General features: G+C 69.7%; 65 protein-coding genes and 1 pseudogene (1 of these 66 only partly in view). 25 read left to right on the top strand and 41 right to left on the bottom strand.

Annotation, left to right across the window (positions count from 1 at the left end; translation table 11 throughout):
- The 4 genes in view from ACTWP9_RS29740 to ACTWP9_RS29725 are tightly spaced (at most 14 nt apart) and all read right to left on the bottom strand, a layout consistent with a single transcriptional unit that may run on beyond the window.
- Positions 1 to 643, bottom strand: the 5' portion of a protein-coding gene (locus ACTWP9_RS29740) for a hypothetical protein (RefSeq protein ID WP_443249401.1). The gene continues 449 nt to the left of window position 1, outside the view; only the first 643 of its 1,092 coding nucleotides appear in the window; the start codon lies at positions 641 to 643; the stop codon falls past the left edge of the window.
- Entirely contained in the window at positions 558 to 1,499 is a 942-nt protein-coding gene (locus tag ACTWP9_RS29735) for a phosphotransferase (protein WP_443249400.1), read from the bottom strand. The genes ACTWP9_RS29740 and ACTWP9_RS29735 overlap by 86 nt, the downstream gene beginning before the upstream one ends.
- Positions 1,499 to 2,650: a hypothetical protein gene (locus ACTWP9_RS29730; RefSeq protein ID WP_443249399.1), complete on the bottom strand. Its 1,152-nt coding sequence runs from the start codon at positions 2,648 to 2,650 to the stop codon at positions 1,499 to 1,501. Before ACTWP9_RS29730 ends, ACTWP9_RS29735 begins: the two co-directional genes overlap by 1 nt.
- Positions 2,651 to 2,664: 14 nt before the next feature.
- A complete protein-coding gene (locus ACTWP9_RS29725; protein WP_443249398.1) occupies positions 2,665 to 3,330 on the bottom strand; it encodes a histidine phosphatase family protein in 666 nt (221 codons plus the stop codon).
- A 41-nt stretch (positions 3,331 to 3,371) separates the two neighbouring features.
- Here ACTWP9_RS29725 and ACTWP9_RS29720 point away from each other — a divergent pair, with 41 nt between their 5' ends.
- On the top strand, positions 3,372 to 3,572 hold the full coding sequence (locus ACTWP9_RS29720; RefSeq protein WP_443249397.1) for a hypothetical protein: 201 nt from the start codon (positions 3,372 to 3,374) through the stop codon (positions 3,570 to 3,572).
- Between the two features lie 38 nt (positions 3,573 to 3,610).
- Here the strand turns inward: ACTWP9_RS29720 and ACTWP9_RS29715 are convergent, their stop codons facing one another.
- The 14 genes from ACTWP9_RS29715 to ACTWP9_RS29650 form a co-directional block, all read right to left on the bottom strand.
- Positions 3,611 to 4,093, bottom strand: coding sequence for a hypothetical protein (locus ACTWP9_RS29715; RefSeq protein WP_443249396.1), 483 nt, complete (start codon positions 4,091 to 4,093; stop codon positions 3,611 to 3,613).
- On the bottom strand, positions 4,093 to 4,896 hold the full coding sequence (locus ACTWP9_RS29710) for an Lsr2 family DNA-binding protein (protein ID WP_443249395.1): 804 nt from the start codon (positions 4,894 to 4,896) through the stop codon (positions 4,093 to 4,095). Before ACTWP9_RS29710 ends, ACTWP9_RS29715 begins: the two co-directional genes overlap by 1 nt.
- Positions 4,897 to 4,907: 11 nt before the next feature.
- Positions 4,908 to 5,069: a hypothetical protein gene (locus tag ACTWP9_RS29705; protein WP_443249394.1), complete on the bottom strand. Its 162-nt coding sequence runs from the start codon at positions 5,067 to 5,069 to the stop codon at positions 4,908 to 4,910.
- A 41-nt stretch (positions 5,070 to 5,110) separates the two neighbouring features.
- Positions 5,111 to 5,548: a hypothetical protein gene (locus ACTWP9_RS29700; RefSeq protein ID WP_443249393.1), complete on the bottom strand. Its 438-nt coding sequence runs from the start codon at positions 5,546 to 5,548 to the stop codon at positions 5,111 to 5,113.
- Positions 5,545 to 6,231 (bottom strand): GGDEF domain-containing protein, encoded by a 687-nt coding sequence (locus ACTWP9_RS29695; RefSeq protein WP_443249392.1) that lies wholly within the window; start codon positions 6,229 to 6,231, stop codon positions 5,545 to 5,547. Before ACTWP9_RS29695 ends, ACTWP9_RS29700 begins: the two co-directional genes overlap by 4 nt.
- Positions 6,232 to 6,527: 296 nt before the next feature.
- Complete coding sequence (locus ACTWP9_RS29690; RefSeq protein ID WP_443249391.1) at positions 6,528 to 7,508, bottom strand: AAA family ATPase; 981 nt, start codon at positions 7,506 to 7,508, stop codon at positions 6,528 to 6,530.
- A gap of 121 nt (positions 7,509 to 7,629) precedes the next feature.
- Positions 7,630 to 8,379 (bottom strand): DUF6919 domain-containing protein, encoded by a 750-nt coding sequence (locus ACTWP9_RS29685; protein WP_443249390.1) that lies wholly within the window; start codon positions 8,377 to 8,379, stop codon positions 7,630 to 7,632.
- A gap of 98 nt (positions 8,380 to 8,477) precedes the next feature.
- Positions 8,478 to 8,645, bottom strand: a complete 168-nt coding sequence (locus tag ACTWP9_RS29680) for a pRL2-8 (RefSeq protein ID WP_443249389.1) — start codon at positions 8,643 to 8,645, stop codon at positions 8,478 to 8,480.
- 1 nt (position 8,646) lies between these two features.
- The gene (locus tag ACTWP9_RS29675; protein ID WP_443249388.1) at positions 8,647 to 8,985 is read right to left on the bottom strand and encodes a hypothetical protein; all 339 of its coding nucleotides are present in this window, start codon (positions 8,983 to 8,985) and stop codon (positions 8,647 to 8,649) included.
- Complete coding sequence (locus ACTWP9_RS29670; RefSeq protein ID WP_443249387.1) at positions 8,982 to 9,566, bottom strand: hypothetical protein; 585 nt, start codon at positions 9,564 to 9,566, stop codon at positions 8,982 to 8,984. Before ACTWP9_RS29670 ends, ACTWP9_RS29675 begins: the two co-directional genes overlap by 4 nt.
- A 123-nt stretch (positions 9,567 to 9,689) precedes the next feature.
- Positions 9,690 to 9,974 carry a hypothetical protein gene (locus ACTWP9_RS29665; RefSeq protein WP_443249386.1) on the bottom strand — a complete coding sequence of 95 codons (285 nt, stop codon included), beginning with the start codon at positions 9,972 to 9,974 and terminating at the stop codon, positions 9,690 to 9,692.
- 4 nt (positions 9,975 to 9,978) lie between these two features.
- A complete protein-coding gene (locus ACTWP9_RS29660) occupies positions 9,979 to 10,599 on the bottom strand; it encodes a hypothetical protein (RefSeq protein ID WP_443249385.1) in 621 nt (206 codons plus the stop codon).
- A gap of 29 nt (positions 10,600 to 10,628) precedes the next feature.
- On the bottom strand, positions 10,629 to 11,090 hold the full coding sequence (locus tag ACTWP9_RS29655) for an RRQRL motif-containing zinc-binding protein (RefSeq protein WP_443249384.1): 462 nt from the start codon (positions 11,088 to 11,090) through the stop codon (positions 10,629 to 10,631).
- A 266-nt stretch (positions 11,091 to 11,356) separates the two neighbouring features.
- Complete coding sequence (locus ACTWP9_RS29650) at positions 11,357 to 12,124, bottom strand: hypothetical protein (protein ID WP_443249383.1); 768 nt, start codon at positions 12,122 to 12,124, stop codon at positions 11,357 to 11,359.
- A 90-nt stretch (positions 12,125 to 12,214) separates the two neighbouring features.
- Between ACTWP9_RS29650 and ACTWP9_RS29645 the strand changes: the two genes are divergently transcribed.
- Complete coding sequence (locus ACTWP9_RS29645) at positions 12,215 to 12,433, top strand: hypothetical protein (RefSeq protein WP_443249382.1); 219 nt, start codon at positions 12,215 to 12,217, stop codon at positions 12,431 to 12,433.
- Between the two features lie 81 nt (positions 12,434 to 12,514).
- Here ACTWP9_RS29645 and ACTWP9_RS29640 read toward each other — a convergent pair whose 3' ends face one another.
- The 14 genes from ACTWP9_RS29640 to ACTWP9_RS29575 all read right to left on the bottom strand — a co-directional run bounded on the left by ACTWP9_RS29640 (position 12,515) and on the right by ACTWP9_RS29575 (position 24,435).
- Positions 12,515 to 12,982 (bottom strand): hypothetical protein, encoded by a 468-nt coding sequence (locus ACTWP9_RS29640; RefSeq protein ID WP_443249408.1) that lies wholly within the window; start codon positions 12,980 to 12,982, stop codon positions 12,515 to 12,517.
- A 114-nt stretch (positions 12,983 to 13,096) separates the two neighbouring features.
- Positions 13,097 to 13,300 carry a hypothetical protein gene (locus tag ACTWP9_RS29635; protein WP_443249381.1) on the bottom strand — a complete coding sequence of 68 codons (204 nt, stop codon included), beginning with the start codon at positions 13,298 to 13,300 and terminating at the stop codon, positions 13,097 to 13,099.
- A 45-nt stretch (positions 13,301 to 13,345) separates the two neighbouring features.
- Positions 13,346 to 13,534 carry a hypothetical protein gene (locus ACTWP9_RS29630; protein ID WP_443249380.1) on the bottom strand — a complete coding sequence of 63 codons (189 nt, stop codon included), beginning with the start codon at positions 13,532 to 13,534 and terminating at the stop codon, positions 13,346 to 13,348.
- Between the two features lie 54 nt (positions 13,535 to 13,588).
- A complete protein-coding gene (locus ACTWP9_RS29625) occupies positions 13,589 to 15,877 on the bottom strand; it encodes a winged helix-turn-helix domain-containing protein (protein ID WP_443249379.1) in 2,289 nt (762 codons plus the stop codon).
- 83 nt (positions 15,878 to 15,960) lie between these two features.
- On the bottom strand, positions 15,961 to 16,392 hold the full coding sequence (locus tag ACTWP9_RS29620) for a conjugal transfer protein TraB (protein ID WP_443249378.1): 432 nt from the start codon (positions 16,390 to 16,392) through the stop codon (positions 15,961 to 15,963).
- Between the two features lie 11 nt (positions 16,393 to 16,403).
- Positions 16,404 to 18,899 carry a hypothetical protein gene (locus ACTWP9_RS29615; protein ID WP_443249377.1) on the bottom strand — a complete coding sequence of 832 codons (2,496 nt, stop codon included), beginning with the start codon at positions 18,897 to 18,899 and terminating at the stop codon, positions 16,404 to 16,406.
- 123 nt (positions 18,900 to 19,022) lie between these two features.
- Positions 19,023 to 19,226 carry a hypothetical protein gene (locus ACTWP9_RS29610; protein WP_443249376.1) on the bottom strand — a complete coding sequence of 68 codons (204 nt, stop codon included), beginning with the start codon at positions 19,224 to 19,226 and terminating at the stop codon, positions 19,023 to 19,025.
- Complete coding sequence (locus ACTWP9_RS29605; protein WP_443249375.1) at positions 19,223 to 19,774, bottom strand: hypothetical protein; 552 nt, start codon at positions 19,772 to 19,774, stop codon at positions 19,223 to 19,225. Before ACTWP9_RS29605 ends, ACTWP9_RS29610 begins: the two co-directional genes overlap by 4 nt.
- A gap of 157 nt (positions 19,775 to 19,931) precedes the next feature.
- The gene (locus ACTWP9_RS29600; RefSeq protein WP_443249374.1) at positions 19,932 to 21,350 is read right to left on the bottom strand and encodes a DUF2637 domain-containing protein; all 1,419 of its coding nucleotides are present in this window, start codon (positions 21,348 to 21,350) and stop codon (positions 19,932 to 19,934) included.
- 569 nt (positions 21,351 to 21,919) lie between these two features.
- Complete coding sequence (locus ACTWP9_RS29595) at positions 21,920 to 22,486, bottom strand: hypothetical protein (protein ID WP_443249373.1); 567 nt, start codon at positions 22,484 to 22,486, stop codon at positions 21,920 to 21,922.
- A gap of 131 nt (positions 22,487 to 22,617) precedes the next feature.
- Entirely contained in the window at positions 22,618 to 22,902 is a 285-nt protein-coding gene (locus ACTWP9_RS29590; protein ID WP_443249372.1) for a hypothetical protein, read from the bottom strand.
- Positions 22,899 to 23,207 (bottom strand): hypothetical protein, encoded by a 309-nt coding sequence (locus ACTWP9_RS29585; protein ID WP_443249371.1) that lies wholly within the window; start codon positions 23,205 to 23,207, stop codon positions 22,899 to 22,901. The genes ACTWP9_RS29590 and ACTWP9_RS29585 overlap by 4 nt, the downstream gene beginning before the upstream one ends.
- 422 nt (positions 23,208 to 23,629) lie before the next feature.
- On the bottom strand, positions 23,630 to 23,905 hold the full coding sequence (locus ACTWP9_RS29580; RefSeq protein ID WP_443249370.1) for a hypothetical protein: 276 nt from the start codon (positions 23,903 to 23,905) through the stop codon (positions 23,630 to 23,632).
- A 179-nt stretch (positions 23,906 to 24,084) separates the two neighbouring features.
- The gene (locus tag ACTWP9_RS29575; RefSeq protein WP_443249369.1) at positions 24,085 to 24,435 is read right to left on the bottom strand and encodes a hypothetical protein; all 351 of its coding nucleotides are present in this window, start codon (positions 24,433 to 24,435) and stop codon (positions 24,085 to 24,087) included.
- A gap of 657 nt (positions 24,436 to 25,092) precedes the next feature.
- Here ACTWP9_RS29575 and ACTWP9_RS29570 point away from each other — a divergent pair.
- From ACTWP9_RS29570 to ACTWP9_RS29545, 6 genes are all read left to right on the top strand, one after another.
- On the top strand, positions 25,093 to 25,893 hold the full coding sequence (locus ACTWP9_RS29570) for a UTRA domain-containing protein (protein ID WP_443249368.1): 801 nt from the start codon (positions 25,093 to 25,095) through the stop codon (positions 25,891 to 25,893).
- On the top strand, positions 25,878 to 26,669 hold the full coding sequence (locus ACTWP9_RS29565) for a GltA (protein WP_443249367.1): 792 nt from the start codon (positions 25,878 to 25,880) through the stop codon (positions 26,667 to 26,669). The genes ACTWP9_RS29570 and ACTWP9_RS29565 overlap by 16 nt, the downstream gene beginning before the upstream one ends.
- A gap of 262 nt (positions 26,670 to 26,931) precedes the next feature.
- Positions 26,932 to 27,513 (top strand): hypothetical protein, encoded by a 582-nt coding sequence (locus tag ACTWP9_RS29560; protein WP_443249366.1) that lies wholly within the window; start codon positions 26,932 to 26,934, stop codon positions 27,511 to 27,513.
- Positions 27,514 to 28,953: 1,440 nt separating this feature from the next.
- Positions 28,954 to 30,945 carry a hypothetical protein gene (locus tag ACTWP9_RS29555; protein ID WP_443249365.1) on the top strand — a complete coding sequence of 664 codons (1,992 nt, stop codon included), beginning with the start codon at positions 28,954 to 28,956 and terminating at the stop codon, positions 30,943 to 30,945.
- Entirely contained in the window at positions 30,942 to 31,712 is a 771-nt protein-coding gene (locus ACTWP9_RS29550) for a DciA family protein (RefSeq protein WP_443249364.1), read from the top strand. The genes ACTWP9_RS29555 and ACTWP9_RS29550 overlap by 4 nt, the downstream gene beginning before the upstream one ends.
- Positions 31,713 to 31,892: 180 nt before the next feature.
- Positions 31,893 to 32,657 (top strand): DUF5131 family protein, encoded by a 765-nt coding sequence (locus ACTWP9_RS29545; protein ID WP_443249363.1) that lies wholly within the window; start codon positions 31,893 to 31,895, stop codon positions 32,655 to 32,657.
- A gap of 42 nt (positions 32,658 to 32,699) precedes the next feature.
- Here ACTWP9_RS29545 and ACTWP9_RS29540 read toward each other — a convergent pair whose 3' ends face one another.
- Complete coding sequence (locus tag ACTWP9_RS29540) at positions 32,700 to 33,161, bottom strand: hypothetical protein (protein WP_443249362.1); 462 nt, start codon at positions 33,159 to 33,161, stop codon at positions 32,700 to 32,702.
- A gap of 149 nt (positions 33,162 to 33,310) precedes the next feature.
- Here ACTWP9_RS29540 and ACTWP9_RS29535 point away from each other — a divergent pair.
- The 3 genes and pseudogenes from ACTWP9_RS29535 to ACTWP9_RS29525 form a co-directional block, all read left to right on the top strand.
- A pseudogene (locus ACTWP9_RS29535) lies at positions 33,311 to 33,391 on the top strand (hypothetical protein); the annotation flags it as partial.
- A gap of 42 nt (positions 33,392 to 33,433) precedes the next feature.
- Positions 33,434 to 33,997: a hypothetical protein gene (locus ACTWP9_RS29530; protein WP_443249410.1), complete on the top strand. Its 564-nt coding sequence runs from the start codon at positions 33,434 to 33,436 to the stop codon at positions 33,995 to 33,997.
- Positions 33,915 to 34,841, top strand: coding sequence for an RNA-guided endonuclease InsQ/TnpB family protein (locus ACTWP9_RS29525; protein WP_443249361.1), 927 nt, complete (start codon positions 33,915 to 33,917; stop codon positions 34,839 to 34,841). Before ACTWP9_RS29530 ends, ACTWP9_RS29525 begins: the two co-directional genes overlap by 83 nt.
- Before the next feature lie 343 nt (positions 34,842 to 35,184).
- Here ACTWP9_RS29525 and tcmP read toward each other — a convergent pair whose 3' ends face one another.
- Positions 35,185 to 36,336 (bottom strand): three-Cys-motif partner protein TcmP, encoded by a 1,152-nt coding sequence (gene tcmP / locus ACTWP9_RS29520; RefSeq protein ID WP_443249360.1) that lies wholly within the window; start codon positions 36,334 to 36,336, stop codon positions 35,185 to 35,187.
- Positions 36,337 to 36,569: 233 nt separating this feature from the next.
- Between tcmP and ACTWP9_RS29515 the strand changes: the two genes are divergently transcribed.
- The 3 genes from ACTWP9_RS29515 to ACTWP9_RS29505 all read left to right on the top strand — a co-directional run bounded on the left by ACTWP9_RS29515 (position 36,570) and on the right by ACTWP9_RS29505 (position 38,419).
- Complete coding sequence (locus ACTWP9_RS29515) at positions 36,570 to 37,253, top strand: hypothetical protein (RefSeq protein ID WP_443249359.1); 684 nt, start codon at positions 36,570 to 36,572, stop codon at positions 37,251 to 37,253.
- Positions 37,250 to 37,612: a hypothetical protein gene (locus ACTWP9_RS29510; protein ID WP_443249358.1), complete on the top strand. Its 363-nt coding sequence runs from the start codon at positions 37,250 to 37,252 to the stop codon at positions 37,610 to 37,612. Before ACTWP9_RS29515 ends, ACTWP9_RS29510 begins: the two co-directional genes overlap by 4 nt.
- A 384-nt stretch (positions 37,613 to 37,996) precedes the next feature.
- Positions 37,997 to 38,419 carry a hypothetical protein gene (locus ACTWP9_RS29505; protein WP_443249357.1) on the top strand — a complete coding sequence of 141 codons (423 nt, stop codon included), beginning with the start codon at positions 37,997 to 37,999 and terminating at the stop codon, positions 38,417 to 38,419.
- A 58-nt stretch (positions 38,420 to 38,477) separates the two neighbouring features.
- Here ACTWP9_RS29505 and ACTWP9_RS29500 read toward each other — a convergent pair.
- A protein-coding gene (locus tag ACTWP9_RS29500; RefSeq protein WP_443249356.1) for an IS3 family transposase occupies positions 38,478 to 39,688 on the bottom strand; the annotation gives its coding sequence in 2 pieces (ribosomal slippage) (positions 38,478 to 39,436 and positions 39,436 to 39,688; 1,212 coding nt in all).
- A 1,092-nt stretch (positions 39,689 to 40,780) separates the two neighbouring features.
- Here ACTWP9_RS29500 and ACTWP9_RS29495 point away from each other — a divergent pair.
- From ACTWP9_RS29495 to ACTWP9_RS29485, 3 genes are all read left to right on the top strand, one after another.
- Positions 40,781 to 41,029 (top strand): ribbon-helix-helix protein, CopG family, encoded by a 249-nt coding sequence (locus tag ACTWP9_RS29495; RefSeq protein WP_443249355.1) that lies wholly within the window; start codon positions 40,781 to 40,783, stop codon positions 41,027 to 41,029.
- A 1-nt stretch (position 41,030) separates the two neighbouring features.
- Entirely contained in the window at positions 41,031 to 41,402 is a 372-nt protein-coding gene (locus ACTWP9_RS29490; RefSeq protein WP_443249354.1) for a toxin Doc, read from the top strand.
- Positions 41,403 to 41,607: 205 nt separating this feature from the next.
- Entirely contained in the window at positions 41,608 to 41,733 is a 126-nt protein-coding gene (locus ACTWP9_RS29485) for a hypothetical protein (protein ID WP_443249353.1), read from the top strand.
- Between the two features lie 174 nt (positions 41,734 to 41,907).
- Here the strand turns inward: ACTWP9_RS29485 and ACTWP9_RS29480 are convergent, their stop codons facing one another.
- The gene (locus tag ACTWP9_RS29480) at positions 41,908 to 42,486 is read right to left on the bottom strand and encodes a TetR/AcrR family transcriptional regulator (RefSeq protein WP_443249352.1); all 579 of its coding nucleotides are present in this window, start codon (positions 42,484 to 42,486) and stop codon (positions 41,908 to 41,910) included.
- Between the two features lie 91 nt (positions 42,487 to 42,577).
- Here ACTWP9_RS29480 and ACTWP9_RS29475 point away from each other — a divergent pair, with 91 nt between their 5' ends.
- Complete coding sequence (locus ACTWP9_RS29475) at positions 42,578 to 43,024, top strand: anthrone oxygenase family protein (protein WP_443249351.1); 447 nt, start codon at positions 42,578 to 42,580, stop codon at positions 43,022 to 43,024.
- Between the two features lie 655 nt (positions 43,025 to 43,679).
- Here ACTWP9_RS29475 and ACTWP9_RS29470 read toward each other — a convergent pair.
- Positions 43,680 to 43,988 (bottom strand): hypothetical protein, encoded by a 309-nt coding sequence (locus tag ACTWP9_RS29470; protein ID WP_443249350.1) that lies wholly within the window; start codon positions 43,986 to 43,988, stop codon positions 43,680 to 43,682.
- Positions 43,989 to 44,130: 142 nt separating this feature from the next.
- On the opposite strand from ACTWP9_RS29470, the gene ACTWP9_RS29465 reads away from it, so the two are divergent.
- The 3 genes from ACTWP9_RS29465 to ACTWP9_RS29455 all read left to right on the top strand — a co-directional run bounded on the left by ACTWP9_RS29465 (position 44,131) and on the right by ACTWP9_RS29455 (position 47,125).
- Complete coding sequence (locus ACTWP9_RS29465) at positions 44,131 to 44,460, top strand: restriction endonuclease (RefSeq protein ID WP_443249349.1); 330 nt, start codon at positions 44,131 to 44,133, stop codon at positions 44,458 to 44,460.
- Between the two features lie 1,243 nt (positions 44,461 to 45,703).
- Positions 45,704 to 46,624 (top strand): helix-turn-helix domain-containing protein, encoded by a 921-nt coding sequence (locus ACTWP9_RS29460; protein WP_443249348.1) that lies wholly within the window; start codon positions 45,704 to 45,706, stop codon positions 46,622 to 46,624.
- A 24-nt stretch (positions 46,625 to 46,648) separates the two neighbouring features.
- A complete protein-coding gene (locus tag ACTWP9_RS29455) occupies positions 46,649 to 47,125 on the top strand; it encodes a hypothetical protein (RefSeq protein ID WP_443249347.1) in 477 nt (158 codons plus the stop codon).
- 296 nt (positions 47,126 to 47,421) lie between these two features.
- Here ACTWP9_RS29455 and ACTWP9_RS29450 read toward each other — a convergent pair whose 3' ends face one another.
- Together ACTWP9_RS29450 and ACTWP9_RS29445 are read right to left on the bottom strand one after the other, a co-directional pair.
- Positions 47,422 to 48,309 carry an IS5 family transposase gene (locus ACTWP9_RS29450; RefSeq protein ID WP_443249407.1) on the bottom strand — a complete coding sequence of 296 codons (888 nt, stop codon included), beginning with the start codon at positions 48,307 to 48,309 and terminating at the stop codon, positions 47,422 to 47,424.
- A 37-nt stretch (positions 48,310 to 48,346) separates the two neighbouring features.
- Positions 48,347 to 48,736, bottom strand: a complete 390-nt coding sequence (locus tag ACTWP9_RS29445; RefSeq protein ID WP_443249346.1) for a RidA family protein — start codon at positions 48,734 to 48,736, stop codon at positions 48,347 to 48,349.
- Between the two features lie 72 nt (positions 48,737 to 48,808).
- On the opposite strand from ACTWP9_RS29445, the gene ACTWP9_RS29440 reads away from it, so the two are divergent.
- Positions 48,809 to 49,717, top strand: coding sequence for a LysR family transcriptional regulator (locus tag ACTWP9_RS29440; RefSeq protein WP_443249406.1), 909 nt, complete (start codon positions 48,809 to 48,811; stop codon positions 49,715 to 49,717).
- Between the two features lie 4 nt (positions 49,718 to 49,721).
- Here the strand turns inward: ACTWP9_RS29440 and ACTWP9_RS29435 are convergent, their stop codons facing one another.
- Both ACTWP9_RS29435 and ACTWP9_RS29430 read right to left on the bottom strand, forming a co-directional pair.
- Positions 49,722 to 49,955, bottom strand: coding sequence for a hypothetical protein (locus tag ACTWP9_RS29435; RefSeq protein WP_443249345.1), 234 nt, complete (start codon positions 49,953 to 49,955; stop codon positions 49,722 to 49,724).
- Positions 49,956 to 50,016: 61 nt separating this feature from the next.
- Positions 50,017 to 50,151, bottom strand: a complete 135-nt coding sequence (locus ACTWP9_RS29430; RefSeq protein WP_443249344.1) for a hypothetical protein — start codon at positions 50,149 to 50,151, stop codon at positions 50,017 to 50,019.
- A 42-nt stretch (positions 50,152 to 50,193) separates the two neighbouring features.
- On the opposite strand from ACTWP9_RS29430, the gene ACTWP9_RS29425 reads away from it, so the two are divergent.
- The 3 genes from ACTWP9_RS29425 (at position 50,194) to ACTWP9_RS29415 (ending at position 52,668) form a co-directional block, all read left to right on the top strand.
- On the top strand, positions 50,194 to 50,442 hold the full coding sequence (locus ACTWP9_RS29425; protein WP_443249343.1) for a hypothetical protein: 249 nt from the start codon (positions 50,194 to 50,196) through the stop codon (positions 50,440 to 50,442).
- Positions 50,439 to 50,813 carry a PIN domain-containing protein gene (locus ACTWP9_RS29420; RefSeq protein WP_443249342.1) on the top strand — a complete coding sequence of 125 codons (375 nt, stop codon included), beginning with the start codon at positions 50,439 to 50,441 and terminating at the stop codon, positions 50,811 to 50,813. Before ACTWP9_RS29425 ends, ACTWP9_RS29420 begins: the two co-directional genes overlap by 4 nt.
- A 496-nt stretch (positions 50,814 to 51,309) precedes the next feature.
- Entirely contained in the window at positions 51,310 to 52,668 is a 1,359-nt protein-coding gene (locus ACTWP9_RS29415; protein WP_443249341.1) for a hypothetical protein, read from the top strand.
- The last annotated feature ends 246 nt before the right edge of the window (positions 52,669 to 52,914 follow it).

Below are 52,914 nucleotides of genomic sequence, written 5' to 3'. Positions count from 1 at the left end.
ACTTGGCGCGCCGCACATACAGCCGGGTCAGGGTCTCGCCCTCGTACGGGCGGATGAGGGCGCGTTCGGCAAACAGGGCCTGTGCCGCCTCGTAGCCGCGGGGTCCGTAGCAGACCAGGTCGATGTCGGAGCGGGCGTTGCAGGCACCGACCAGAAAGGACCCGGTCACGCCGATGACGTCCGCGGCGCCGGCCGCGACGATCCAGTCGATGATGGCGAGCAAGTCCTCGCTGACTGCCGTTGTGTCCAGGAGGCCGGGGGCCTGGTGCAGTGCGGTGAGGGTCTGGCGGCAGGAGTAGTGGGTGACGATGTCCTCGCGGGGCACGCCGGTGATGACGCAGCCCACGGCGGGGGAGTAGATGTAGCACTCGGGCCGGTCGGCGAGGAGCCCGAACGCTTTGGACACGACGCTGTTCTGCCGGTAGGTCCGGCCGAACAGCACCCGGTCGCCGCGGGCGTCCGGGTAGTACTTCACGTACCCCAGGAAGTGCGTGCCGGGATGGACATCGCCGATGACTTTGAAGATCATCCCGGCGCGGTCCAGGAGGTAGTCGCGGTCACGGATGGTCGCCAGCGCTGTGCCCAGCGGAGAACTCTTCGAGGCCGGGGAAGAGGGCGGTATCGACCGTCCCGGTGCGCTCATACTGCTCAAGTCCTTCTGTGAAGAGGTGACGGCGGTACTGCCACTTCAGGTGCTTGTCCGTACGGGAGGGGTCGGTGGGCCGCATCAGGGCGAGGAAGAACAGGGCCTTGACGAGCAGGTATGCGCCCAGGTTCTGGCTGACTTGCTGTCCGGTTGCCTTCAGACTCGCGTCGTCCAGCGCGGCGAGGTAGCGGTGCCGCTGGCCGGGGCTGGCGGTGTAGCCCTTGTTGCCGCCCTTGAAGGCGATGATCTCCAGGGCCGGGAGGACGTCGTACCCGAGAGGGACCAGGCCGTGGTGCTGCCAGTCGATGACCCCGGCCGGAAGGACGTTGGGCAGGCCGTAGTCAAGGTGGCCGTGCACCAGCGGAACCGTGGCAAGGCGGTCCAGCGCGTGATCGAGCGCGGCTCGGGTCCGGGGGTTGTCCAGGTCGGGGTTCTCCTGGAAGACGCTCCGGGTGAACCCGGCACGGTCCAGCCACTGCCGCAGCGCGCCGGGCGGGGGCTCGACAGCGTGGGCGGCCTGGGCGCGCAACAGCTGGGCAGCGACCTGGGCGGCAGTGTCGGTGACGTCGTCGGCCAGGGCGCGGCCACCGTTCAGCGACGCCACCGCCCGGTCGTGCAGGGTCTGGTCGCCCAGCGACTCCTCCACAACGTAGCAGTGGCCGTCGTCGGTGACGCCCTCCTCCAGCACACGCGGAACCGGGTAGTCCAGATCCGCGACCCGGCGTTGGAAGGCGGCTTCGGCTTGGAGCTCGGCTCCGCCGGTGCGTCGGTAGCGCGTTCCGTCGGCGGACACGTACACGGCGCCGTCGGCGGCGGTCCGCTTCTTGACGAACCGCCAGTTGTTGTCGTTCATCAGGTCGCTCCTTCCGGCTCCTTGGTGAAGCCGTGGGTTGCGGGGTGCTCGGGGATGGCGTGGGACAGGGTCCGGACGTCCATGACCCAGCGCATATCACCCGCCGCGACGTGGCGCCGCAGTTCGGCGAGGTCGTCACTCCCGGGTGTGTCCGGCCGGGTCAGGTGGGCGCGGCGCCAGAATTTCAGCAGGGCCGGGAGCTGGGCCGCAGTGATGCCCGTCCGGATGTGCAGGGAGCACAGGGGCAGGAACCAGGCGAGGAACAGGTCCCGTTGGGCCGGGCTGACGCGGTGCACCTCGCATAGCCGCTGCAGGGCGGTGGTGTCGTCGTACGGGATGCGTCCGTGCAGCGCGTACCGCAGCCGCGTTCCGTTGTGCTGGCGGAACGGGGCTCCGTAGGCGGCGACGTTCGCCGCGGCGTTCTCGGTGAGCGTCATCACCGGCCGCCGGGCGCCGTGTTGGGCAGCGGCTGCCAGTACGGCGATGTGCACGCCGGCCCGCGGGTCCAGGACCAGGCCGTCGAGCCCGAGCGGCGCGAGGCTGATGCCGTGGTCGCGGGTGCGGGACAGGATCAGCCGCTCCGGGACGTTCCGGGCGATGGACAGCAGATGACCAGGTGGCTTGGCCCGGTAGGCGTGGACGTCGTCACGTGCGAGCACCGGTGTGCCGGGGGGCCGGTCCCAGACCAGTAGCCGCCTGGTGTGCGGATGCGAGCCGGGGTGCCCGCACGCGCGGCAGGCGCGGGGCACGGTGCCGGTCATGTGGCCGCAGCGGGTGCAGAGACGGACCGCGACGGGCGTGAGGGTCAGGACGCCGTCCTGCAGGAGGCGTTCGGTCATCTCCAGGGCGAGGGCGGACACGACGGGCGCGGTGTCCATGAGGACGCCACCGGCCGGAGCCGCGCCCGGTACGTACTTCGCGGCGATCGCGCGCTCCTCCCGCTCCTGTCGGCCGATGGTGTCCCGGTCGGGGGCGTCGCGGTGGCGCAGGTCTCCGGCCAGAGTGGCGGTGTTCCACAGGTGCGGGGCCGGCCCGGCCTCGAGGAGGGTGTTGAGCGCGTCGGCCGCGCGGATGCCGGCCGCTTTGCCCGGCCGTTCGGCGAAGGTGAAGTGGCCGTTCTGCACAGGCCCGTTGAGGTACAGGACGTTCACGGCGAAGGGGCTCCTCAGCAGTCCGGTTGGATGGTGTCGCGGGCGTGGAACAGGCCGTCGGCCTGTTCGTAGACCAGAACGGCGGCGTTAGGCGTCGTGTGCTCCCGGGCCTCGTCGACCAGTTCGGTCACCGGCCGGCGCTCCAGGACCGAGCGCAGCGCGAGGATCGCGGTGTGGTGTGTGACCGCCACAACATCCGCCGCCGACGCGGTGTGTAGGCTGTCGACGAACGCCGTGGCCCGCCGCAGGACGCCGCCCGCGAGGGACTCTCCATCGGCGCCGGGGGGCGTCCACAGATGCTTGCGGGTCTGCCGGTCCTCCGACCCCTCGGGGTAGGTGGCGTACAGCTCTTGTTTGGTCATGTAGGTGGCTGCGCCGTAGTGCTGCTCGTTGAGGAGCGCGGTCACCTCGTAGGGCAGGCCGGGCAGAGCGAGCTCGGCGGTGTCGGTGGCGCGGCGGTACTGCGAGGTGCGGACCACGGGTTCGGGTCCGGCCAGATCCGCCAGCGCCTGCCGCAGCCACAGGCACTGGCGGAAGCCGCGGGGAGTCAGGCCGACGACGTCCCGGGACAGGGCATGCGCGGCCGGCCCGGTCCACGGGCGGGGGTTCTCGTAGAAGCCGGTGTACTTGGTGGCGTTCTCAATCGATTCGGCGTGACGAGCAAGGAAGAGCATCGTCATCCTCTTCGGGTTCAGGGAGCGGGAGTTGGTGAAGCGCGGCCGTGCGGGTGCGTCCCCGCACGGGGCGTGAGGTGGGCGGTGGTCAGGAGCACCTCGGAGCCGGTGTCCGGGTGGATGTGCTCGTGGAGGGCGGGGCAACGGCCGCCGGGGTGCTCAAGGCCGCACTGGCCGGAGCACTCACAGCGGCCGCCTGCCCGCTCGAAGCGGATCCTGGCGCTGTCTCGGGCCAGTTCTCCGGGTAGCGGGCGATGTTCTCGGGCCGGATGGGCAAGACGTCTCCTCACGCGCTGGCCGTGGGGCCGCGGCCTTCGAAGACGTCGATCAGGTCACTGATCGCGTCGGGGCTGGCGGCTTCGCCGACCCACCTGCCGTGGTCGGTGAAGATGGGCACGGCGTCGCGGTCGGCGTCGAACACCGCCACGTACTGGCCCCAGCGTTCGAGCACGAGGTCGTACAGCACGGCGGCCGGGGCGGCTTCCAGGACTTCCAGGGCGTCGACGGTGAAGCGGGCCGGGGCGTCGGGGTCCTCGGGCTGGACGACGATGCCGGTGACCCGCAGCAGGTCGCCGGGCTGTATCTCGTTCAGGAGGAGGTCGGCGATGCGTGGGTCGGCGGTGCTGGAGGCGTAGACGGTGTCGGGGGCGTCGCTGTCCGCGTCGGCGGGGGAGTGGATCAGGGCGAAGCGGGCGGTCCCCCAGCTGGTGCCGGGGGACGGGATCGCGTCGACGAAGCCATCGATAGCGAGGCGCGTGTGGGAGTTCATCAGCTCGCCTTCGCCAGGTCGGTGGTGCGGTGGGCGGCGTCGTACGCCTTCACCACGGTCTTGCGGATGACCCCGGCGTCGGCGACCTGGTAGCCGTTGGCGCGCGCCCACGTCCGGATCGCCGCCAGCTGCTCCTTGCTGCGCCTGGGTGTGGCCGGGGCGGGGACCGCGGCGGGCGCGGTCGTACGGCCGCCGGACTTCACCGCGCGCAGCTGCTCCTGTGCCTGCTCAAGCTCCGCCTTGAGCTGGGCGACGCGCTCTGCGGCCTCGCGCTGGGCGTCGTCAGCGGCGCGCCGCGCGGTCAGCTCGGAGAGGTTGCTGCGGATGCGGGCGGCCTTGTTGCGGATCGCCGCGGCCGGGTGGTCTTTCGCCCAGGAGAGTAGGGCCTCGATCCCGTCCCTGTCCGCCAGGTCGCCGGAGGCGGGGGCGGTGGCCTGCGGGGTGTCGGTGCCCGCAGCGGAGGCGTGCTGGAGGGCTTCAGCCAGTTCGTTCTCCGACAGTCCGAGAGTGTCGCGGACGTGGTCGGGGCTGTCGCCGTTGTTGAGCATGGAGGCGGCGGTGGCGGTGAAGGCGTTGGTGGGCATTGTGTCTCCGGAGATCGGGATGGCGGTGAGGTGGGGGAGCAGGGTGACGAGGTCGTCTTCGCCGCAGGGCAGTCCGAGTGCGCCCAGCAGGTCGGCGAGGTCGTCCTTGTCCCGGGCCTGGCGAGCGACGACCCGGGAGGCGGCAGCGCTCTGGTCGCCGCCGATCGGGGTGAGCTCGAGCGCCTCGGCTTCGAGGGCTTCCTTCATGTCGGTGAACACGGTCGGCTCCTCTACGCGGCGGTGGCGCGGGGCTTGCGCTGCGCGAGGACCAGGAGCTCGCGGTTGCGCTGGCGCTGTGCGTCGGTGAGCGGCCGGGACTTCCCGCCGTGGCGGTGCCACAGCGGGGATGCGGGCGGCTCGGGGTAGGCGAGAGCGTGGTCGGTGCTGCTCATGAGGGGCCTCCTGGTGGAGGGGGTCAGGCTGCTCTTGCGGGTCACGGCCGCAGGTGGGACAGCTGCTGGAGGACCTGGTCCACGAGGTCCTGCTTCGGCTTCCAGGCCGGGAGCGCGCCCGTGGCGGGCACCGGCAGGGGCAGCTCGTGGACGTCGGCGAGGACCAGGTGGTGCGCGTCGCGCTGCGCCCAGGGGCTGGTGCAGTGCTCGGGCCCCCGGTCGAGGTGGCAGCCGGTGAGCCTGGCGACGCCGATGACGGCACCGAGGTGGAGTTCGCGGCCGCGGATCGCGGTGGCGACCAGCGGGTCGCGCAGCACCGGGCGGTCCAGCTGCTTTCCGGCGTGCAAGAGAATCCAGCCTCGCCAGGGCCAGTTGGCCGGGCGGTTCTCCGTGCGCTTCCCGGCAAGGATGCAGGTGACCCAGGGCTGGCGGATCGTGATGCCGCGGATCCAGTCGCCGCCTTCGAGTTCGTTGCTCATGCGGCACGCTCCAGCAGCGCGGCACCACGGCGGCCGGCGCGGCGGCCGTTGACGGTGTCCGTGTACGCGTCGGCCCGCGTCGCGAGGTACGGGAACGTCTCCCGCCCCTTCTTGACCTTGTACATGGCGGCGTCCGCGCCGCGCAGAATCGTGCGGGTCGTCTCGCCGGGCAGGTCGACGGAACGGGCGATACCGAAGGAGACGTCCAGGCGCAGCGTGTGCTGCTCGTGCTGGAGGGGCTGTTGCAGCTGCTCGCGCAGTTCGGCGATCTCCGCGAGCGCGGTCGCCGGAGGGAGCACGACGGAGACGGCGAACTCGTCGCCGCCCAGCCGGGCCGCGAGTGCCTGACGGCTCGCGCTCCAGTGGGCGAGGCGTCGGCCGATGGTCTGGATGACGGCGTCGCCCGCGGCGTGTCCGTAGGTGTCATTGACAGCTTTGAAGCCGACCCCGTCCAGCATCAGGACGTGCAGAGCGTCACGGTGCCGGGTGCGCAGGAGCCGCTCGCCGTGGGCGATGAGCTCGGGGCGGCCGGGCAGACCGGAGAGCTGATCGCGGCGGGCGTCAGCCAGGCGCCTGTGGAGCGTCAGAGCGTGGACGGTCCAGCCGGTCAGTGGGAGAGCGGCGGTGGTCAGTAAGAGGGTGCGCTGTCCGATCCGGGCCTGAAAGCGCAGAAGGGAGGACATACTTGAGTTCTCCGTCTCGTCTCGTACGGGATGGGTGGACCCGGGACAGTCGTCGAAGCCGGTCAAGCAGAGCGGCTGTCCCGGGGCAGAGCTACATCTCGAAGGGCTTGGAGTTGAGCCAGCTGTACGGGCTCCTCCAGAGGCCGGGCGTCTCGTTGCTCCGTATGGGGACGTCGACCTCGTGGTACGGGGGCTGGGTCATGCGTCCGTCTCCTCTCGTGATCGCGGTGGTGAGGGACCACCACGACTGCCCCGGCCCGGCGCAGTGGCGAGGGTCGGGGCAGCACGGAGGTCCGTCAGCCGTAGATCGCTTCGAGGGCCTGCATCTCGAGGTCGGCGCGGCCGCCGGGGTCGTCGTCCTGGTCGTCGCCGTTGTTCGGCCCGTGGACGGTGCAGACGATGTCCTCGTCGTTGTCCAGGTCGCCGTTCAGCGCGCGGAACAGGCAGGTGACGCTGTAGGCGGGCACCCAGGCGTAACCGGTGCATTCGTCGTCGTGCGGGCACGGCACCATCACGTCGAACCCGGTGTCGCCTTCGCCGTCGACGTCGGTGCGCAGGGCGAGGGTGAGGTACTGCTGACCGAGTCGGATCTCCGCGACGCGGTCGCCGCCGACGACGTTCGAGCCGTCCTTCCACCGCCACAGCGGCAGCACTTCGGAGCCGAAGAAGCGGCGCACCAGGAGCAGGTCGCCCAGGCCGTCGCCGCCGTCCCAGCCGAGCTCGGCGCGGCGGGTGTCGCTGGCGCGGCGCAGCAGCGGCTCCAGGCGGTGGATGTTGTCGGCGAAGACCACGTGTGCGAAGCCCTCAGAGCGCAAGTTCGGGAAAGAGGCCACGGCTTCGGCGTGCTGGGCGCGCACGACGTTCTCGGGGACAGCACGGTCCGGGGTCCGGTCGGCCTGCCGGGCGACGCACACGTCAGCCGGGGTGGGGACCAGGAACGCGACGGCGGGCACGTCGTGGCGCCACGCTGCCTGTACCAGGCTGGTGCGCACTCGGGCCTCGGTGTTCGTCGCGTCGATGACGGTCGTCTTATTCCGAGCGAGGCGAGCCTCCAGCACGGTGTGCAGGGCAGCGACCGCGTCGGCGGTGGCGTCCTGGTCCCCGGCCTCGTCCGAGACGAGCGCCCGGAAATGGTCGAGTTCGAGGACCTGTGTGTGGGGCCAGGTGCTGGCCCAGGTCGACTTGCCGCTCCCGGCCGCACCGATCAGGACGATCAGCGACGGGTCCGGGATGGTCGTGTCGAGCGGCTGCATGGGACCGAGCGGGGTGCGCTTCATGAACGTTCTTCTCCTTGCGGGTGGAGGGCAGAGGCGGGAAAGCACATGTGGCCCCGGCCGGTTGGCCGGGGCCACACAGGAGCGTTGGAGGATGTGGGATCTCTGAAGTGAGGCCACGCACTCACGCTGATGTCTCGTCGTCCACGACGTAGTGGTCCGGCATTCGCGTGTCGGGCGCGCAGGAGCTGCACAGATCGTGCACTCCGCGCGACACCCACCAGCAGCCGCCCAGGCAGGCCCGCTTGTCGGTACAGCCGCAGCCGATGCAGCGCCCGTTCTCTCCTCCGTAGGCAACGGCGTCTGCCAAGGTCTCCCACAGGCAGTTGCTGGGACCCCAGCAGGGATCCACCAACGTGAGCCGCGGCGCCGCGAGGACCGCCTTCAGGGCCTGCCGGTTCAGCTCGCGCCACATGCCCGAGATGTCACGGCGGCTGAGGGGGCCGCCGAACGCCGTCATGACCTCGTCGTTGCGGGTGGTGACCGGAACGGCTTTGGGGCCGGGCGCGGTGGCGGGGGCGTGGACGGTGGCGTGCAGTCCGGCAGCGCGGGCAGCGCGCACCAGCCGGCCGAGAAGGACTTCGTCTTCGACCCAGCCTTGCACGGTGGCGCGTTGCCTCCACACGGTGCCGTCCGGATCGACCTGATGGCAGCCAGGTTGTGAGTCGGTGGTCACATACCCCGCGCGGCAGGCGGCGGTCAGAACGGGGAGCAGGTTGCGGGTCTCCTCGTCAGGGCCGTAACGGGGCTGGTAGCCGGGGCGGGAGTCCAGTTCGCACTCCAGCCACAACGCCATCACCGCCCCGAGGTCCTGGAGGGCGAGGACGGTGCGCCATGTGCGGCGTGCTCGCCGGGACATCCACGGCAGCTTCATGGGGTGTGTTCTCCTTCAGGGGCCAGGGAGCGGGCAGCCCAGAGCAGGCGGGGCCCGGCGTTGTCGGTGAGCAGGGCAGTGGCTTCGCGCGGCCGGCGTCAGCGGACGATCATGTGATCGGGGTGGCCGTTGACCATGTGGTCCACGCACCCCGGGCAGTCCTCACGCGGACCGAGCCCGGCATGCGCCTCACGGCTGGCGTACGCGTGGTACCAGCACTGCTTGCACTGCCCCCGGGGCGGGTTCATTGCCTTCGCGCTCGCCATCTCAGATATCCCCCTGCGGATGAAGGGCGCGGGCAGCCCAGATCAGGCGCTCCCCGGCGTTGTCGGTGATCAGGGCGGCAGCTTCGTGCAGCGGACAGGAAGCGTCGCCGTCGCGGTCGGGCTCGATCTGCTCCGTCCGGCGCGCGGCGACGGTGACCAGCTGCGCCAGGGCCGGGATGAAGCCGCCAGGCGGATCGGTGTCCTCAACGAGCTCGCGCAGGATCGCGGCGAGCTCCTCCTGGTCGACGTCGACGGCGCTGAGGTCGTCCTCGATCTGCTGGAGGGCCAGGGAAGCGATGCCGACCGCTGCGCGGACGCGTTCCAGGCGGGTGCGGCTCACCGGCGGGCGCCGGGGCGGGTGGTGAGCCAGGTGGTGACGGCGGCGGCGCCGATGCCGATGGCGCGGTGCAGGGCGGCGTCCAGCTCCATCCATGCGGTGCCCGGCCCGGTGAGCTCGGAGGTGGCCTTGCCGTCGTCGTCGACGCGAGCGGCCTTGCAGTGCTCGATGTAGCCGGTCTTGCCGGTCTTCTTCGCCAGCCAAAGCAGAATGGCGCCGCGGTCGATCGCGGCGTGCGTCGACGCATTGATGGCCGCGCCAGCGAGCAGCGCGGTGGGCGTGACGCGGTAGCCGAAAGCGCGGGTGATCGCGATGGTCGCCCCGAGCTGTACAGCGGTGTAGGACGCGACGTGGCAGGCCACCGCGCGGCGACCGAGGGTGCTGGTGGTCATGGTCGGGCGGCTGGAGTCCGGCGTGGCGGGGGAGCCGTCGGCGTGGACCAGGTCTTCGCCGTACAGCCGCTTCCGGGAAGCCGTCTTGCTGCCCTGGACCCAGTGATCGCAGGCAGGATGCAGTTCGCCGAAGGTCGCCAGCAGGGTGCCGAAGAGGGCCAGGCGCTCGGTGGTGAGGGGCAGACGGGGCATGCTGGGTTCTCCTGATCTCGATACGGGTGAAGGGGAGCGGGGCGGTCGGCCTCATGCCGATGCTGCGGCCGACCCGTGCGTGGGCTCCGCCCCCCGGCCTGCGTGGCCGGGGGCGGCAGTCGTTCAGAACGGCGGTTCGTCGGCGGTCGCGGGCAGCGGCAGGAGCCCGATGCGGAGCTCGCGCCGCATCGCCCAGCAGCCGCACGCCTCCATCTCCGGGTTCGCGCCGCCGACCCGCCAGCCGCCCGCGCCCCGACAGTCGGGGCAGGCGCGGCGGGGTCGGGGCGTCAGCTCGATGCGGTGCCGGTCGGCGTACAGCCGCCAGCGGCCGGCCTTGAGCGCGAGGGCGACTGCGCCGACGACGGCCGGGGCGACGGCCGCCAGGGGCACGGCGGTGCGGGCGCGCACCGGGTCACTTCCGGGGCGGATGCGGCTGGACCAGGAACTGGGTGCCGGTGCCGCCGGAGTTGGGCTGCGACGTGAGGAAGTGCGGCTCGCTGCGGGTGAGCTGGTTCATCGTCTGCTTGAGGAAGGCGTCGTCGCGCTGGAGGTCGACGCGGTCCGCATGGAAGTCGGTGAGGTGGACGTAGTGGGGGCTGGTGGTGCCGCGAGGGCGCAGTCGCCGGAGCCGGTCGCGGACCAGTCGGGTGGCCTCGATGTCGTCCGGGGCGGCCGGGACGCCGCCGTTCATCGCCCGGCAGGCGGCCGCGTGGGCGTTGGCGAGGTCGGCGGCCTCCTTCTCCGTCAGCCGCGAGTGGCGGTCGGTGCTGGCGGCGCGGTAGGTGCAGCCGAGGCACGCGGTGGCGAAGTACGCGCTGCGCTGGTTGCTGTCGGCGGTGTAGACGAGGACGACCGCGCCCTCCTCCGGGCCGACGATGTTGCGGTAGCGCTGGACGACGATCGTGCCTGGCGGCGTCCACGTCTTCGGGTCCGGCACGTCGGAGCGGCCGAAGAGGTCCGGGTCGCTCTGCGCGAGTTGGAGCACCGTCTGCCTGATGAAGTCGGCCCGGTTTGCGAACAGTTTCAGTGCCATGTGTCGTTTCCTTCCGAAAGGGGCGTTGATCAGGCGGCCAGCCGGTGGACCACTGGGGCCGTGGATGCCATGTAGGTGTCGGGGCTGGGCTCGTAGCTCTTGTCGCAGGGGTCGCAGCAGCCCTGGGTGCGCAGCGGGAGGCAGAAGTAGTACCGGCGCTTGCACCGTGGGCATGTGGACCTCGCGGCCATCGCCCGGTCGAGCGCCCGTTCCTGCGCGAGCGTCGGGGTCCGCTTCGGCCGGGCGAGTTCCACGCTGTAGAGCCAGGCCCGGGTGGGGTGGATGCATGCATGGTCGGGGCGGTAGGAGCAGCCCTTGCAGCGCAGCACCGCGACCGGGCCGTGTCCGCCGGGGCTCAGTCCGCGCTCGCGTAACTGCCGCCGGGTGACCAGGCTCTCGGGACAGGTGCGCCGGTCGTACTCGGGCAGCAGCGCGTCGCTGCGCGGCGCCCGTTTCATCTCGCGTCGGCGCTTCTTCCGGGGGCGGGCCATCACTTGCTCCAGGCGCCGGGCAGCTGCTGAGGGCGGTGCGGGTTGCGGGGGAGGTGGCGCTGCGGGCGGCGGGGTCGGCCGATCCGGCGGCGCGGGCAGGGGATGAGCACGAGCGGTTCCTCCAGATGTCGGTGGACAGCAAGCACCGCGCCCCGCCGACGTCGTGCTGGTGTCGGCGGAGCGCGGTGCGAGGTGGCCGGTCGGCCTGTCCAGCCCTCGCCCACCCGCGAGCGGGATGGGCGAGGACCAGGCGGAACGACCGGAAGTCAGTCCCGGAAGGGGCAGCCGTTGTGCGGGTGGTTGTCGGCGGGCGCGGTCGGGACCGGAACCGGGACGTGGATCTCGGGCCGGACGGTGACCTTCGCCGGGCGACCTACGACGACCCGGTGGCGCAGGGTCAGGCCGCGCATCGCGAACGCAGACAGGAAAGTCCAGGTGAGGACGGTCAGCGCGGCGGCGACGGGGCGGCTGGTATCCGGGGTGGCCGTCCAGACCATCCCCACCGTGGCCGCGCCGTGCCCGGCCCACAGCGCGCGCACGCCGTTGTTCCGTGACAGGAAGCCGAGGACCAGGCCGACGATGCCGGTGAGCAGCCACAGCGTGTAGACGGTGGAGGCCGCGACGGGCAGGCCGGCGGCGTGCTGTGCGATGTACGTGCGCACTGGCTGGTCGACGACGGCGGCCACGCCGCTGGAGGTGTCGACGCCGACCTGCACCTTGGGCACGGCGGTGAGCAGCTGGTGCAGTGCCTGGAGGATGACTTCGCTGGCGGCCCTGGCCATCAGCACGACGCAGGAGAGCCCGGCGACCGCGAGGACGGTGCGCAGCCAGGGGGCCATGTACCGGAAGCCGTCGTCGGGGGCGTTGAGGATGTCCTCCCACATTGTGTTCAGGACGCCGTCCTCTTCCCACGCCTCCTTCCACCAGGTGCGCAGCGCGGCGAACCGCGGCTCCTTGGGCGGGGCCTTCGGGACGGGCATGGGGAGGTAGGCGAGTTCCTGGCGGTCCTGGACGGTGTTGTCGTTGGACTGCACGGGGCAACTCCTTGTTGTCGATGCGGTGTTCACGGAGCGTGTGAGAGGGCCAAGCTGTGAGCGGCCCGGAGAGAAGGGGAGGCGGCTGCGATGGGGTGGTTCACCCGCGATGAGCCGGAGGAAGTCGTCTTCGATCAGGTCGTGGACACGGACGGGCAGATCTGGCCCGCGTTCACGGACGACGATGGTGTGCTGTGGATCGACGTGGAGTACGACGTCGAGGTGGTCATCAACGGCGCGATCGTGGACGGGCAGATCCGGGGTGCCGAGGTCGACGACGAGGGCCGGGTCTGGATCGACTACGAGTGACCGCGAGGCTGGACGGCCTGTCCCGCACCCGAAGCCATGGCCCGCGGGTGAGGTGTCGGATACGAGGCAGGGCGCCCGGGGTCAGCGGACGTCGTTGCGGGTGCGGGAGAACATCCCGCGCTGGTTGCTGGTGTTGTTGATCTGCGTGCTCTGGACGACGGGGCCCTCGTACACGTTCGTGGTGACGGCGTTGCGGGCTTTGTTGATCGCGCCGCCGATCGCGGTGGCGACCATGGCAACTCCCGCGAACGGGAGGGTCACCATCAGCACGCTGTAGAGCGTGACGGAGGCCAGGCCCTGGAGCACGAGCCAGGCGCCGCAGCCGATGCCGGTGATGCCGGCGCCGACGCCGATGGAGGCGACGGCGATCCCGGCCGCCCAGGCGGGCACGATCCGCTTGTCGTCCTGCGGGACGGGCGGGGTGTCGCCGTATGCGGGCACGGGGGAGTCGTCGCGGAACGACGTCGGGAACTGGCACACCGGCGTCTCGGGTCGGAAGTTCGCTTCGATGATCCGCTTGGCTTCGGCGGCGGCCTCGGAGTTGGACATCGGGCGGCTGGCGGTGGGGTGGAAGTCCACGGTGGTCTCCGTTCGTGGCAGATACGGGAGCGCCCTCCCCGCTGTGGGGCGGGGAGGGCGCAGGGAGCGGGGAGCGAGGCGGGGCTACTGCTGGTCGGCGGCGTTCTCGAGCGCGTTGAGCGTCGGGGGCTGCCAGTGCGGCAGCGGCCGGCGCGACTCGCAGCGGACCCCGACGCCGTTGCGGCGGCCGGTGAGCAGCAGTTCGTTCACCAGGGTGCGGGCCTCGGGGCTGTCCGCCAGGACGTCGGCGGCGTCGTCGACCACCAGGGCCAGGGGGAGGTGGGTCATCGTCGTGTTCTCCTTCTCGTTCGGCGGGACGGGGTCGAGGGTGGGTTACAGGGAGCCGATCCATCCGGCGACGGAGGAGACGGCGCCGGTGATCGTGGGGGCGACGCCGGTGTTGGCGAGAAAGAAGCCGAACAGCAGGACGGCGATGCCCGGCAGGATCCGCTGGTAGCCGGTGCGCACGAGGATGACGACGATGATGCCGAGTAGCAGGACCAGGGAGATCGACAGGGCCACGGGTATCGGTTTCCTTCGGTGAGCGTGGTGAGTGGATGGGTGGATGGGTGCGGGTCAGCTGTCGGCGCGCTGCCAGATGCCGCGCTTGACCGTCTTGGCCAGGCCTTTCGCCTTGAGCTGCGAGCAGGCGTTGCTGACGCTGGAGGGCTGGAAGCCGGGCAGGGCCTCGCGCAGCTCCTTGAGGCTCTTGGGCCCGTCGGCGAGCAGGTCGAGGATCTGGTCTTGGAGGCCGGGCTCCTCACCGGGATCGTTGGCGAGGCCGAACGGGATGTCGGCGTACGGCCCCGCGAACGGGACAGGGGCTTCGCCACTGTCGCCGTCGCTGTCGCCGTCCGGGGCCGGGGTGCCGGCCGCCGGGGTGCTGCCGGGTGCGTCGGCGAACGCCTGGGCGAGGGTGTCGCAGTCGGCGTACGGGTTGGTGTGCCGGACGCCGTAGAGCGCGGCCGCGGCCTGCGCGGCCTTGGCCTCGCCCTCGGTCAGACCGTTGGGCGGGTCCTCGCCGTACAGGGCGATCAGGTCGGGGTAGACGCCGTCGACCTTCTCCGCGAAGAAGGTGCGCATGAACTTCGCCCGCCCGTCGAGGAACATGTATGCCATGCCCGCGGTGGACTCGCCGTCCTCGTCGTCCTCGCCGGAGAACAGCGCCTGGATCTGTCCGTTCTCGTAGATCCGGGCGGGGATGTTCTCAATCTGGAAACCGGCCGGGGCGATGCCGTCCAGGCCCATCTCCTTGGTGGAGGAGGAGGCGGTGCGCATGAGGAACAGCGCACCGACCTTGCCCTGCTGGCGGATTGCGTCGTCGTCGCCCAGGTCCTTGAGGTGCAGGGACTGGACGGCGAGCCGGATGCCGATGCCGACTTTGCGGCCGGTCTTCTGGATGTCGGCGATGAGGTGGGCGGCGGCCTTCCGCATCGCTTCGTCCGGGTGGGACAGCAGGCGGTTGATCTCGTCCAGCGTGATGTTGATGAGCGGCCACGGCCTGCCGAGGGCGAAGTCGCCGCGCTTCATCTCGTTGCTGATCCGCTCGCGGTACTTCATGACCGCGTGCGCGACGGAGAGCATGAGCAGCGTCTCCACCGGGCCCTTGGCGAACCAGTCGACGCGGCCCTCCGCCTCGGGGAGGGACATGCCGCCCTGGACGTCGCCGACCCAGGAGACGACGCCGCTCCTCTTCTCTGCGGCGAGGATCAGGTTCTGCAGGACGGACTTGCCCGCGCCGGTGACGCCGGCGGTGATACCGCGCAGCGCGCCCTGTCCGGGGTCCCACAGCCGCATCCGGGCAGGCTTGCCGTCGTGGCAGATGCCGATGGTGATGCGGCCCTTTTCGTCCATCTTCAGGTCGTCGACGGTGGCCTTGCGGACCTTCATCAGCGGGTTCGTCTTGTAGACGGAGACGACGCCCTGCCGGATGCCGTCGGTCTCGATGACCAGCCGTGACGGGTCGTCGATGCCGAAGGCGGAGCAGATCGCCGTGTGTGGCAGCCGGATCTCCTTTCCCGGAGGGGAGGCGACCAGGAGGACGATGCGGTGCGGTTCGGCCCGGTGGTCGATCAGGTCGACGCCGGGGGCGGCGCCGCCGGGAGCGGCGACCGCCGTTTCCCACAGGCCGCGCAGCCCTTCGGCGGTGCGCTCGGTGTCCTCGGTGGTGGGGCGGGCGACCACCCGCATCCGGCCCGGTCCGGAGCCCTGGATCGGGCGCATCTTCACGGTGCCGACCGGGAAGTCGAACGCGGCGGCCAGCTGTACCTCGGTGAAGGCGGGGACCGCCTTCCCGGCCTGGGCGACGACGACGGCCTCGAAGTCGGGCCGGTCTGCGCGGAACGGGGTGATGGACACCAGGCGGGTGCCGTCGCCGGTGGCCTGCGCCCACTTCACGGCGAGGAACTCGGTGTAGGTCAGCGGCTTCCCGGGATCGGCGCCCTGCTGCTCGGTGAGCTCCAGGACCAGCCCTGCGCTGCGGGTGAGCGGCGCCATCCATCCCATCAGGGACGCCCACGCGGCCGGGGCGACGACCTCCCACCAGTTGAAGCCGGGGGTGATCAGGTTCGCCACGTAGGTGCCGGCGGCGGTCAGGAACGGGATCGCGCGCTGTGCCCGGGTCAGAACACCCAGGCTCTGGTCGGGGTTCTTCGTCTTCGCGTACAGCCAGGCGAGCGTGCCCAGTCCGATGCCGCCGGAGGCGAGGTAGGACCAGGCGCTGTCGTCCAGTTGCGGGCCGACGGCCATCCCGGCCGCCGCGAGGGTGTAGGAGGTGCGTTCGGCCAGGACGCGCCGGTAGATGACGTGACCCGGGACGCTCTTGGGGGTGTCGGCGGCCGGCGCCGCCTGGTCGATGGTGCTCAACACTGCCTCCATTCAGGGGCGGACAACAGCAGGGGCCGCACCCGTGTGGGTGCGGCCCCTGCTGCGACGGGGGTGGAGTGGTCTCAGCGGCGGCGGCCCGTGCGCCGGTAGAAGCCCGGCTTGGCCTGCTTCACGCCGGAGCCGTTGGAGGCTTCGTAGCCGGGGCGGTACTCCCGGTCGTGCGCGGAGTTGAAGCCGCGGGCGTCGGTGTCGACGGAGTCGGCGGCGTTCACCATCTCCCCGGACGCCTCCGCCACCCCGGTGAGGGCGGTGGAGGCGTCCATGATCATGGCGGTGAACTGGGGCTCGACTTCGGCCGCGTCGCACATCTCCGACAGGCGCATGGCCGCGTTGGCGTTGGCCTGCATGTGCGAGCGGAGCAGGTGCATGCCCTCCTTGAGGAAGAGGGCGGAAGCCGCGAGCTTGGCGGTCCGGCCGGCCAGGGCGAGGAAGCCGTTGCCGCTGCTGGCGCCACCGTTGTTCGTGCCCGGGATGGCGGGGAGGTTGTCGCTCACGTGATCCCCTCTCAGTTCTCGTTGTGAATACGGGCGGCAGGCACCACCAGGCCCGCGTCCTCGGTGGCCTGCTGGAGGGGCCGGTAGGCGTCGAACATCGCGTTCTCCGCTGTCTCGGAGAGTTCCGCCGCCACCAGCGACTTCGTGGACATCTCGTCGGCCTTGCGGGCCAGGACCTCCATGGACTCCGCCAGCTTGGCCATCGCGGCGCCGGTCAGGCGGCCGATGACGTTGTGCGTCGAGCGCAGGTCGGCGGCCAGCTCGTCCAGGGCGTGCCGGATCTCCCGCGCCTTCGCGGAGAGCTTGAGGCAGGTCTCGTGCGCCTTGAACGACTGCTCGGTGAGCTCCTCCAGGAGATCGAGGCTGTCGTCGAGGGTGACCTCGGTCTCGTGCTGCGCGTCCATCTCCGCGACGCTGCCGCTGCCCCACTTCGTCAGCCAGGCGTCACTCACGCTGTTCTCCTTCGTACTCGAGGTGCCGATGGGCAGACCCGCGCCGGGCGTCGCCGGGCCGACCCTGGGGGAGTCGACCCGTTCGACCATGATCGGACCGGCCGGAGCGGACACCGCCGTCGCCATGCCCATCGCCTCGAACGGCGACAAGCGCGGCTCGCCGGTGCCCGGCACCGTGCCGCCGCCCGGCGGGACCGGGGCAGTGGTAGCCCCGGCGACCGCGGCCGGGCCCGGCACAGCAGCCGGAGCACCGGGCGGACCCGGCGGCGGGGGCGGTGTGGTCGTGCCGGCCGACGGCGCCGGGCGGGGGCCCGGGACCGTGATGATGCGCATCCGGGCACGCTTGCGGGCCCGCGCCTTGACCGTGGACCACGGCGTGCGGCGGGTCGGGGCCGCCGCGGCCGGACCGGTCGGCGCCTTCGCGGCAGGACCGGCGGGCTTGGTGGTCTTGGTCTTCGGGCCGGTCTTCTTCTTCGGCTTCCTTGCCTTGACCTTCGTGACGACCGGCGGGCCCATCTTCTTGCGGCGGCGCTTGAACCGCTCCTCAAGGGCCTCGTGCACCGCCTCGCCGAAAGTGGTCCGGCCGCGGGCGGCGGACTTCATCGCCCCGAGGACCTTGCGGTCGTACTCCTTCTGGAAGCGCCGGCACTTGCGGCAGCGGCAGCCGTACTTGTCCGCCGCCGCGAACGTGCCGTGCATGATCCCCGGCGTGAGCTTGACCTTCTTGCCCTTGCGGGACTTCCCGCCCGGCGCCGTGGGCACCGGGGACGGGATCGTCCCGCCCTTGCCGGAGCGGGTCTTGCCCTTCTTCCCGCCGCCGCGCTTGCTGCCGGGCGCCGTGGTGCCCGCGCCGCTGCTTCCCTTGCCCTTCGGCTTCGTCTTGGGGCCGGTGCCGGAGGTGGTGGTGCCGGGCTTCTTGCGCAGGATCCCGGACAGGCCGGTCGTGCCGCGCGGCGACTTCTTCGTGCCGCTCTTCGGACCGGTGCCTGATCCCTTGCCGGTGCCGGGGCCCTTCGAGCTGGTCGCGCCGGGCGTGGTCTTCCCGCCCGTGCCCTTGCCGGGGCTCTTGGTGCCGGGGCCCGTCGTCTTGCCGGTCCCCGTCCCGGCGCCCGGTCCGCGCTTCTTACCCGGACCGCCGGACGAACCGCCGGCCCCGGTGCTGCCGGGACCGCGCTTTCGGTTCGTGGTGGAGCCGCCGCCGGAGGAGCCGGACCCGCCGCCGCTGCCGGGGCCGCGGTTCTTCTTGAGGCTGTGGCCGCCACCCTGCGAGCTGCGCTTGAGCGGGGTGATCCCCAAGCCGCCCTTGCCGCCGCCGGCGCCGGTGTTGGAGCGGCCGGGCCGGGTGCCCGAACCGCCGCCGCGACCGCCCCGGGAGCCGCCGCCGGCGCCAGCGCCGCTGGGCGACTTGGCCGTCGCCCCGCTGCGCCCTCGGCCTCCCGAGCCGCTGTACGTCCCGCTACCGCCCCGCCCGGACCTGCCCGGACCAGCGCCGCCGGAGCGTCCTGACAGGCCGCCAGGGCCACGCTGGAGAGACTTGCGGCCCCACTCGTGGCTGGGCTGCACCTGCTTCTTCGAACCGCCCCCGGAGGAGCTGTTCTTGCCTGTGCTCGCGGCCTTCGCGACCGCCCCGCGCTGCTGACGGTTGGCCCGGCTCGTCGCGACCGCGGAGTGGATTCCGCGCATGGCCGCCAGGGACACCGCCAGGATCGCCGCCAAGGACAGCGCGCCCAGGCGCGGCGCGGCTGGCTGCGCACTCTCCGAGCGGAAGGTCGCCGGGACCATCGCGCCCGCCGTCGCGGGCGCCGCGGCGGGCTCCGAACGGGCGGTGTACGGGGCCCCGAGACCGGGCTCGGGCAGGGCCGCAATGACGTCCATCGGGTCGGTTCGCGTCGCGGGTGCAAACGTTTCGGGGGTGTCCGGGGAGACGTCGGTGGGGGCGGCGAACGGCACGTCGGCCGGGGCCGGACCGGGGGTCTCCGCGGGGGGTTCGGCAAGGGCGGTGTAGCCCACGCGGGGGAAGTGGATCAAGTTGTTCGGGCCGTCGTCGTCGGCCATGACGTCTCCCTCTCGGAGTTGACAGACGGTCACCGCCTAGAGCACCCTCGCGCGCGCACGACACGCGCGCGCCTTGGAGAGCTCCGGACGGCGAGGAGGAGGCGGTGATGAAGAAGAACTTCGTCACCCTCCGTTGTGCTTGTAGAAGTCGTGGAGCGTGGCGGTGAGTGCGCGCCACAGGTCCGGCTTGCCGTCGCGTTCGGCCTGGCGGGCCAGGGTCCGGCACGCGTCGTACCAGACCCCGGCCCGCTCCTTCTCCGTCGTGGCTTCCGCGATCCGCGCGTTCCAGTGCTTCGCACGGTTTTGCGTCTGCCGAGGCGTCGTCAACGCCCTTCTCCCTTCGGGAAGTAGTCGTTGATCGTCCGGGTCGGGGCCTGCTCACCACCGGCCGCCATCGGCCACTGCTGCCAGGGGTTGTCCGGCGTCACGAACTCCGTTGGCCTCGCCTGCGGGACCGTGCCCGCAGCCTGCTCCTGGGGGGCATTGAGCGAGGTCGCCGTCTTGTCCAGAGACTTGGCGACGGCCGCGCCCAGGGCGGCCTGCCTGCCCTGCTTGCGCTCCAGCTTCCGGGCCTCCGCCGCCGCCCTGCGCTCCGGGAGCTCCAGGACCTCGTTCTTGTAGGTCGCATACAGGGCCTCCGCCGCGCTCGCGGCGTTCTCGGACGCCTTCTGCATGGCCTTGACCTGCCGCGACACCTTCCAGGCCCGCATCTTGCGGGCCATCCAGCGGTCGCCGTCGATCGGCGTCTGCTCCAGGCGCCGGCGCACGATGTCAGCGATCTGCCCATACTGCTGGGCGGCCGTCATGTGCTGGTCGCGCCAGGTGTCGGTGGTCGACCGCATACCTGCATCGGTGAACAGTGCGTTGATATCCATGAGCTGGGGTTTCTCCTTCTCCGTGCGGGGGCGATCTGGGAGGCTGGGGGCGGCGTTTCGGCGCCTTCACCGCGCTCCCGAGGCGCTGTCTTCGTCTCGGGGGCCGGTGGAACCGTCGAAACAGCTCATCCATGCAGTTCAGAGCCGGTTTCCTTGGTCAGAGGTACTGGCCGGTGACCGGCTCGGGCTCGTTCTTCTGCTGCTCGCGCCGTACGACGCGGGCGACCGTCTTCTTGTCGACCGCCAGCCCGAGGGCTTCGGAGAGCCGGTCGGTGATGACGCTCGGGTCGGTGACGCCGACCGCGAGCTGCTTGCGGACACCCTCGGCGATGGCACCGCGGGGGACCGTCTTGTCCGCGCTGCCGTTGTCCGACGCGGTGTTGTCCGCGCTGTTGTCCGCCGCGAGCGGGGTGATGTCCGACGCGTTGTCCGCCCTCTGGTTGTCCGCGGTCGGCTTGTCCGCCCTGCTGTTGTCCGCACCGTCCGTGTCCGGGGCGGACAAGCCCTCAGCAGGCGTGCTGGCGAAGGGACGCTGGGGAATGCCGCTGCGGACAACCTCCTTCGCGGCGGCCACGCTGGCCTGCGAGTTCTCGTCCTCGCGGGGACGTCCGCCGTTGTCCGCGCGGACAGCTTCGGAGCGGCCGTCAGCGGGGGCGGACGTCCGGGCGGACGATGCGGACAACTCCCTGTGGGCTGCCTGGTTGTCCGCGTCCTCGCTCTTCGGGGCGGACAAGTGAGCGGGCTGGTTGTCCGCAGGTGCGGACAACGCGTCGGCACGCTCGATCGTTGTCCGCGGCTTGTCCGCACCGAGAGGGTCGATGTCCGAGAAGAAGCCGACCGGAGTGGTGATGCCCGCCGCCTTGAGGCCGGCCGGGCCGGTCTTGGCAAGCGGTACCCCGTAGCGGGCCAGCCGCAGCGGAGTCATCGCATCGACCGGGGCCTTGCGCCGCCACCCTCGTCCGAACCGGGCACGCAGCCGGGCCTGGTAGACCAGGCGATCCTGCTCCAGGCGGACAACGCTCTCGTAGGAGCGCATCTCCCACAGCTTCATCCGCCGCCACAGCAGAAAGGTCGGCCCGGGGGAGAGCAGCCAGCGGGTGAACCGCACGCCCTCCATGTGCTTGTCCGCGGTGATGTCCGCGATCCGGCCGATCGCATGCCGGGCGGCTTCGACAGCGACGATGAACAGCACCGGGATCACAGCGTGCATGCCGACCCCGAGCGGGTCGGGCCAGGCCGCCGCGCCGTTGAACGCGATCGTCGCAGCGGTCAGCAACCAGGCCGCCTGCCGCAGCAGCGGGAACGGGATACGGATCCAGGTCAGCAGCAAGTCCAGAGCGAGCAGCACGAGGATGCCCGCGTCGATACCGATCGGGAAGTAGGGGGCGAAGTCACCGAAGCCACGCCTCTCGGCGAGCTCACGGACAGCGGTGTACGAGCCGGAGAAGCCGATCGCGGCAATGACTACGGCTCCGGCTACGACGATGCCGATCAGGATCCAGTGCAACCGGGTCAGGCTGGGCGCCTCCTCCGTCCCGGACGTCGACGTGTTCTCCGGAGGGCTGGGGCTAGTCATGGTGATGTTCTCCTTCCACTTAGGGGAGTTCGCGTAGGTGCGGTCGATGAGCTGCGCAAGGCCCTGGCTCGTCCAGACGACCGCCCAGCAAGAGAGCCGGGCCCGGCGTGGGGAGAGCAGTCGCGCCAGGCCCGGCTTGTGGAGCGGGGGGGTTCGAGGGGAGGCCCCGTCGCTCCCCGCCGCCCCCGCCAGCGAGGCGGGGACGACAGGCAACTCCGGAAGCTCAGCTGCTCCGCCGCGACATACGGGGGTGACACACCCAGCAGTCCGGGCCGTGGTCGCGCGGCGTGCGCGAATGGAGAAGGAACGCCGGCGTGGTGACCGCCGCTGCCAGAATCTCGAGGACGGGCAGCAGGCGGGCAGGGATCCACCCCATCACCGCCCACCGCCCTTGGGGTGTGGCGGCTTCGCGCAGCGCCTCTCACCGTCCTCGGTGTGCAGGCAGCAGGTCTGCAACTGCTGGTTGAGGGCCCGGTCAAGGCGGGACTGCCGGCGTTGGCGACAGTGCGACACGGCGAGGAGGCCAGCGCCACTGACGCACATGCCGATGAGGTGGAAGGCGATGCCCATCACCGACCACCCACCTCGGGCCCAATTCGGCGCGCGACCTCGGCGGCCACCGCAGCCAGCTCCCGCAGATCCTCCAGCGTCCGGCCACGTCGCGCCGACCAGCTCCTCACATCGGCGGTCAAAGCGCCCGTGCGGGCCCGCAGCACCGCCGATAGCACCGCGTTCGTGACACGCCACGAATCGCTGTCGCCCACCCCATGGAGCGCATCGCCGAACGTCACAGGGCCGCCATTGCCCGACCCCGCGAAGTCCTTCAGGAACCAGATCACGGCCCGGAGTACATCCCGCAGCGATGACGAGTACGACAGGCCATCTACCGGATTCCCGGCATCAGCCTCCCGCCATGTGCGGGCCCAACCCGCCTGCTCCAGCACGCCAAAGGAGTTCACCAGGTGGTCGATCACCTGCTGGCCCGACACGACCTCGCCCGACAGGCCACGCCACACATCACGCAGCAGCCAATCGTTCTCGATCAGCTCCATCGTCGCCGCGACCTCAGCCTCCAGCCGAGACGACAGCGGAACCAGACCATCGGCCTTCACCGAGACAACCGCTTGATTGGACATTGCATCTCCATCCGAACGAAGAGCGCCGACCTCTGGTCGACGGGAGTGGACTGTCCGGCTCCCCGTCACCGCCCGACCCGGCCGCGTGTCACGGGCGGCTGGTGCGGGCGGATCAGGCAACCGTCAGGCCGTCACCTGGCACGGCGCTGCATGTGCCGGAGAACGGCGGCATTGGTCTTGCCGTTGCGGACCTCGCCGAGGTTGCGGACCTCGCCGACGATGAGGCCGGCAGGGTCAGTGAGGTCCACGACGACGCGGTCATTGGTGGCGCGTCGGCCGATGACGAGCTGGCCGGTGCGGCCCGCTTCCGCCAGCTCGGGACTGACGGCCTCGACCAGGTGCTCGTAGCCCTCGATGTCGGCGGTGCTCCACGTCGCGCAGGGGCCGTGAGTGGAGCGGAACTGGGCCGGTGTCACGCCGCCACCCCCAGCCGGGTCGTAGCCAACATCGGGGCCGGGGCCGGGCACTTGGCGGGCTGCTGGTGCCGTGTGCGCGCCGCCAGGTGGTGGCGGGCGATCGTCTCGCGAGCCACTTCCCCGAGCCGGTTGAACGCCTGCGGGTCATCGGCCGAGGGCGGGTGCGGGGAAGAGCGGACCTTGTTCCACACCTGCCGGGTCACCTCGGCGGCCTGGCGGTAGTGGTCACGACCCAGGCGAGCGGTGACGAACGCGGTCAGACGGGTGGAGTAGCGCAGGTGGAGATCAGCTGCGGTGCTGTGCATGGGGTCAGGTCCTTCCGGTAGAGGGGCTGGTGCAGGGCGGTGACGGGGTAGCCGGCCTCCAAGGCGGCGTCGGCCAGGCGGTCGGCGCCGTGCAGCAGGCGGCGGGTATGAGCAGTCAGCCCATGCAGGCGCAGGGCCCGCGCTGCTCGGTGCTGTGCGGCGCGGGCCCTGCATATGAGGTCGTCGGTCAACTCGTTACAACGGCCAGTCCTGGCCAGCACCTTCCATGTCGCGGTTGAGCTGGCGGGTTTCCTCGTCCTCACCGCCGTCGGCGCGCAGCACGATCAGATTCGTCACTACTGCTCCTCTTCAGTGCGCGATGGGGCAGCGGGTGAGGTAGTCGTCGACCTCGTTGCCGCAGAGCCAGCACAGCCAGCCAGTCCGGCCAAGGAAGCGGGCTAAGGTGCGGATGCGGGTATGCATCAGGCCACCCCCGCCCGCTTCAGGAGACGCCGCTCGGTTGCCCTGGCGACGGAACCTGCCGGATCCATCTGGTCGAGGGTGCGGCGGGCGGGCCTGGCGGCCTTGCGGGTGTCGGCCCAGTTCGCCATGGCGAGCATCAGGTCGGCCTGGCTGCTCACCGCCTGAGCGTTACGGCGGGGGAGCTCCGGCATGGAGTCGGGATTGCTGGTGTCGCGGTCGTGCTGGGGCTCGGGCTCATCCCCGGCCGCGACAGGAGCGGTCGGGTGTGTCAGCATCGGGTGCACAGGTGTCCTCCGCGGATTTCCTGTAGTGATGCGGCGTCCGGGTGCCTCCGGGCGCCGCTCTTTGTTGTGACCACTCACTCCGAGCGGCCATGGCGACCGACACCCGTACGCCCGGGGGCGGTTGGGTGTCGGTCGCCATCACCAATCGGTGAGTTGCGGGAGGCCATGGGTCAGGCAGCGATGCGGTAGCGCTGCCTGGCTGCGGGGCGGATGGACGCCAGGTCCAGCACCGGCGTGCGGGGAAAGCGGCGGACCACGCCACGCACCTCCACCTCAGCGCCCGGAGCGAGCAGGAAGTCAGGCACGGTCGACAGCCGGTCAGCGCTCACCATGGCCATTCCTTCGCGGCCGGCGGTGTCGGTCAGGACGAGTACGGCCCGTCGCGAGGCGCCCAGGCCGAAGTACCGCACGCGGCTGACAGTCGCCACGGTGGTGCCAACAGTTTGGTCAGCTACGGAGAGCAGCGGTGCGCGGAAACGCTGGAAGCCGACGCCGACGCGGTGAACGATCACAAGGGACATAGGAACCTCCAAGGTGGAAGCCGCTGGCCCGGCGCGGGCAGCGGGGAGTGCCCCGGCCAGAAGAGGCCGTGGGTGGTGCACTTCGTGGGGCCTTCCTGCGTCCCCACGCCGACGCCCCTCCCAGCCGCCCACAGAGGGGCGTCGGAGGGGGACGACGTGCAGTGCAGGACTGCTTGATCTCGGTGACGCGGCGGCTGGTCTGCTCGCTGTTCGGGCCCGGGGAGACCGTCCCGGGCCGTAGTCCCAGCCGAAGGTTGGGCCGCGTCGTTCTTTTACGTCACGGGGCTGCCGACCCTCCGCGCTCGCCCGCAGCAATGAGCCCTGCGGGGTCGTGGCACGTGTCGGCTGCCACCACCAGCGGTAGCGGTAATGGCACCTCGCGACGGATCTCCACTCACCTCGGCCGGCGTCGTCACGGCCTTCAAACGGCGGTGGATCACGCTGTGGAGTTGGGACCGGGCCCAAGCGCAGCCAGTTCAACGGCAGTTGTGCATGACGTGCCGTCAGGAGTCCTGCTCTGTCGGGCGTTTGTCCCGGTACAGAACGAGACCGTGTCACGGGACACAGGGAACCGTCAAGCTTCTATCCCGAGATGAGAGAGATCTTTGTCTCGGGACATTCCTTGCGCTCGTTCAAGAGGGATGAGATCGTCAGCCCATGCCCAGACCGACGAAGTACCTCGACCTGGCGGACACGCTGACCCGCCGCATCGAGGGCACCTTGAAGCCCGGAGACTCGTTTCTGACGGTCCGTGAGATCGCTGAGCAGTACGACGTCGGCAAGAACACCGCCGACCGAGTGGTGCAGCTCCTGAAAGAGCGCGGCGTCATCTCAGGTAAGCCGAACGGCAAGACATGGGTCCGCGTACCGCCTAAGCGCACCGAGCGCAGCAACGAGCGCTACTTCGAAGAGAAGCAGCTCGTCCATGAGCCGGAGGCGGTTCGGCGTAACAACGGGCAGACCGAACGCGACCAAGGAATCTCGCTCCGAGACATCGCGGAAGACGTGGCTCACCACGAGACCATTCCGTGCCCCGAGGACGTCGCCGCTGTGCTCGGACTAGCGCCTGGAACGCTCGTCCTCCGCCGTACCCGGGTCCGTCGCTACGACAAGAAGGCGGGGGCCAGCGGCTCGGCATCGTATGTGCCCCTGGACATCGTTGAACGTGACCCAGCGGTCTTCGATGAGGACAACGACCCGTGGCCGGGGGGCATGCAGCACCAGCTGTACACCGTGGGCCTCGAACTGTCGAAGATCGTCGACAACGTCACCGCGACTATGCCGACTGAAGACGAAGCTGCGGAGCTGGACATCCCGCCGGGCGTCCCCATGTTCCGCATCCGCAAGATCTCGTACGCCACGACGGGCCGGGCTGTCGAGGTGACCGATTTCCCCCTGCCCGCTGAGCGAACAGTCCTGACCTACGTCACCACTTTGCCGACGTGGAGCGATTCCTGATGCCGAAGATCACTGTTCTCACGCCTGTACATGAAGGCGGCGACGGCTACATTGCTGAGCTGCATGAGTGCCTGGCCAGCCAGAGGCTCCCGGAGGGCTGGGAGGTGGAGTGGGTTCTTCAGGAGGACGGGCGTACTGGCCGCCCGCTCGCCTCCGTCCCGGACACTCCGTGGATTTCCAAGGGTGTAGGTCGTTGGGGAGGCGCTGCGCAGGCACGCACCATGGGGTTGGCTCGTGCCACTGGATCTCTTCTGCGGTGTGTCGATGCCGACGACCTCCTGCCGGATTCAGAAACGCTCGCGCGCGACATTGACGTCTTGACGAGCAACCCGACCTATGGATGGACCGTCGCCCCTTGCCTCGACCTCTTCCCAGACGGTCGCCGCGCGCCTGGCCCGTATGACCCGGACCCGGGTCCGTTGGCGCCAGGGGCGTTGCTGGATGGGGCCAAGCGGGGGGAGATGCCCGTAATGGGCACGACCCTTACCGCTCGCACAGACGTAGTGCGGCTCGTGGGTGGCTGGCCAGCGATCCCCGCATTCGAGGACGCTGCCATCGTGCTGTTCTGCGAAGCCGTGAGTTCGGGATGGATGCAGCGTCTCCCTGGTGAGATCTACCGCAAGCACGAGGGACAGCACACCGCCAGTCTGGCCTACCACGACGCCGAGGAGACGCAGCTCCGACAGCAGATCGTCCTTGATCGCGCTGAAGCCCTCCATGCATCCGGATGGCGCTGGACCCCCCGGACACAGGATGCGGCCAACATCGCCAGCTGACAGCTCACAGGGAGGCCACGTGAACGTGCTTTGGCTCGGGGGACCGCCGGCGGCTGGAAAGTCGACGGTCGCTCAGCGCCTCGCGCGGCGCCATGGACTGCGCTGGTACAACTCGGACGCTCACACGTGGGAGCACCGAGACAGAGCGATCGCATACGGACATCCGGCAGCGATCCGATACGAGCGCCTGCCGATCCCTGATCGTTGGAGCACGCCATTAGACGAACGGCTCGCGATGTCGCTGCACTATGAGCGAGGTCTGATGATCCTTGAGGATCTTCACGCACTGCCCTCAGCCCCTCTGACCATCGCTGAGGGCACCCCCATAACACCGCAGGTCGTCGCTGACTTGAGCTGCGCCGTATGGCTGATACCAACTCCGGAGGTGCAGCAGGGCCGGCTCGCGGAACGAGACCTGCTGCCAGGAGTGCGCGAGCTGTACACGCACTTGGGAGAAGAGATCATCGCTCAGGTGGAAAAGCACGAGGGCCGCACCTTGCCCATCGACGGTTCTCCTTCTGTGGAAGAGATCACGGCTGAGGTTGAGGGCATGTTCGCGAACGCCCTTGTTGAGGGGCCGAGGGCCACGACGGCTGCGGAGAGACGCGAGATGCTGCGCTATGCCAACAGGTCCTTCGTCTCCCAGTACCTGACGTTCTTCACTCGCCCGTGGGCGCAGGAACTCGGGGACACTCGGGATGTTGTGATCCCGTTCCTCTGCGAGTGCGCGGACTGGCGCTGTCAGGAGCACGTGGACCTCGCAGTCGCCGACTTCCGCGAGCCACCGAATGAAGCGTCTCCCGCCGTTCTGGCGCCGGGACACCAAGACGAGGTGTCGCGATGACACCCACAGTCTGCTCTTTGTCGACGTGTGCAGCACCGACCGTGACGAGGCTGGACGACGCCGGTGCGCGGGCCGAAGCCACCTGGATAGACGCCTCGCGGGGGCGACGACGGACCCCCGCACCTGCACGCACGACAGCGCGGGGAACGCCGCAGATGATTTCCGAAGCTGTCACGTTCGACGGTCGCTACATCTACGTCTGTGAAGGCGCCATGCGTCGGATGCCGGGAATGGATGGTCCAGGTCCGCGTCCTGGGCCCAAAGCAAGCCGGGCCGCCCCAGGACCTCGGCATCAGCGTGAGCATTTGGTCGCCCATCAACCCAGGGGCGCAGCGATGACGCTGAAGACGAACCGCCCATACGCGCACGGTCCGGTGACGACACGTCACCCCCAGCGTCACCGTGAGTTGCGCTGGAGCGGTAGAGTGATCCGCAGCGTTGATCGAAAATTGAAGTGGCCCCGTCGACCGGCTTGGCAACCGGGAGGGGCCACGTGCCCGGTGGACCTTGTTGCGAAGGCCCCGGGCTGCCGAGCACCCTTTTTCTGGCTAGCGAAGGGCACCGACGTGATCAGGGTACCCCTACCCTCCTCCCACAACACCGCACCCCGCCGTGGTGCCAGCGACTGCATGCGCAGCGGCTGGCCCTTCGGCGGGGTGTTCGTGCTGTCTGCGAGCACCCCGAAGCGCCCCTCGGATGAGGGGGTCGGGATGACGACGTAGGTCCGCGGGGGCGGCGCCCGTCTTCGGGTCTTCTTGCCGCCCCGGGCCGCTCAGCTCAGGTGATTGGGAGTCACCTCTGCTCAGCGCCCCATCTGCTATCGGAGGGCTTTGGGAGAGCCCCTCCAAGGAGTTGTTCGCCCGGTTGGGAGCCGGTCGAACAGTTCGAAACAGGTTTCGCTCCAGAAACCACGAAGCACCTGGTCGGGCTTCGTCATGCCTTGACGTAGTCCCTCAAGACGGGAGCCATTGTGCATCACCGTGCCGGGGCTTGCCACTGTCGGCATGCCCGCACACCCCATTTCGGCCCCTACGAACACCTGTCCAGCAGGCAACCTGTGGTCGACATCACACATGCCTGCGAGGGTTTTTGGGCGCTGACCGTCACACCACGGCCGACGCCCACACCTGTAGCAAGTGTGAAGACTGTTCTCTTTTCTCCCGCCCACTCCTTCTTCTGTCCGCACGATCCTCAAGCGTCCGCTCGCCAGGATCTGTCCACAGGTGACCTGGCTCGGGGTCGCCAGAGGAACCCCGTACCGATGTTCCTTTGGACGGGCCGGTGAGCGCCGTGGCGGCGGCTGTGCAGCCGCGTGTCCCTGGGCAGCGGCGTTCGGCTGGTCATCGACTGGTGCCGGTTCAGGCTGGGCCTGTTCCGGTGCACGGACCTGGACGCCCACTGGCGTTGAGCCGTGATGCGCGTGCGCGGCTGAGCCGTGCAGTGCGAGCGCTGCTGGAGCTGCCAGGGCTGGAAGGTGCGCCGGATGCGGTGCGGCTGGCGCTGGTGGTGCTGGCGTCGCGGACGCCGTCGGAGTCCGGTGTGGTGGAGATCCGTACACGTGAGCTGGGCCGGTGGCTCGGGCTGTCGGCATCGTATGTCGCTTCCTCCGTGCTGCCGGTGCTGCGCCGGTCTGGCGTGGTCTGCGTGGACACGGCGGAGGGCGAGTACGGCCAGGATGGCGGCCTAAAGTGCAAGGTGCTGTCGCTGTGGGCCGCTCAGGACGTGACCGGGCACCCGCTGGCACTGGCCAAGAAAGAGCTGGCGACGCTGCTGCGGCTGGTGGAGGCCGTGATGGCGCCAGGCTGGGTACACCGGGACGGTCGGGTCACTCCGGCCGGGCTGCTCGGTGCGCGTACCGGTCGGGGCGCGGCGACGGACCGCCTGGCGCTGCTGCTGCTCGTGCTGGAGGCGCGGGAGACCGGGCGGGTGCGGCAGTGCGGCGGGACGGTGGACACCAAGCGCGGCCGGGCGGCGGTGACGGTGGCCCGGTTGCTGGACTGCACGGCGTCGGCCGGGGAGCGGGTGCTGGAGCGCCTGGAAGACCGGGAGCTGGTGCTGAGGGTGCGTCTACGGACGGGTTCCAGGCTGGCGAGCCGGTCGCGTCTGATGGTGCCGGCGGTCGCCGCCGCGCACGGCCACACGGTCGCCGACGACGTCCGGGAGGACCGCGCGGAGGCCCTGGGGCCCGAGTTTTCAGACCCCGACGTTGCGGCAGGCCCTGGTGAGACACCGGAACTCGAGTCGGAACCGCAGGTCAGTGGCGTGTCGGTGACAGATGAGGCGGATGTTGCAGAGCCCGACGTTGCGGCAGACCTTCACACTGACCACTCTTCCCTGGATGCTCCCGTCGCTCCTCCACAGCTTTCTTGTGGTTTTTCCGGCGAAGGCCGTGGGGGTGAAGGCCGTCGGCCGGAGCGCGCGTGCGTGCGCGAGGACGGCCCGCTGCGCGGGGAACAGCCGAAGAAGTCCCCGTCGATCAGCAGCCAGAAGCCCGGCCGCGGGCCGGTGGCCGACACCTCGGTGCGGGTCGTGGAAGGCGAGTATGAGGTCAGGCAGCAGCGGGGGAAGGTGCCCCTGCCACCGGAGGACTTGAGGGCCGTCCTGGCCCCGGTCGACCTGGTGTGGGCGCGGCTGGACCGTCAGCCCGCCCGCCGGATCGTGGAGGCCTCCGCCCGCGGCGAGCTGAAGACGGTGGAAGGCTTCGCGGGCCGTACGGACGCGCCGCAGGTCCTCGCCGACCGCCTCGCCCGGCGCTTGGCCGAGCAGCTGCGCACCGGCGGCCCGATCGCCGACCCGGTGGGCTGGCTGCTGGCCCGTGGCCTGCCACAGCGCCAGGAGTGTGGCGACGCCCGGTGCGACGACCGGGTGCTGCTCGACTCCGGCCAGGACTGCCCCCGCTGCGACGACCGGCAGGAGGACCGCCGTGCGCAGCGCCGCAAGGTGGCGGCCGACGTCGACGCCGCGATGCCGCACGCCTCCGAGAACGAGCGCCGGGCGGCCACCGCGCAGCGCCTCCACCAGGACGTGACGGCCAGAGCGTGGGCCCGCGAGGCCGAGTGGGAGCAGGTCCGCGCCCGGCAGGCTGCGGCGAAGGCCCGGGCCGAAGCCGCGGCCGCGCAGATGCCCGCAGTCTCGGCCGCGCCCGTGGCGTCGGTCGTCGTGCCTGTGCCGCGTCCGGTCGCCGCGCCCGCCCCGGCCGTTGACGACGTCGACCAGGAGCAGGAGCTCGTCCTGGAGAACATGACCCGCGACCAGGTCCGCGCCTGGCGGGTGCGCGCAATGAAAGATCCGCAGCTGGTGTTCGACCACATTGACCGGTACGGCGAGACGTCGGCCAGGAGGCTGTTCACCGGGCGGCTGGTGGACCAGGTGCAGCGGGTGGCCAGCCTCGGGCACCTGATCCTCGGCTACATCCCCTGGGGGCAGGCATGAGCGGCGGCGAGACATCCGGCGTGGACCTGGCCCGGGTCGCGCTACGGGCCGCGCTGGAGGCGGCGCGCAAGAACGGCGCCGGCCAGAAGACCAAGAAGAGGCCGCGGGCCGTCCGTACCGTTCGGCGGGACGGGCGCGAGCCGATGGGCCTCGGTGCCGCTATCGGTGCGCTGATCACCGAACGTGCCTGGGAGCTCCCGGCCGTCGGCGCGACGCTGCGCGAGCGGTGGGCGGCCATCGCCCCGGAGCTCGCCGGGCACGTCGCCGCGATCGGCTACGACGCGGACTCCGGTCGGCTGACCGTGTGCCCGGAGTCGCCGGCCTGGGCAACGAAGACCCGGCTGGAACAGACCCGGATCCTCGAGGCCGCCAACGCCTCGGCCGGCCGCACTGTCGTCCGCTCCCTGCGGATCCTGGCGCCCGGCACGGTGCCGGTGCCCGATCCGGCCAACGCCGATCCGGCGCCCGCCGACGTGCACGCCGGGCCGGTGCGCACCCGGGAGACTGCCTCCCCCGGCTACCACCGCGCGCTCGCCGCGCACCAGGAGGCGGCACCGCCGCCCCAGGCGGACCCGGCCATCGCGGAGGCGGTGGAGCGGCAGACCGCCGCGATGCGGGAGCCGTCCTGCCGCACGTTCCCCGAGCCCGAACACCTCCAACGCGCAACCCTCAACGACTTGCAAACAGGACCGACCCGAGCCTCGGACATCAGCCGCGCCCGCGCCCTTCAGCGCTTGGCCAACGAACGGGCGGAACGCACCGCATGAGCAACCGGCTGCCAGCATGTACTCAACACACAAGGAGCGCACGCATGTTCTATTTGCCGGGTAGGGAAGGACTACCGGAGACAGCGGTGATTGGATGCAGGTGTCCGCTGCCGATGCGGATCGTTGGGCACGCTGCCTGCTGTGGCAGCAAGGCCGCTTGGGGGCGGGGAGGGGTAGCTGGTGAGTGATCGCAGCTCGATTGAGTGGACTGAGGCGACCTGGAACCCCACGACCGGGTGCGACCGCGTCTCGGACGGATGCGACAACTGCTACGCGTTGACGCTGGCCAAGAGGCTGAAGGCGATGGGCTCGCCGAAGTACCAGGCCGACGGTGACCCACGCACCTCCGGCCCGGGCTTCGGCCTGACGGTCCATCCGGGCGCTCTGCACGTGCCTTACGCATGGAAGAGCCCGCGCACCGTGTTTGTAAATTCTATGAGCGACTTGTTCCATGCGCGGGTTCCGCTGGACTTCGTCCGCCAAGTCTTCCAGGTGATGGCCGATACCCCCCAGCACACCTACCAGGTGCTGACCAAGCGGGCCCGTCGGCTGCGGCAGATCGCCGGGCGGTTGGAGTGGCCGCCCAACCTGTGGATGGGGGTGTCCGTGGAAAGCGAGAGAGAGCTCGCCCGGGTCGATGACCTGCGCCAGGTCCCGGCCGCCGTGCGGTTCCTCTCGTGTGAGCCGTTGATCGGCCCGCTGGTCGGCCTGGACGTGACGAAAATCGACTGGGTCATCATCGGCGGGGAGTCCGGCCCCGGTGCCAGAGCGATGGACATGAGCTGGGCAGCCCATGTGGTGGACCGGTGCCAGGCTGCGGGCTGCGCACCGTTCGTGAAGCAGCTCGGCTCCTGCTGGGGCAAACACCACAAGGACATCGACCAGTTTCCCGAAGTGCTGCGCGTTCGCGAGTACCCGAAGCGGTACGCGTATGCATGGTCTTGATCTCGTGTGCCTGGCAGGGATGAGGGCAGGCGGCGACGCGCCTCACTGAGCGCTTCGCCGCCACCGGGCCGGTCCGGGGCGTTCCAGGTGAGGCTGTGGGAAGGTGTGGTCCGCGGCCTTGAGGTGAGCGCACCTGGGGGAGCGGGGGGTGAAGGCGGCGCCGGTCTCTTTCGCCAGGACAGGGAAGAATCGCTGTGCCTCGGTGGATTGCCCGGTGGTGCTCCAGCCGTAATCCTCTGCCCCGCGCAGCGCCCGGTAGACCATCCGGCGTCCCAGGCCCTGCCGCTGCCAGTGGTCGGCTATGGAGATCTTCCAGATGTGTCCCTGGCGGCAGTCATGGCAGGTGCTCCAGCACAGGATTGCGGCGTCCCAGCCGCTGCGGTCGCACACCCGCAGCAACTGGAAGTCCCCAGCCTCGGCCGGGTAGTAGAGCCAAAACCGCTTCCGCCACGGATGTCGGCGCAACAGCCGGTCCCATTCCTTCTGGCTCACGCTCTCCGGCATCGACCTCCACCTTCCTCTTCTTCATCTGCTCCGCGTGCTGAACCGTACGGCGCACCTGCGAAGACAGTCGCGGCTCTCGGAGATCGGTTGGCTGGCTGTCAGTGCTTGCTTCTACTGTTCTCTGTGTCGCACACCCGAGGGGAGGGTTCATGGCTACTGAGGTGCTTCGTGCGTTCCGGTTTGCTCTGGACCCGACGTCTGCTCAGCTGGGGGCGTTTGCCCGCCATGCGGGTGCGGCGCGGTGGGCGTTCAACCACGCTCTCGCAGTGAAGGTGGCGGCGCACGAGGAGTGGCGCGGCCAGGTCGCGGCTCTGGTCGATGGGGGTGCTCAGGAGGCGGAGGCACGGAAGCGGGTGAAGGTTCCTGTGCCGTCGAAGCAGGTGATCCAGAAGGAGCTCAACCGCACAAAAGGCGACTCCCGTAAGGGTGTCGATGGCCTGTGTCCGTGGTGGCACGAGGTCAACACCTACGCTTTCCAGTCCGCGTTCGTCGATGCGGACACGGCCTGGAAGAACTGGCTGACCTCCCTCAAGGGAGCTCGTGCCGGCCGCCGCGTGGGCTACCCGAGATTCAAGAAGAAGGGCCGCGCACGGGACAGTTTCCGTCTGCACCACGACGTGAACAAGCCCGGTATCCGGCTGGCCTCCTATCGGCGGCTGCGCCTTCCGGTGATCGGTGAGGTGCGGTTACATGAGTCGGCCAAACAGCTGACGAAGCTGGTCGAAGGCAGGCAGGCAGGCGGTGGTGCAGTCGGTGACGATCGCCCGCGGCGGTCACCGCTGGTACGCGTCGGTACTGTGCAAGGTCCAGATGGATCTCCCCAGCCCGACACGTAGTCAGAGCGAGCGCGGCCGCGTGGGTGTCGACCTGGGCGTGAAGTACCTGGCCGCTTTGTCCAAGCCGCTGCACGCCAACGAGCCGGGATCGGCGGTGGTAGCGAATCCCCGGCACGTACGGGACGCGGCCAGGCGCCTGACCAGGGCGCAGCAAGCACTGTCACGGACCCGAAAGGGCTCGTCCCGCCGGGAACGGACGAAGCGTCGTGTCGGCCGCCTTCACCACGAACTGGCGGAACGGCGAGAAGCGCACCTGCACCAGCTGACGAAACGGCTGGCGACCGAGTTCTCCGAGATCGCCGTCGAGGACCTGAACGTGGCGGGCATGACTCGCTCAGCGCGCGGCACCACCGAAGCTCCCGGCCGCAAGGTCCGCCAGAAGGCAGGACTGAACCGGGCGATCCTCGACGCTTCGCCAGGCGAGCTCCGCCGACAGCTCGCCTACAAAACCAAGTGGTACGGGTCGAAGCTCGCGGTCCTGGACCGCTGGTGGCCCTCCAGCAAGACCTGCTCGGACTGCGGATGGCAAAACCCACACCTGACGCTCTCCGACAGGACGTTCGCATGCGGCAACGAGACGTGCGGCCTGCAACTGGACCGGGATATGAACGCCGCCCGGAACATCGAACAGCACGCCACGCTCGATGACGAACCACCGGTCGCCTGCGACAGGCGGGAGACCTCAAACGCCCGTGGAGCCCCTGTCAGTCCTGCCACCCCACCGGGCGGCAGGCAAGAGGCTAAGAAACGGGAAGACACCGGGCCACCAGGCCCCGTGCCACCCCAGCGGAGCGATCCGCTGGCGTCCCCACCACGCGGTCAAGAACAGACAAAGCTGTTCTGAAACCGCAGCTCGCGAAGGGAGCAGCCCACGCGCGTAGGGGACGGTCGTGGCACGGCGAGGCCTTCCACTTCGCCCGGCAGAGCAGCTCACGCGCGTAGGGGACGGTCGCTGTAGGGCTGTTCCGGGCCGGAGGGCTGTTCGAGCAGCCCACGCGCGTAGGGGACGGTCGACAGGAGTCATTGTGCACGTATCCACCACCCACGTGAGCAGGCCACGCGCGCACAGGACGGTCGCGATCCCAAGTGACGCGGCCCCTGGCGTCCAAAGCCTTCCACGTATGCGCGGCGATGGTTGGTGGCCCCAGATATGGGGTGGGAAGGGAGTCATCCCGAACGTGGGGTAGTCACCGCGGTGGCTCGACGACCAGGTCCCGCACCTTCTTGCCCACGCCGGTGCTGGGTGTCTTGCCGTCGTGGTGCAGTTGCTTGACGGCTGCCCGGGCGGCTGTTTCGGTCACCTGTCCGTAGAACTCGCCGAAGACTTCGAGGGTGTGGTCGACCAGCTTGATGGGTCGGCCGACCTGTAACAGCTGCTCGATGTTTCCGGCGATCGCGGGTACGGCCTTGTCGGTCACTTCTTTGGGGTTGGGGCGGATCAGCGGTGTTGCGGGGAACAGCGTGTTCGGGTTGCTTTCGACCTCGGTCACTTCCAGCTTTTTCCACCATTCGTTCCGGGCGCGGGCGGTCGCGTCGCCGAACACCCACAGGCCGTGCTGGCGGCGGGTGCCGAACACCAGGTAGTAGACAGGCTTGTGCTGCGGAGCCCTGGACACCGGAATCCACCGCACCAGCATGCCGGTCGCCTTCTCCAGGCGCCGGGCGTACTCCGCTGCGACAGCCTCGTCCGCGTCCGGGGCTGGGTCCTGGCCGACGGGGAAGAAGTCTCGCCACCAGCGCCCGCCGCATACCTCGTCGAACCGCTCGGAGGACCGCTCCAGTCCCTTGGGGGAGCGGGCGTTGCCGCCCAGGCGGCGTACCGCGTCCATGCTGAAGTTCATCAGGAACTCGGTCGGCGGCCACCGTCGTGGTGTCCGCCGACGGGCCAGGGCGTGGGTGAGCCGTTGCCAGGGGAGGCCCAGGCCGCACGGGTCAAGGAACAGGAACAGTGGCAGGCCCATGGCGGTTCGCAGCACGTCGTCCAGGACGCCGTCGACTTCGCCGTGGTGCACCCGCGCGTCGACGCCCTGCCGCCGGTAGATGCCGGCGATCTCTTCGAGGCGGGCGTGCGACTTGGCTTCCTTCTCGGTGAAGAAGCAGGTCCAGCGCAGTCCGCGGGAGCGGTGCTTTGTGGCGACCCGCATGGCGATCTCGGCCGAGCCGGGTTCGCCGCTCTCGTACCGTCCCTCGCCTGCGTACCCGTCCAGGTAGACCACCCGGCCGTCGCGGGAGCCGGTCATCCCGCCGAACTGCGGTATGTACCGGCCCAGGAGATTGTGCTTGAGCACGCTCGGCAGTGCCTGCGCGGTCCAATACGCACCGCTCGTTCCCGTCGACATCCCCCATCCCCCCTCAATCCCCTACGGATTGCTGATGGTGAACGTCCCGCTGCATGGCGTAAAGACCGCCGACGTTCCGTTCAGCCGTCATGCATCCGTGCGCCCACCATGCGCGATCCGGACTACCGGACCGAGCGGTATTCCCAGCGGATAACCTCTCCTCATCCGACGCGACAACTCGGACATGACGACCCGTCGTCCGGCGCGCCGGACAGGGAGGGGACCACCACCGCATGCCCGCCACCGAACCCCTGCGCTACGCCGTCGACATCACTCAGGACGACGTGGACGCGCTCACTGACTTCCTCATGGCCCGGCTCAACGGCCAGCACCATCTGAGGGTCGGCACCGAGGAGTACCGGACCAACGCGGCCCTGCGTGCCCTGGTGCCCGGCTTCGCCGGCTCCCTCAGCCATGAGTTCGGCGACAAGGTGGTCCGAGAGGCGGAGGAGAGTTCCCTCAAGAGGCTCCAGCGCATCCAGAAGATCCGCAGCACCTGGAACCAGCTCGCCGAGGCCGCCTCCAAATGGGAGGACACAGACGGGTTCGACACCGCGCGCTGGCAAAGCGTCCGCTATTACGACGCCGAGGACGAAGAGAAGATCCGGCGGTTCGTGGAGAAGGAGAAGACGTCCGCAAGCGAGGCGGCGGCCTTCGTCTCGGAGTACCGCGTCCCCGGCCCCCGGCGCGACGGCCGAACCGAAGGTGAGTTCGTGGTCGCCCGCGACCCCGACGACCCCGACCGGTGGGCCGTTTTCGAGGGCAGCGCCCAGGCTCGCCACTGGGACGGCGACACCTGGCAGCACGCCCGCTTCACCGGAACCAGCCCTTACCTGTTCGGTCGGGCGACAGCCTTGGCCCTTGCCCACCAGCACGCCGGGGAAGAGCAGCCGGGGGAGACGGAGGAGAAGGAGTGAACGAGTACGAGCGGTGGCAGAACCTGGTCGTCCGCGCCCCCGGCGACGTCCCCTCTGCCACCCCGCTGTCCTGGCAGGCGGAGAAGGAGAGCGACCATGCCCAGAAGCTGTTCGCCAACCAACTGCCCGCCGAGGCTCCCTACCGCGTCGAGCGCGGCGCCGCTGGCGACGCCCTGGCCGCCCTCGCGCTGCGCGAGTCGATGCGCCGCAACATGGAGAACGACCGCGGGTACCGCGTCCACGAGGCCCTGACGCTAGGCGCTACCTGGGCCCAAGTCGCCGCGGCGCTCGACGTCGGACGGCCAAGGCCCGCGCTGTCCTGCAGCAGTACGTCGACGGTCAGCGCAACCGGTGGCTGAGCAACGAGAGGGAGGGCACCACGCCTGTCGGATTCACCGCAGAGCAGTACGCCGCCGCCCTGGCGCTGTGCGAGCGAAGCGACGACGAGACGGCCGCGGCCCTCAAGGTCACGGCCGGGCGGGAGGACACATGCGCATCGTGCGGCGGCCCCTGGATGAGGAGCTGCTCAGGGAGATCCAGGAGGACGCCGAGCAGTTCGGTCCGCTGCCGGAGAAAGTGCCCGAGGTCCCCGATGACCTAGTGCCGTATCAGGCAACGTTTGCCCGGCCCTGCCGCCTGCGGGCGCGCGTGGCACCCGACCTGAAGCGGACATCGGCGCGGGCGGAGGTCCGGGTGGCCTCCGCTCGCGAGTGGGGACTCACCCGTGACTACGCTGTTGGCGCATGGACCCGATCTTCCAGCTTCCGCCCAATTCCCCCCTGGCCACGGCTGTTTCCGAGGACTGGGATCTGCTCCCGCTGCGCGTCCCAGCCGGTTGGAACGTCATCTACAACACCCTGGAGGCCCGACGTCTGCCGGATGGAAGGGTCCAGGCCTACGACTCCGAGGACCTGTATTGGGCGCGTACCGCACCAACGCCGTGGCGGACGGCGGAGGAGGTGGCGGAGGAGGGCGGCCTGCGGGCTCGGGAGATCAACATAGACGCCGGCTGGTACGACGGCGCCGGTTTCCGCGTCGTCGTCCTCGACCCTGACTGGGACCATGAGCGGGCCTCCTACACCACTCCCGACCTCGACGAGTTCGTCGGCACCCTGGAGGGGTGGATGCGGATGATCACTCAAGAAGGGAAGCTCCCCAATTCGTGAACCCGTCTTCGGAGGAATCTCCTGGCTGAGGTTGATCCCCGGGAGTGGACACCGGGTTTCATGCGACGAGTGACAGCGTGCGTGACGTGATCAGTTGCTGTTCGAACGCGACCGGTGTGCGGTAGCCGAGTGCGGAATGGCGGCGGCGCCGGTTGTAGTACGCCAGCCAGCGGAACAGCTCCAGCCGGGTGTGTGCCTTCGAGGTCCAGCGCCTTCCGTGGAGCAACTCGCGCTTGAGGCCCTGGAAGAACGATTCGGCGAGGGCGTTGTCGTAGCTTGAGCCGACGCGGCCCATGCTGCGGTGGATGCCGTGTCGGCGGCAGACCTCGGCGAAGGCGGCCGCACTGTATTGCGCGCCCCTGTCCGTGTGAAAGACGACGCCGTGGACCTGGCCGCCGCGGGCGGCCACGGCCATCTCGATCGCGTCGGTGACAAGCGAGGTGCGCATGTGGTCGGCGATCGACCAGCCCACGACCCGCCTCGAACAGATGTCGATCACCGTGGCCAGATACATCCACGTCGAGCCGACGGCGACATACGTGATGTCGCCGCACCACCTGGTGTTCAGCGTGTTCGTGGTGAAGTCGCGCATCACCAGGTCCGGCACGGGCGGAGCCGCCCTGTCCGCGATCGTGGTGCGCTTCTTGCGCCGCAGATGCCGGCCGACGATGTGGTTGACCCGCATCAGCCGGGCCACCCGCTTGCGGTTGATCTTCCGCCCCCGGGCCCGCAGCTCCGCATGCACCCGCGGGGCGCCATAGGCGCCCTGGTGTTCGGCATGGATGGCGCGGATCTCGGCCACCGTCCGCTTGACCTCGGCCTGGCGCTCGGCACGAGCCTGAGCGTTGGCCAGGTGCCGGTAATAGCCGGAGCGGGAGACGCCCAGGACCCGACAGATCCGCTTGACGCCGAAGTCGGCACGGTTGTTGGAGATGAAGTCCCAGCGGCGGGGGCTCACTTCACCTCCCGGGCGAAATAGGCGGCTGCCCGGCGCAGGATCTCGCGTTCCAGCTGCCACCCCCTCTCCGCCTTCAGCAGCCGGGCGTTCTCGGCCCGCAGCCGGACCAGTTCCTCGACCGCGCCCGCGTCGGTGCCGCTGTGCTCGGGCGCGGCCTGGGCCTCGTCCTTGCGGACCCACGTCCGCAGCGACTCGGCAGTGATGCCGAGATCAGCAGCCACCGCCGCATACGTGCGCCTGCCCGCCGCGGCGCGATAGAGCGCGACAGCGTCCTTCCTGAACTCCTCCAGATACGGAGACTTGCGCCCCACCTGGACATCCCTCCCTGGACCATCAAGATCCATTGTCAGGGTGTCCACTCCAAAGGATCAGCCTCACCGACACCTCCCATAGGGTGGCTGCCAGTGATCCGATCGTTAACCCGGGGGCTTGATGGACCAGGGCGTGGCGGCCGTAGTGGGCGCACTGGCAGGGGGGCTAGTAACGGCTGGAGGTGCGCTCGCTGCAGCAAGATCGTCTGAGCGAATACATAAGAAGCAGGCTCGAAGGGAGGCATACAAAACCTTCCTCATTGACCTGCACGCACTCCGCCGACAGCTCACCACCTGCTTGGAAACAATCATTCTGCGTGGCCCCGCAGGAGTGGTAGCGCAAGGGCCAACGATGCTGACCCAACTGGACGAGGCCAAGGACCTGCTCAAGTCGCTGGACAGGCAGCTAGTCACCGTTGCCTTGGAAGGACCGGAACAACTCGTCAGGGCTGCCACAAACGCCGTAGCTCACACCCTCGCCTTGCGGGACCAACTCTATGAGTGGCTCATTGACGTACAACGCCCAGCGCTGACACCCGAAGAGACACAGGGTGCTCGCCAACTGCTCACCGAGCTTGGGGACGCTGTCGGCTCTGTTCAACGGGTAGCACGCCGGTACGTGTGATGGTGCTGAAAGCAGTGCCCACAGTGGCGCTGAGCCGGAAGAACTGCTGTGCGTCCTCGGGCTGCGGAGTGGTGGTCCACGTGTAGGACTCGCGGCCCGGACGGCCTGCAGCACCATCGCGTGCCGTGGCCCGGACGTTGCCGCTCACCTCCCAAGGTGAAGATTGACATCGCCCAGTAGCGGTGGGACAGGGCCGCCCGTCCTAGCGGAGGGTTCCATGCCCTGAACTGAGGGCCCGGGCGGATACCGCCCGGGCCCCGGGCGTGACCTCACCTTGAGTCGGCGCTGCGTGCAGCCAGGCCGATCAAGCGGTGACGTCCAGGAGGTCGTAGGGGAGGTTTTCACTCAAGACAGCCTCAATACGGATCAGCCTCCTCGCCTCGTCACACGCCCGCAGAGGGTGCCGAGGCGGACAGGCCACATCCTCTGCACTATCGGTGCTGTACGGGTTGCTGTACGGTCGGGGTATGTCGAAGCCAGTGACGATCCGGGTCGATGACCAGCTGCACGCGGCGCTCAAGGAGCGCGCCCAGGCCGAGGGGACCTCGGTGACCGCGCTCATCTCCCGTGCCGCAGAAGACGCTGTCCGCGATCCCCGCCTTGAGGGTGCCGCAGAAGTCTTCCGCGCCTTCGTGGACGCTAACGCCGAGGCATTCGACGCCGCCTTCCTCGACGACGCGCCCTCCCGCCTCGACGCAACGGGCCGGGCCGCCTGAGGTGGAGCTGCACGTCGATATCCGCTGGCTGCTGGAACGCCAGGCGGAGGTGCTGCCCAAGCACCCGCACATCCACGACTTCTCCAGCCTCGTGGCCGCTGTCGGCCGGCACCGCGTGAACACCCCCCGAATCGGCGCCACCGTCGACAACGCCTGGCGCGCGGCCACCCTCCTGCACACCGTCCTCCGGCTGCGCCCGCTGCCCGCTCGCAACGCCCTGTTCGGCGCGGGCCTGGTGGTGGCCTACATGCACGCAGCCGACGAAGGCATCGACCCGCCCTACGGCGCACTGATCGACCTTGCCCGCGACATTGACGCAGGTCGCAGCGACGCCTACGACGCAGCCGACCGTATCCGCGCCTGGCGCGTCTGATCCGCACGGCCCAGCACCGCTCACCGGCCAGCCGCGGCATGCGTCCGGTCGGGGATGTCACCGGCCGGTCGTAAGCTCGCTGGCATGGCCTCTGTGATCGACCCTGAAACACACGCTGGCTGACCTCATCAAGCTTCAGCAGCACGAGCTGTTCGATGAGCTGGAGGCCTACGCCAGCGACGCCCCAGAGGGTGTGAGGGAGCGGGTGCGGAAGGCCGTCAACGAGAAGGAGACCGGGCTCTACGCCTCCGGCCTGGTCGAGGAGCACGGCTACTTCCTTGCCAGTCAGGGTCTGAAGAAAGCCGCTCGTGCGGCAGCCGCACTGGACTAGGGGCGTATCGAGTCGTGATCGATGAGCACCGCAGCTTCCGGGCCGGGTGCCCCGTCGGGGGTACGGGGCCGGCGATCTGCGGCTGCGCCGTGTGGGCGCGAGTGGCCGGAAGCGATGCCGCAGGCAGGCAGCGGGGCCCGAGGACCCCGGCCGTGTGCCATCCGGGACGGTGCGTCAGAGCATGGCGAGCCGGTCCACCAGCAGCTCCGTCCTGCGCTCGGTGTCCTCCGGCGGGAGCCGTCCCGCTCGGGTCAGGGTGGCCAGTCCGTGCAGGGACGCCCAGAACGTCTCGGTGAACAGCTCCGGGCGCACGCCGTCCCCGGCGACCTCGCTGAGGCACTCCAGCAGCGCGGCGAAGGCGTCCTTCAACGGTTCGGGGGTGTCCTCCTGCGCGTACGCCAGGCCGCCGTCGAGCTGGAACAGGGCGTCGTAGACCGCCGGATGGCGTTCGGCGAAGTCGAGGTAGGCACGGGCCAGCGCGGTGACCCGGGCGCGGGGGCCGTCGGCGGCGGCGGTCGCGGCTTGCATCGCCACGGCCATCTCGGAAGCGCCCTGCAGAGCGACGGCGCCGATGATCTCGCGCTTGCCGCGGAAGTGGCTGTAGAGGACGGGCTGGCTGTATTCGATGCGTTCGGCGAGCCGCCGGGTGGTGACCGCGTCCCAGCCCTGCTGCTCGGCGAGTTCGCGGGCCGTGGCCACGATGAGGCGCTCGCGGCTGACCCGTTCGCGCTGCTTGCGTTCCTGTACCGACATGAATCGATCCTAGCACCGCTAGACAATCGAGCGACAGCAGTGATAGCGTCGCGTCACAATCTAGCAGTGCTAGATCCTAGGAGGGGTCATCATGCTCAATGCACTTGAGGTCGTCACCATCGTGGTCGTCGGCGTGATGGTGGGGGTGGAGTTCTCCGTCCCCTTCTTCAGCAACCCGATCCTCAACGCACTCCCCGGCGACAACGGCCTGCGCGGGCGCGTCCACGGGGCCCGACTGGGCGGCGCCGTGATGCCGTTCTGGTACATCGGCTCGCTCGTCCTCGTCGGGGTCTGGGCCGTCGCCGGATGGGACGACGATGGCACCGGCCTCGTCGTGACCGCCGCCGCGCTGCTGATCGTCAGCGTGCTCATGTCGATCCTGGTGCTCGTCCCGATCAACAACCGGGTCAAGACGTGGACCGCCGGCAGCCGGCCGGCCGACTGGAAGGAGCAGATGAAGCGCTGGGACCGCTGGCACTACGGCCGCGTCGCCGTCATCATCGCCGCCTTCGCCTGCCTGACGGCCGCCCTCACCTGAGCCCGCGGGCCGGCGCGGCGCCGGTGGCGCACAATCCCCACTCCCCGGGCGGCAGCGGGCCACCGAAATCCCGACGTCCGGGCATGCAGCTGCCGCTGAGAGTCCACACCTGCGATCCCAACAAGCTATGCCCCTCTTGATCCCGCACCTCCCCAACCCCCATCCAGCGCCTTCCCGTCCCATGGGCCTGGATGGGAGCAAGCCCCCGGCGCGCTGCTCACACTCCGCCGGGGGCTTGCTTGCGCTGATTACACCGCCCTCCTGCTGCCCTCGTCTCTGACCGGGCCCGCGGCATCCGCTTCGACAGCGACGGCACCCACCTCCACGCCGTCGCCAGCGACCGCTACACCGTGGCCGTCGCCACAGCTCTGAGCCGCTTGCTCGTTCAAGCGACGTGCGGCGCGGTCGTACGGATCAGGCGCGCGAGATTATGGGCGTTAAGCGCCGGTGAAGAAGCCACAGTTGAATCTCCTTGTGGATCGGATGAGTTGAACTGGTACGAAGAGCTGGTTTGCCGGTCTGACACCGCACAGTTGCGCACCTGGCACGCCGGCGGAGAGAAGCCCCTGTATCCGACTCCTGCCGGCCCTGGCCCGGACGGCGAAGAGGCCGGTCGCCCCGCACACCCCTGCAGCACCCGCGCCATCCTGGACCGTCACACCGACCACCACCGTGCCCAAGGCGCCTCCCCCCCCTCGAAGTCGCCCTGGCCGCCCTTGACCTGGCCGAGCAGCTGCGCGACCGCCGGCGCGCCCCCCTGCTGCGCCACCTCGCCGCCAGCAGCGAAGCCGAAGCAGTAGCCACCCGCGCCTACCACCCCACCCAAGGCCAGACCCGGCAAGCCCGCCTGGCAGCCGACCACGCCCGCGCCCGCACCGCACGCAGAATGCTGGACGAGGATCTCAGCGAGCTCGCTCCTGCCGCGGCGCCCCACCTGCCCGGCACCGCGGCTTCCGAGTCTCACCCCGGTTCCGAGTCGGGCCTGTGCACGCACACCAGCATTCCTGGTGACCGCTGTGACCATCCGGCTGTGCCCGGCCGGGCCGTGTGTCTGCGCCACTACTCCGTCGCACTCGCTTCGATAGCGGCCTGAAAGGGGTGCTGTCTTGGCGTGGGACGAGCAGCCAGCCCTGCGAGCAGGCGACTATCAGCAGATCGCCCTCCAACTGGCAGACACAGCCCGCGCTGTGGCCACCGACCTCCGGTGCGCCGCCAACCGTCTCCCGGCTGACAGCACCGCCCGGACGCTCGCCGTCTACCTGCTCGAGGAGACCGACCGGCGCCTGACCGCCCAGCCGCGAGGGAACGCACACTGCGCCCAAAACCGCGCTCGCCTCGTCCGCGCCCTGTACGACCGGCTCGACCAGATGGACGACACCACTCCCACTGTCCGCCGGGCCGACCGAGACGGCCGTACTCCCGGACGAGACGACTGATCCCTCCAGCTCAGCCGGAGCCGCGAGCCAGCTGACATCCTCTCGTCACCGGCCGATACAGGTGTCACAAGCGCCGCCCGCGCACCGCGCGCTGCCTGACGAGCCGCCCCGGGCACAGAGTGCTGTCGACGTGGCGCAGCCGGGCAGGCGGCCGGCCTGGAAGCGGGCGACGTGGGAGTAGTAGGCGTAGTCGCCTGTTCTCGGCGAATGCATGCAACCCGCTGATGCCCTCGGTCAGCTGATGGCGATCGTCGCGTACGGCGTGGTGGAAGGTGGGAGCGAGCCAACATCGCCTGTGCTGCCACGACCCGGCAATTGTGCTTCGGTTCGTAGGACCTGGGCGCGGCATTCGACCTCGGCGGCGGTGGCCGCGACCCTCCCGGCCGAGCTGCTGGGCGGTGGCCAGGGCGGCAGGGGACGACTTCACCCTTTGGGGGGAACGGGTCGTGAACTTCGAAGGGATTTGATGACAAACCGAGGTGTCCTCGGAGTGGGTTGAGGTTGGTGAGCGGTTGGTGGCCCAGGGGTTGGCCGAGGCGGGCGGCGGGCGAATTTTCGATTCCGCCAAACGAGAGGTTTGCCTGGTATGCCGGTCTCGCTGATCAGTTTTTCCCGTTTACCGGACAGTATCGTTCAGAGCTTTCGGCTGTCAGATCGCTCAGCGTCGGCGGGCGTCTATACCCACGGCGCTACGTTCCGGCACCGGACGCGTGCGGAAGGTAGTACTGTCCCATCCCCGGCCTTTCGCCGGGCAGGCAAAGACCCCGGCTGTGCTTGGTGGGCCCGCCGGGGTCTGAGCGCTCTTCAACGTCAGCTCGAACCACGAAAGGAACGCCCTTCGTGTCTCTTCACCGACGCCCAACTCGTCTTCCTGCACGTGCTCATGCACCCGCAGGAAAACCGGGTCGCGAACGTATCATCCCTAGTCATGGTGTGGTTGAAACCCCTCGGTGGGTTGTCACCGCTGTCATCGTCCGCGGGAGCCTGCTCATCACGGCACTCTGTCTCCCGCTGCTCGCGGTACCGGCCGCTCTGCCGCCCCGTCTGATGCCGCTGTTGGTGCTTCTCCTGGCGGCCTCCCACGGGTCCTTCCTGGTCCACCGGCATATTCGCCGACGCTGACCTGACCGGCCGGGCGGCGCCTGGCTTTGACCATCACCGCCCGGCGACAGCGCTGATCACCACCGAGTCCCTGGACGGGCAGGCACAGATACCCGCCCAGGCCCCCCGAAAGAGGCCACCTGTGTCCACCCGTTCCCACACCACCGCCCAAACGGCTCGCACCACCCCCTCTCTCGACCGCGGCCGGGCTGCCCGCTGCACCCACGGTCTCCGCGAGATCGCCGGAGACCTCCACGCGTTGTCCGAGTCCCTGATGCTCGGCACCTACAACAACGTTTCCCCCACCGAAATCGCCCAGCTCATCGCCGGAATCGACGGCCTGCTCCAGCAGGCGACCGGAGCCCTCGTCGTCCGCGAGCGCTCCCAGGGCAAGCCGCTCACCGGGATCGCCACGGCTCTCGACCGCTCCGAGGACAGGCTGCGCAAGAAGTACCCGCCCCAGGACATCGACCACCAACTCGCCACCCGCAAACGGCCCGGGCGCGCCACCAAGCAGGGCAGGAAGAGCGCCGCCTCACTCTTTCAGCCGGAGTGGCGCCAGCCGCACCAGCGCGTGGCCGCGGCCCTGACCCTGATGGTGAACGAGAGCAACATCTCCCAGCGGCACATCGCCGCACTCCTGCGGGTCGACCCGTCCTACGTCTCCCGGATGCTCTCGGGCGAGCGCGAAGCCTCCTGGCCGCACGTCAAGGCGATCTGCGACGCGTGCCGGGGTGACCACCGCTTGCTCAAGCCCCTGTGGGAAGTCGCCGCGGGCGTCCCTCCGAATACAGACGAACCCATCCGGTATCTGCGCACCTACCTACGCGCCCTTCACTACGCCGCCGGCTCCCCGGGCGAAGACCGCATCCTCGCATCCGTATCCCGCCTGGCCCCCCACGAACTGCAGCACGCGCTCGACGGCCCCGGCGTCCCTAACTGGGAGGTGATCGCCCACGTGGTCGCAGCGCTCAAAGGCCTGCCTGAGACCGCGCGCCCGATGTGGATGCAGGCGCGCACCGTCTACGAAACCAGCCCGGCCCCCGCCGAGCCCTTCGGCTGACCCGCACACCCCATGAGAAGGACCATGAAGCCCACCGTCTCCCCGACCGTGCTCACAAACGCCTTCTACGCCTTCTACGACCTGCACCGCCCCATCTACCACGCCTATGCCTCCTCCCGCCTGATGCCCGAGGAGGCCCAGGTCGCCGTCGCCCACCTCTTCGACCTCGTAGCCAGCAACTGGAGCGACATCGTCAAAAAGCCGCGCCCCGCAGCCTGGGCATGGCAGAGGCACACCCACGCCGTAGCCCAGCGCACCGGCCGCGCCCTCACAGCGGCCGACGACGCCGTGCTGCTCCACGAGCAACTGCGGCTGAGTATCGACCAGATCGCCACAGTCACCGGTACAGAGCCTGCCACAGTGACCGCACTCTTAGCTGCCGCCCGCCGAGGGCAACGCAAACAGAGCGACTCGCCAGGCGGTTGGCATGCTCAGCACCGCTGCGCCGGGCGGTGCAGACATATGCGAGCGGTATCCAGCTCTCCGGCGGGAGCGGTGTGACCGGAACCCGAGCTGCGGCAGGCCGCCGGCACCTCCGGCGGAAACGACCATTCGTGAGTGCGGTGGCGCCGGGAACGGTTCGGCGGAGCTCAGGTGCCGGCCTCCGGATGATGAAGCCCCGTTGACCGGTTCCCCCGCCCGGTCCCGCGTACGGCCTGGCCGTCGGTGGACCGCCTGCTCCCGTGCCGTCCCAGCGAAGGTTGAGCGTTCTCACCGAAGGATGAGCCCTGCTCCGTACGGGGCGCGGCCGCCTCTCTGGTTACCCAGGCGGCCCTGCCTAGGGCCTGTCCGGCGGATCATGGTCGGAGCCATAAGCGGATCGTGGCGAGGGTGACCGTGCCGTGGAAGACGTAGGCACGCTTGTCATAGCGCGTGGCCACGGCCCTGAAGTTCTTGAGCGCGTTGATGGTGCGTTCGACTTCGTTGCGACGTCTGTAGATCGCTTTGTCGAAGCCAACGGGTCGGCCGCCCCTGCGTCCGCGTCGCTGCCGGTTGGCCCGTTGGCTTCGCGGTTCGGCGATGGTGTGCTTGATCTGGCGTCTGCGAAGGTAACGGCGGTTACGGCGGGAGCTGTACGCCTTGTCACCGCTGAGATGGTCGGGGCGGGTGCGGGGGCGGCCGGTAGGGAGCCGGGGGACGCTCAGACGCTCCAGAACCGGGATGAGCTGCGGAGCATCGCCCCACTGGCCCGGGGTGATCAGGAACGTCAAGGGGCGGCGTCCGCCCTCGCCGACCAGATGAATCTTGCTCGTCAGACCGCCCCTCGAACGTCCCAGCCCTTCATCGGGCCGATGCTGAGGGGGCAGAGCCCTGCGCCCCGGGATGCGCGGGGGTGTGGTGCGTGCGCCAGCCGCGTGTTGATGGGCTCGGCAGGAGGTGGAGTCGATGCTGACCACGCTCCAGTCGATCCGATCTTCGGCGTCGGCGTGTGCCAGGAGCGAGCGGAGGACGTCCCAAGTGCCGTCAGCCGACCAGCGTCGGTGACGCTCGTAGGCGGTCTTCCACGGGCCGTACTGCGAAGGCAAGTCACGCCAGGGCGCGCCCGTCCGCAGGCGGAAGAGGATTCCGTTGATCACTGTGCGGTGGTCGCTCCACCGTCCGCCCGGCAGTCCGCCGCCGGGCAGCAGTGGTTTGAGCCGTGCCCACTCGACATGTGTCAGATCGCCCCGCCCGACCTCGGGCACGGTGCCCCCGTTCACCCAGATCGGATTACGCGGGCTGTTACGCGGTGATCCGCCGGGCGTACACCTCGATCTCGATTTTCATGCGGGGGTCGGCGAGGCCGCACATGAGCATGGTGGCGGCCGGCCGGACCTCGCCGAAGGCGCGACGTAGTGCCGGCCAGCAGGGCTCGAAGTCGGCCCGGTCGGGCAGCAGGTAGCGCACCCGCACCACGTCAGCGAAGGTGCACTTCGCTTCGATCAGTGCGGCCTCGATGTTGCGCAGGCACTGGTCGGCCTGCTCCACCACGTCCTCGGCAATCGTCATGGTGGTGTAGTCGAATCCGGTCGTCCCGGACACATGAACCCAATCACCGTCGATCACAGCGCGGGCATAGCCGATCTGCTCCTCGAACGTCGAGCCGCTGAGGATGGAACGTCGCTCTGTCATGCGCCGAACGCTAAGTGACCAGTACAGATACGTCTAATGCAGCTTCAGGCATGGAGTGATATCTCTAAGCGTATGGAGCGCCCTGAACTTCCCCTTCCGCAGCTGCACGCCTTCGTCGTTCTTGCCGAGGAACTCCACTTCGGCCACGCCGCCTCCCGCCTGGGCATCGCCCAGCCGCCGCTGAGCCAGCAGATCCGTCGCCTGGAGGACAAGGTGGGCTACGCGCTGTTCAGCCGCGAACCCGGGCGCATCTGCCTCACCTCGGCGGGCCGACAACTCCTCCCCGCCGCCCGGCATGCCCTCACCGGTCTCGCGGAGGGCCTGGCCGCAGCCCGAGAAGTCGGCAGCGGCAGGGTCGGCCGCCTCCGGATCGGCTTCGCTGCCTCCCTTGCCCTGACCGTCCTCCCCGGCCTGCTGCGAACCTTCCGGGAACGGTTTCCCGCCGTGGACCTGGACATCCAGGAAATGACGACCACGCCGCAACTGGCCGCTCTGCGCGAAAGGACGATCGACATCGGCCTGTTGCGCGAGCCGCCTGCCCATGACACGGAACTCGGATTCAAGACCGTGCTGGCCGAACCGTTCGTGGCGGTCCTGTCCTCCTCGCACCCACTCGCGGCACAACGAGCCGTTCGAGTCGAGCAGTTGGCGGACTGCCCCTTTGTGCTTCTGCCTCGCGCCGTCGGCCCGCCGCTGTACGACCAGATCACTAACCTGTGCATCGCGGCGGGCTTCACCCCACAGGTGACTCAGCACGCCGTGGAATGGCAGACCGTCTGCGCCCTGGTGGAAACCGGCCTGGGCGTGTCACTGGCCCCGGAAAGCATCCGCCGCATTCGCCTCAAAGGCCTTGCCTTCCGCAGGATCGAGCCCAACGCCGCGCGCACACGAGTCGCCGTCGCTTGGCGCAAGAACGACTCAAACCCCCTGGTCCCACACCTCCTGGCAGCTCTCGATCAAGATCCGCCGGACAGGCCCTAGGGCCCTACTGCGTCCCACGCTTGCCCTGCTGCCGGGCCTGCTCCCGCTTCTTCACTTCGCTGAATCGGTCGAATAGCTCCTTCCATGCCCGGTTGGCGGCGGCCTTCTTCTGCTCGCGGTCCGGCTGCGCGACGCGCGGCCGCTTACCCTTCTTCTCCTTCGGGCCGCCATGATCGCCGCTGGTCAGCTGGACCTGCTTACGGGAGCCGTCCCGTCGTTGCCGGTTTCCGCTGGTCATAGCTCTGACCGTACGTCGGTGGCGGGGCTGCTTGGTAGGGGCAGGTGATGTCGCCGGGTGTCTAGACGCCGGTCAGGGAGCCGAACAGGTCTGGGTCGGCCGAGTCCGCGAGCAGCACGTGCAGAGCCCGCTCCGTGGCGGGCTGGAGGGTGTGCGGCCCAGATCCCAGTCTGGGAAGTTCACGCACCCGATCCATGCACCGATTTCCTCTTGGTTCTACCGGCGGTAGAATCGCTTCATGAGTAAGCCGACGAGTATCAAGACCAGCGAGGACGTCCGCGACCGACTCCGGATCCTCGCTGAAGAGCGGGGCACCACCATCACCGAGCTGCTGGAAGACCTCGCCGGCCGCGAGCTCACCGAGGCCGAGCGTGAGCAGCGCGCCCTGGACGCCGCCCGCGAACTCGGCATCGAGTACACCGAACAGGTCCAGAAGACCGGTCAGGACGCCTGGGCGAAGATCCGCGCCCACCAGGACGCTGCGTGAACCTGACGGCCGTGCTGGACCACACGGCCCTCGCCGCCCTCTACCAGGCCGACCCGTTCCTGACCGGCCTCTACATCGAAGCCTCCCGCGGCGCGGGACGAGTCCTGGTCCCGTCCGTGTCCGTACTCGCCGCTGAGCGTCAGCTCCCCGGCTCGGGCCAGCACGCCGCCTCGCTGCGGTTCGCCGAACAGGTGCCCTTCAGCGCCGCTCACGCGGTAGACGCTATGGACTGGCCGGGAGTCGAGTGGCCGGTGGTTCACCCGGCAGCGATCGCCTGGCAGGCGGCCAAGGCGGGGGACCCGGTCACCGTCCTGTCCCTGGAGCCTGTCCTGTACGCGGAGACCGGCGTTACCCCGCTCGACCCCACCTGACGCATCATGGGGCGGCCATGGCAGTTCAGCCGGAGGTGCCATCCGGAGGTTCCCAGGCTCTCGTCGCAGCGTACGAGCGTGGGGGTGCACGTCTCATAGCAACTGGTCAACGGGACGTGATCCATGCCGCAACCCCAGTTCCTGCTGCCGTCGCGAAACCGGCTACCAGCCATCCCGGGACGCGCTGAATCGTCACCTGAAGCCCGCCACATCGCAGTTCAAAAATCGGCGTGGGCTTCGCGTCAGTCTTCTTCTCTCCCATGCACCCATCGAACGCGGCACCGTGATCGCGAGCAACGAATTCTCCCAGCGAACCCAATACAAGTGATACAAGATCAAACTGGGCAGGAGTTCTTCCGCAGCACGTTGGCCCACGGCCGGTGGCAAAGCGGGGCAAGCGGCCAAGACGCCGAGGCGCGCGACAGCACATCGGAACAGCCCTCAGCGCCGACGAGCCCGGCGAGCGCGCCAGACCGGCCGCACAGTGATCGCGACCGTGGCACCAACGCCAACCGACACACTTAGCCGAACCCGCGCCGCCTGCGAGGCCAAAGGGTGGGGGCCCTCTCGCCTGGCCAGGGAGCTGGGGATCGCCGAAGGGCGAGGGCCGCGGGGGCTGGGGCGGCACGCCGTACGGCGCTGGATGACGGGCGGGCAGGCCCCGGTCTACTGGCGGCCCTGGATCGAGAAGCTGCTGGATCTCGACCTGGCCCCCTACCTTGATGCACCCAGTCCTGCCACGGTCGTTCAGGACCGCGCGGGGGAGGCCACAGCCGACGTGTGCGCCGCGCCGCCGGGCGCGCCGCCCGACTTGGGAGATGCCACGAACCGCCGGGATGCTCTGAAGACCGCCGCGCTGGCGGCAGCCGCGACCGCCGCCGACATCACCTCGCCCACAGCCGCGCTCGCCTACACCCGCCGCCTGGAGGCCACCGCGATCGGTCCGGGAACCCTGGACCACCTCGAAGGCCAACTGGAGCGGCTGACCGCGCACTACGCTGCCACCCCCGCACGCGAGGCGTGGAGGACTGCCCGCAGCCTGCGCGCCGAGACGGCACAGCTGATGGAAGGGCGCCACACGCTGGTCCAGGGGCGGGAGCTGGCCCGGCTGGCCGGGATGCTCTCCGTCGTCCTGGGCTGGCTCGCCCACGACATGGGCGCGGCCACGGCCGCCGAGGCGTGGTGCCGGGACGGATACGCCCACGGCCTACAGGCCGAGGTCCCCGAGGTGTGCGCCTGGGCCGACGACGCCCGTGCCACCATCTGCCTCTACGACGACCGCCCCGGCCAAGCCCTGGCAGCCGCCGAACGCGGCGCCGCCCACGCACCGGCCGGCTCCCCCGCAGCCGCACGGCTGGCCGGCCAGCTCTCCCGAACCAGCGCCGCCGTCGGCCGCCAGGACACGTTCGCGGCGGCCCACCGCACCGCGCTCCGACACGTCGAGCAACTGCCCGCCCACGGCGCGGGCCTCTTCAGCGCCGACGCGGTCCGGCTGCGCTCCTTCGACGCCTCCAGCTACCTAGCCCTCGACCAGCCCAGCCGGGCCCTGAACGCCGCCGAAGACGCGATCCGTCAGTACCGGTCCGTGCCCTACCGCCAGCAGTCCCCCACCCGCATGGCCATCGCACAACTCGACGCCGCCGAAGCCCACGCCGCACTCGGCCAGCTCGACACCGCACTCGCCCTCGGCCAGGACGCACTCGACTGCCAACGCATGGTCTCCGCCATCACCTCACGCACCACCCGCCTTCTCCGCCGACTGCGCCCCCACCGCCACCGGCACCCGCAAATCCAGGAATTCACCCGCACCACGGCCACGGTGACGGTTGGCGAGCGAGGCGGCTGGGGGGAGTAAATTCGGTCCCCCCATCCTGAAGGGCGACGACGCCGACGAGCAGCACCACAGCTGAGCCGGTCAGCGGAGTGCGGCCACCTGCGGGATAGAGAACCTGGTTGCTCAGCGGGGGTGCCGGGGGCCTTCGCCGACAGGCGAGTGTCCAGGTGCTGGCGTCCCTTCCGTCAGGCGTGGTGTCGGCCATGGTCCGAGGTTGAGCTTCGGTTCCACGCGTCGGGCGAGCGCCGCCTTCACCTCTCGGAACCT

The organism is Streptomyces sp. 3N207 (genome assembly GCF_052246355.1).
In the GTDB taxonomy this organism is placed as follows: domain Bacteria; phylum Actinomycetota; class Actinomycetes; order Streptomycetales; family Streptomycetaceae; genus Streptomyces.
This window is presented reverse-complemented; position numbering and strand designations above follow the sequence as displayed.

Excerpts from the sequence above, each read along its gene's own strand:
- ACTWP9_RS29495 (WP_443249355.1), top strand. The coding sequence starts at position 40,781 with ATGTCGAAGCCAGTGACGATCCGGGTCGATGACCAGCTGCACGCGGCG.
- ACTWP9_RS29645 (WP_443249382.1), top strand. The coding sequence starts at position 12,215 with ATGGGGTGGTTCACCCGCGATGAGCCGGAGGAAGTCGTCTTCGATCAG.
- ACTWP9_RS29600 (WP_443249374.1), bottom strand. The coding sequence starts at position 21,350 with ATGACTAGCCCCAGCCCTCCGGAGAACACGTCGACGTCCGGGACGGAG.
- ACTWP9_RS29685 (WP_443249390.1), bottom strand. The coding sequence starts at position 8,379 with ATGAAGCTGCCGTGGATGTCCCGGCGAGCACGCCGCACATGGCGCACC.
- ACTWP9_RS29540 (WP_443249362.1), bottom strand. The coding sequence starts at position 33,161 with ATGCCGGAGAGCGTGAGCCAGAAGGAATGGGACCGGCTGTTGCGCCGA.
- ACTWP9_RS29670 (WP_443249387.1), bottom strand. The coding sequence starts at position 9,566 with ATGCCCCGTCTGCCCCTCACCACCGAGCGCCTGGCCCTCTTCGGCACC.
- ACTWP9_RS29570 (WP_443249368.1), top strand. The coding sequence starts at position 25,093 with ATGCCCAGACCGACGAAGTACCTCGACCTGGCGGACACGCTGACCCGC.
- ACTWP9_RS29480 (WP_443249352.1), bottom strand. The coding sequence starts at position 42,486 with ATGTCGGTACAGGAACGCAAGCAGCGCGAACGGGTCAGCCGCGAGCGC.
- ACTWP9_RS29430 (WP_443249344.1), bottom strand. The coding sequence starts at position 50,151 with ATGGATCGGGTGCGTGAACTTCCCAGACTGGGATCTGGGCCGCACACC.
- ACTWP9_RS29635 (WP_443249381.1), bottom strand. The coding sequence starts at position 13,300 with ATGACCCACCTCCCCCTGGCCCTGGTGGTCGACGACGCCGCCGACGTC.
- ACTWP9_RS29440 (WP_443249406.1), top strand. The coding sequence starts at position 48,809 with ATGGAGCGCCCTGAACTTCCCCTTCCGCAGCTGCACGCCTTCGTCGTT.
- ACTWP9_RS29560 (WP_443249366.1), top strand. The coding sequence starts at position 26,932 with ATGATCCTTGAGGATCTTCACGCACTGCCCTCAGCCCCTCTGACCATC.
- ACTWP9_RS29580 (WP_443249370.1), bottom strand. The coding sequence starts at position 23,905 with ATGCTGACACACCCGACCGCTCCTGTCGCGGCCGGGGATGAGCCCGAG.
- ACTWP9_RS29660 (WP_443249385.1), bottom strand. The coding sequence starts at position 10,599 with ATGGCACTGAAACTGTTCGCAAACCGGGCCGACTTCATCAGGCAGACG.
- ACTWP9_RS29700 (WP_443249393.1), bottom strand. The coding sequence starts at position 5,548 with ATGAGCAACGAACTCGAAGGCGGCGACTGGATCCGCGGCATCACGATC.
- ACTWP9_RS29505 (WP_443249357.1), top strand. The coding sequence starts at position 37,997 with ATGGACCCGATCTTCCAGCTTCCGCCCAATTCCCCCCTGGCCACGGCT.
- ACTWP9_RS29595 (WP_443249373.1), bottom strand. The coding sequence starts at position 22,486 with ATGTCCAATCAAGCGGTTGTCTCGGTGAAGGCCGATGGTCTGGTTCCG.
- ACTWP9_RS29605 (WP_443249375.1), bottom strand. The coding sequence starts at position 19,774 with ATGGATATCAACGCACTGTTCACCGATGCAGGTATGCGGTCGACCACC.
- ACTWP9_RS29550 (WP_443249364.1), top strand. The coding sequence starts at position 30,942 with ATGAGCGGCGGCGAGACATCCGGCGTGGACCTGGCCCGGGTCGCGCTA.
- ACTWP9_RS29575 (WP_443249369.1), bottom strand. The coding sequence starts at position 24,435 with ATGTCCCTTGTGATCGTTCACCGCGTCGGCGTCGGCTTCCAGCGTTTC.
- ACTWP9_RS29515 (WP_443249359.1), top strand. The coding sequence starts at position 36,570 with ATGCCCGCCACCGAACCCCTGCGCTACGCCGTCGACATCACTCAGGAC.
- ACTWP9_RS29615 (WP_443249377.1), bottom strand. The coding sequence starts at position 18,899 with ATGGCCGACGACGACGGCCCGAACAACTTGATCCACTTCCCCCGCGTG.
- ACTWP9_RS29445 (WP_443249346.1), bottom strand. The coding sequence starts at position 48,736 with ATGACAGAGCGACGTTCCATCCTCAGCGGCTCGACGTTCGAGGAGCAG.
- ACTWP9_RS29425 (WP_443249343.1), top strand. The coding sequence starts at position 50,194 with ATGAGTAAGCCGACGAGTATCAAGACCAGCGAGGACGTCCGCGACCGA.
- ACTWP9_RS29655 (WP_443249384.1), bottom strand. The coding sequence starts at position 11,090 with ATGGCCCGCCCCCGGAAGAAGCGCCGACGCGAGATGAAACGGGCGCCG.
- tcmP (WP_443249360.1), bottom strand. The coding sequence starts at position 36,336 with ATGTCGACGGGAACGAGCGGTGCGTATTGGACCGCGCAGGCACTGCCG.
- ACTWP9_RS29715 (WP_443249396.1), bottom strand. The coding sequence starts at position 4,093 with ATGAACTCCCACACGCGCCTCGCTATCGATGGCTTCGTCGACGCGATC.
- ACTWP9_RS29640 (WP_443249408.1), bottom strand. The coding sequence starts at position 12,982 with ATGTCCAACTCCGAGGCCGCCGCCGAAGCCAAGCGGATCATCGAAGCG.
- ACTWP9_RS29690 (WP_443249391.1), bottom strand. The coding sequence starts at position 7,508 with ATGAAGCGCACCCCGCTCGGTCCCATGCAGCCGCTCGACACGACCATC.
- ACTWP9_RS29585 (WP_443249371.1), bottom strand. The coding sequence starts at position 23,207 with ATGCACAGCACCGCAGCTGATCTCCACCTGCGCTACTCCACCCGTCTG.
- ACTWP9_RS29455 (WP_443249347.1), top strand. The coding sequence starts at position 46,649 with ATGAAGCCCACCGTCTCCCCGACCGTGCTCACAAACGCCTTCTACGCC.
- ACTWP9_RS29735 (WP_443249400.1), bottom strand. The coding sequence starts at position 1,499 with ATGAACGACAACAACTGGCGGTTCGTCAAGAAGCGGACCGCCGCCGAC.
- ACTWP9_RS29695 (WP_443249392.1), bottom strand. The coding sequence starts at position 6,231 with ATGTCCTCCCTTCTGCGCTTTCAGGCCCGGATCGGACAGCGCACCCTC.
- ACTWP9_RS29680 (WP_443249389.1), bottom strand. The coding sequence starts at position 8,645 with ATGGCGAGCGCGAAGGCAATGAACCCGCCCCGGGGGCAGTGCAAGCAG.
- ACTWP9_RS29435 (WP_443249345.1), bottom strand. The coding sequence starts at position 49,955 with ATGACCAGCGGAAACCGGCAACGACGGGACGGCTCCCGTAAGCAGGTC.
- ACTWP9_RS29705 (WP_443249394.1), bottom strand. The coding sequence starts at position 5,069 with ATGAGCAGCACCGACCACGCTCTCGCCTACCCCGAGCCGCCCGCATCC.
- ACTWP9_RS29475 (WP_443249351.1), top strand. The coding sequence starts at position 42,578 with ATGCTCAATGCACTTGAGGTCGTCACCATCGTGGTCGTCGGCGTGATG.
- ACTWP9_RS29725 (WP_443249398.1), bottom strand. The coding sequence starts at position 3,330 with ATGACGATGCTCTTCCTTGCTCGTCACGCCGAATCGATTGAGAACGCC.